This is a genomic window from Brevundimonas sp. TWP2-3-4b2, assembly GCF_049897345.1.
In the GTDB taxonomy this organism is placed as follows: domain Bacteria; phylum Pseudomonadota; class Alphaproteobacteria; order Caulobacterales; family Caulobacteraceae; genus Brevundimonas.
Genome location: NZ_JAFCWB010000005.1, coordinates 1 through 56,069, shown reverse-complemented (window position 1 = coordinate 56,069; position 56,069 = coordinate 1). Strand labels below are relative to the sequence as shown.

Annotated in this window: 51 protein-coding genes and 1 tRNA gene (1 of these 52 running past the window's edge); 27 read left to right on the top strand and 25 right to left on the bottom strand. The window is 67.6% G+C overall.

What is annotated here, in order from left to right; genetic code table 11:
- The 3 genes from atpA to ACP7AS_RS11265 form a co-directional block, all read right to left on the bottom strand.
- Positions 1-477 carry the beginning of a F0F1 ATP synthase subunit alpha gene (atpA, locus tag ACP7AS_RS11275; RefSeq protein WP_426028963.1) on the bottom strand. 1,059 nt of this gene lie to the left of the window's left edge, so 477 of the gene's 1,536 nt are visible here — the first part of the coding sequence; the start codon lies at positions 475-477; the stop codon falls past the left edge of the window.
- Positions 478-546: 69 nt separating this feature from the next.
- The gene (locus ACP7AS_RS11270) at positions 547-1,101 is read right to left on the bottom strand and encodes a F0F1 ATP synthase subunit delta (RefSeq protein ID WP_426028962.1); all 555 of its coding nucleotides are present in this window, start codon (positions 1,099-1,101) and stop codon (positions 547-549) included.
- 204 nt (positions 1,102-1,305) lie between these two features.
- On the bottom strand, positions 1,306-2,250 hold the full coding sequence (locus ACP7AS_RS11265; RefSeq protein ID WP_426028961.1) for a DUF808 domain-containing protein: 945 nt from the start codon (positions 2,248-2,250) through the stop codon (positions 1,306-1,308).
- Positions 2,251-2,400: 150 nt separating this feature from the next.
- On the opposite strand from ACP7AS_RS11265, the gene ACP7AS_RS11260 reads away from it, so the two are divergent.
- Positions 2,401-3,207 (top strand): TerC family protein, encoded by an 807-nt coding sequence (locus ACP7AS_RS11260; protein ID WP_426028960.1) that lies wholly within the window; start codon positions 2,401-2,403, stop codon positions 3,205-3,207.
- Between the two features lie 2 nt (positions 3,208-3,209).
- Positions 3,210-4,046 (top strand): glutaminyl-peptide cyclotransferase, encoded by an 837-nt coding sequence (locus tag ACP7AS_RS11255; protein WP_426028959.1) that lies wholly within the window; start codon positions 3,210-3,212, stop codon positions 4,044-4,046.
- Between the two features lie 4 nt (positions 4,047-4,050).
- Here ACP7AS_RS11255 and ACP7AS_RS11250 read toward each other — a convergent pair whose 3' ends face one another.
- Positions 4,051-6,213, bottom strand: coding sequence for a primosomal protein N' (locus ACP7AS_RS11250; protein WP_426028958.1), 2,163 nt, complete (start codon positions 6,211-6,213; stop codon positions 4,051-4,053).
- 30 nt (positions 6,214-6,243) lie between these two features.
- On the opposite strand from ACP7AS_RS11250, the gene fsa reads away from it, so the two are divergent.
- The 4 genes from fsa (at position 6,244) to ACP7AS_RS11230 (ending at position 9,613) form a co-directional block, all read left to right on the top strand.
- Positions 6,244-6,897 carry a fructose-6-phosphate aldolase gene (gene fsa, locus ACP7AS_RS11245; protein ID WP_426028957.1) on the top strand — a complete coding sequence of 218 codons (654 nt, stop codon included), beginning with the start codon at positions 6,244-6,246 and terminating at the stop codon, positions 6,895-6,897.
- A 21-nt stretch (positions 6,898-6,918) separates the two neighbouring features.
- Positions 6,919-7,620: a DUF484 family protein gene (locus tag ACP7AS_RS11240; protein WP_426028956.1), complete on the top strand. Its 702-nt coding sequence runs from the start codon at positions 6,919-6,921 to the stop codon at positions 7,618-7,620.
- The gene (locus ACP7AS_RS11235; protein WP_426028955.1) at positions 7,602-8,546 is read left to right on the top strand and encodes a tyrosine recombinase XerC; all 945 of its coding nucleotides are present in this window, start codon (positions 7,602-7,604) and stop codon (positions 8,544-8,546) included. The genes ACP7AS_RS11240 and ACP7AS_RS11235 overlap by 19 nt, the downstream gene beginning before the upstream one ends.
- Positions 8,547-8,629: 83 nt before the next feature.
- Positions 8,630-9,613 carry a retroviral-like aspartic protease family protein gene (locus ACP7AS_RS11230; RefSeq protein ID WP_426029038.1) on the top strand — a complete coding sequence of 328 codons (984 nt, stop codon included), beginning with the start codon at positions 8,630-8,632 and terminating at the stop codon, positions 9,611-9,613.
- Positions 9,614-9,625: 12 nt separating this feature from the next.
- Here ACP7AS_RS11230 and lpdA read toward each other — a convergent pair whose 3' ends face one another.
- The 4 genes from lpdA to ACP7AS_RS11210 all read right to left on the bottom strand — a co-directional run bounded on the left by lpdA (position 9,626) and on the right by ACP7AS_RS11210 (position 16,453).
- Positions 9,626-11,041: a dihydrolipoyl dehydrogenase gene (lpdA, locus tag ACP7AS_RS11225; RefSeq protein WP_426028954.1), complete on the bottom strand. Its 1,416-nt coding sequence runs from the start codon at positions 11,039-11,041 to the stop codon at positions 9,626-9,628.
- Positions 11,042-11,156: 115 nt separating this feature from the next.
- Entirely contained in the window at positions 11,157-11,648 is a 492-nt protein-coding gene (locus ACP7AS_RS11220) for a hypothetical protein (RefSeq protein WP_426028953.1), read from the bottom strand.
- 66 nt (positions 11,649-11,714) lie between these two features.
- Positions 11,715-13,526, bottom strand: coding sequence for an ATP-binding protein (locus ACP7AS_RS11215; protein WP_426028952.1), 1,812 nt, complete (start codon positions 13,524-13,526; stop codon positions 11,715-11,717).
- Positions 13,527-13,744: 218 nt separating this feature from the next.
- A complete protein-coding gene (locus ACP7AS_RS11210; RefSeq protein WP_426028951.1) occupies positions 13,745-16,453 on the bottom strand; it encodes a TonB-dependent receptor in 2,709 nt (902 codons plus the stop codon).
- A gap of 243 nt (positions 16,454-16,696) precedes the next feature.
- Between ACP7AS_RS11210 and ACP7AS_RS11205 the strand changes: the two genes are divergently transcribed.
- Positions 16,697-17,809 (top strand): phytase, encoded by a 1,113-nt coding sequence (locus ACP7AS_RS11205; RefSeq protein ID WP_426028950.1) that lies wholly within the window; start codon positions 16,697-16,699, stop codon positions 17,807-17,809.
- A 92-nt stretch (positions 17,810-17,901) separates the two neighbouring features.
- On the opposite strand, the gene ACP7AS_RS11200 is transcribed toward ACP7AS_RS11205, so the two are convergent.
- Positions 17,902-17,976, bottom strand: a tRNA-Gly gene (locus ACP7AS_RS11200).
- Between the two features lie 129 nt (positions 17,977-18,105).
- Positions 18,106-18,888: an SDR family NAD(P)-dependent oxidoreductase gene (locus ACP7AS_RS11195; protein ID WP_426028949.1), complete on the bottom strand. Its 783-nt coding sequence runs from the start codon at positions 18,886-18,888 to the stop codon at positions 18,106-18,108.
- Positions 18,889-18,942: 54 nt separating this feature from the next.
- Here ACP7AS_RS11195 and ACP7AS_RS11190 point away from each other — a divergent pair, with 54 nt between their 5' ends.
- Positions 18,943-19,341, top strand: coding sequence for a YkvA family protein (locus tag ACP7AS_RS11190; RefSeq protein ID WP_426028948.1), 399 nt, complete (start codon positions 18,943-18,945; stop codon positions 19,339-19,341).
- On the opposite strand, the gene mddA is transcribed toward ACP7AS_RS11190, so the two are convergent.
- The 3 genes from mddA to ACP7AS_RS11175 form a co-directional block, all read right to left on the bottom strand.
- Entirely contained in the window at positions 19,342-20,079 is a 738-nt protein-coding gene (mddA, locus tag ACP7AS_RS11185; protein WP_426028947.1) for a methanethiol S-methyltransferase, read from the bottom strand. It lies immediately after the preceding gene.
- A 97-nt stretch (positions 20,080-20,176) separates the two neighbouring features.
- Positions 20,177-21,178 carry an NADPH:quinone oxidoreductase family protein gene (locus tag ACP7AS_RS11180; protein WP_426028946.1) on the bottom strand — a complete coding sequence of 334 codons (1,002 nt, stop codon included), beginning with the start codon at positions 21,176-21,178 and terminating at the stop codon, positions 20,177-20,179.
- A gap of 16 nt (positions 21,179-21,194) precedes the next feature.
- Positions 21,195-21,839 carry a 2OG-Fe(II) oxygenase family protein gene (locus ACP7AS_RS11175; protein ID WP_426028945.1) on the bottom strand — a complete coding sequence of 215 codons (645 nt, stop codon included), beginning with the start codon at positions 21,837-21,839 and terminating at the stop codon, positions 21,195-21,197.
- Between the two features lie 188 nt (positions 21,840-22,027).
- Here ACP7AS_RS11175 and ACP7AS_RS11170 point away from each other — a divergent pair, with 188 nt between their 5' ends.
- The 3 genes from ACP7AS_RS11170 to ACP7AS_RS11160 all read left to right on the top strand — a co-directional run bounded on the left by ACP7AS_RS11170 (position 22,028) and on the right by ACP7AS_RS11160 (position 24,556).
- A complete protein-coding gene (locus ACP7AS_RS11170; RefSeq protein WP_426028944.1) occupies positions 22,028-22,903 on the top strand; it encodes an isoaspartyl peptidase/L-asparaginase family protein in 876 nt (291 codons plus the stop codon).
- A 191-nt stretch (positions 22,904-23,094) separates the two neighbouring features.
- Positions 23,095-23,625: a hypothetical protein gene (locus ACP7AS_RS11165; RefSeq protein WP_426028943.1), complete on the top strand. Its 531-nt coding sequence runs from the start codon at positions 23,095-23,097 to the stop codon at positions 23,623-23,625.
- Positions 23,626-23,716: 91 nt separating this feature from the next.
- Positions 23,717-24,556 (top strand): Ku protein, encoded by an 840-nt coding sequence (locus tag ACP7AS_RS11160; protein ID WP_426028942.1) that lies wholly within the window; start codon positions 23,717-23,719, stop codon positions 24,554-24,556.
- 3 nt (positions 24,557-24,559) lie between these two features.
- On the opposite strand, the gene ligD is transcribed toward ACP7AS_RS11160, so the two are convergent.
- Both ligD and acnA read right to left on the bottom strand, forming a co-directional pair.
- A complete protein-coding gene (gene ligD, locus ACP7AS_RS11155; protein WP_426029037.1) occupies positions 24,560-27,133 on the bottom strand; it encodes a DNA ligase D in 2,574 nt (857 codons plus the stop codon).
- A 135-nt stretch (positions 27,134-27,268) separates the two neighbouring features.
- Entirely contained in the window at positions 27,269-29,986 is a 2,718-nt protein-coding gene (gene acnA, locus ACP7AS_RS11150; RefSeq protein ID WP_426028941.1) for an aconitate hydratase AcnA, read from the bottom strand.
- Between the two features lie 351 nt (positions 29,987-30,337).
- Between acnA and ccmA the strand changes: the two genes are divergently transcribed.
- Both ccmA and ccmB read left to right on the top strand, forming a co-directional pair.
- Positions 30,338-30,937, top strand: coding sequence for a heme ABC exporter ATP-binding protein CcmA (gene ccmA / locus ACP7AS_RS11145; RefSeq protein ID WP_426028940.1), 600 nt, complete (start codon positions 30,338-30,340; stop codon positions 30,935-30,937).
- A complete protein-coding gene (gene ccmB, locus ACP7AS_RS11140) occupies positions 30,934-31,599 on the top strand; it encodes a heme exporter protein CcmB (RefSeq protein ID WP_426028939.1) in 666 nt (221 codons plus the stop codon). The genes ccmA and ccmB overlap by 4 nt, the downstream gene beginning before the upstream one ends.
- Positions 31,600-31,758: 159 nt before the next feature.
- Here the strand turns inward: ccmB and ACP7AS_RS11135 are convergent, their stop codons facing one another.
- Entirely contained in the window at positions 31,759-31,983 is a 225-nt protein-coding gene (locus ACP7AS_RS11135; RefSeq protein WP_373253569.1) for an alkylphosphonate utilization protein, read from the bottom strand.
- Between the two features lie 90 nt (positions 31,984-32,073).
- On the opposite strand from ACP7AS_RS11135, the gene ccmC reads away from it, so the two are divergent.
- From ccmC to ACP7AS_RS11110, 5 genes are all read left to right on the top strand, one after another.
- Entirely contained in the window at positions 32,074-32,793 is a 720-nt protein-coding gene (gene ccmC / locus ACP7AS_RS11130; protein ID WP_426028938.1) for a heme ABC transporter permease CcmC, read from the top strand.
- Between the two features lie 2 nt (positions 32,794-32,795).
- Entirely contained in the window at positions 32,796-32,993 is a 198-nt protein-coding gene (gene ccmD / locus ACP7AS_RS11125) for a heme exporter protein CcmD (RefSeq protein ID WP_426028937.1), read from the top strand.
- Complete coding sequence (locus tag ACP7AS_RS11120; protein ID WP_426028936.1) at positions 32,990-33,574, top strand: DsbE family thiol:disulfide interchange protein; 585 nt, start codon at positions 32,990-32,992, stop codon at positions 33,572-33,574. The genes ccmD and ACP7AS_RS11120 overlap by 4 nt, the downstream gene beginning before the upstream one ends.
- Before the next feature lie 34 nt (positions 33,575-33,608).
- Positions 33,609-33,833, top strand: a complete 225-nt coding sequence (locus tag ACP7AS_RS11115) for a hypothetical protein (RefSeq protein WP_426028935.1) — start codon at positions 33,609-33,611, stop codon at positions 33,831-33,833.
- 304 nt (positions 33,834-34,137) lie between these two features.
- Positions 34,138-34,893, top strand: coding sequence for a DUF1223 domain-containing protein (locus ACP7AS_RS11110; RefSeq protein WP_426028934.1), 756 nt, complete (start codon positions 34,138-34,140; stop codon positions 34,891-34,893).
- Between the two features lie 3 nt (positions 34,894-34,896).
- Here the strand turns inward: ACP7AS_RS11110 and ACP7AS_RS11105 are convergent, their stop codons facing one another.
- Both ACP7AS_RS11105 and glpK read right to left on the bottom strand, forming a co-directional pair.
- Positions 34,897-35,988: a phosphotransferase family protein gene (locus ACP7AS_RS11105; RefSeq protein WP_426028933.1), complete on the bottom strand. Its 1,092-nt coding sequence runs from the start codon at positions 35,986-35,988 to the stop codon at positions 34,897-34,899.
- Positions 35,985-37,505, bottom strand: a complete 1,521-nt coding sequence (gene glpK, locus ACP7AS_RS11100) for a glycerol kinase GlpK (RefSeq protein ID WP_426028932.1) — start codon at positions 37,503-37,505, stop codon at positions 35,985-35,987. Before glpK ends, ACP7AS_RS11105 begins: the two co-directional genes overlap by 4 nt.
- Positions 37,506-37,683: 178 nt before the next feature.
- Between glpK and ACP7AS_RS11095 the strand changes: the two genes are divergently transcribed.
- The 3 genes from ACP7AS_RS11095 to ACP7AS_RS11085 all read left to right on the top strand — a co-directional run bounded on the left by ACP7AS_RS11095 (position 37,684) and on the right by ACP7AS_RS11085 (position 39,558).
- Complete coding sequence (locus tag ACP7AS_RS11095) at positions 37,684-38,673, top strand: threonine ammonia-lyase (RefSeq protein ID WP_426028931.1); 990 nt, start codon at positions 37,684-37,686, stop codon at positions 38,671-38,673.
- 26 nt (positions 38,674-38,699) lie between these two features.
- Complete coding sequence (locus ACP7AS_RS11090) at positions 38,700-39,200, top strand: MaoC family dehydratase (protein WP_426028930.1); 501 nt, start codon at positions 38,700-38,702, stop codon at positions 39,198-39,200.
- Between the two features lie 73 nt (positions 39,201-39,273).
- Positions 39,274-39,558, top strand: a complete 285-nt coding sequence (locus tag ACP7AS_RS11085; RefSeq protein ID WP_426028929.1) for a GIY-YIG nuclease family protein — start codon at positions 39,274-39,276, stop codon at positions 39,556-39,558.
- Positions 39,559-39,620: 62 nt separating this feature from the next.
- Here ACP7AS_RS11085 and ACP7AS_RS11080 read toward each other — a convergent pair whose 3' ends face one another.
- Positions 39,621-40,556: a Gfo/Idh/MocA family protein gene (locus ACP7AS_RS11080; protein WP_426028928.1), complete on the bottom strand. Its 936-nt coding sequence runs from the start codon at positions 40,554-40,556 to the stop codon at positions 39,621-39,623.
- Between the two features lie 9 nt (positions 40,557-40,565).
- On the bottom strand, positions 40,566-41,726 hold the full coding sequence (locus ACP7AS_RS11075; RefSeq protein WP_426028927.1) for a DegT/DnrJ/EryC1/StrS family aminotransferase: 1,161 nt from the start codon (positions 41,724-41,726) through the stop codon (positions 40,566-40,568).
- 165 nt (positions 41,727-41,891) lie between these two features.
- Here ACP7AS_RS11075 and ACP7AS_RS11070 point away from each other — a divergent pair, with 165 nt between their 5' ends.
- Positions 41,892-42,404, top strand: a complete 513-nt coding sequence (locus ACP7AS_RS11070) for a D-glycero-alpha-D-manno-heptose-1,7-bisphosphate 7-phosphatase (RefSeq protein WP_426028926.1) — start codon at positions 41,892-41,894, stop codon at positions 42,402-42,404.
- 51 nt (positions 42,405-42,455) lie between these two features.
- Here ACP7AS_RS11070 and ACP7AS_RS11065 read toward each other — a convergent pair whose 3' ends face one another.
- A complete protein-coding gene (locus tag ACP7AS_RS11065; protein ID WP_426028925.1) occupies positions 42,456-43,244 on the bottom strand; it encodes a hypothetical protein in 789 nt (262 codons plus the stop codon).
- 233 nt (positions 43,245-43,477) lie between these two features.
- On the opposite strand from ACP7AS_RS11065, the gene ACP7AS_RS11060 reads away from it, so the two are divergent.
- The gene (locus tag ACP7AS_RS11060) at positions 43,478-44,353 is read left to right on the top strand and encodes an alpha/beta fold hydrolase (RefSeq protein ID WP_426028924.1); all 876 of its coding nucleotides are present in this window, start codon (positions 43,478-43,480) and stop codon (positions 44,351-44,353) included.
- A 99-nt stretch (positions 44,354-44,452) separates the two neighbouring features.
- On the opposite strand, the gene ACP7AS_RS11055 is transcribed toward ACP7AS_RS11060, so the two are convergent.
- A complete protein-coding gene (locus tag ACP7AS_RS11055) occupies positions 44,453-46,495 on the bottom strand; it encodes an NAD(+) synthase (RefSeq protein ID WP_426028923.1) in 2,043 nt (680 codons plus the stop codon).
- 189 nt (positions 46,496-46,684) lie between these two features.
- On the opposite strand from ACP7AS_RS11055, the gene ftsY reads away from it, so the two are divergent.
- The 3 genes from ftsY (at position 46,685) to ACP7AS_RS11040 (ending at position 49,008) form a co-directional block, all read left to right on the top strand.
- A complete protein-coding gene (gene ftsY / locus ACP7AS_RS11050) occupies positions 46,685-47,620 on the top strand; it encodes a signal recognition particle-docking protein FtsY (RefSeq protein WP_426028922.1) in 936 nt (311 codons plus the stop codon).
- A 1-nt stretch (position 47,621) separates the two neighbouring features.
- On the top strand, positions 47,622-48,269 hold the full coding sequence (locus ACP7AS_RS11045; RefSeq protein WP_426028921.1) for an inner membrane-spanning protein YciB: 648 nt from the start codon (positions 47,622-47,624) through the stop codon (positions 48,267-48,269).
- Between the two features lie 88 nt (positions 48,270-48,357).
- The gene (locus ACP7AS_RS11040; protein WP_426028920.1) at positions 48,358-49,008 is read left to right on the top strand and encodes a MarR family winged helix-turn-helix transcriptional regulator; all 651 of its coding nucleotides are present in this window, start codon (positions 48,358-48,360) and stop codon (positions 49,006-49,008) included.
- 200 nt (positions 49,009-49,208) lie between these two features.
- On the opposite strand, the gene ACP7AS_RS11035 is transcribed toward ACP7AS_RS11040, so the two are convergent.
- The 3 genes from ACP7AS_RS11035 to ACP7AS_RS11025 form a co-directional block, all read right to left on the bottom strand.
- Positions 49,209-51,434, bottom strand: coding sequence for a prolyl oligopeptidase family serine peptidase (locus tag ACP7AS_RS11035; RefSeq protein WP_426028919.1), 2,226 nt, complete (start codon positions 51,432-51,434; stop codon positions 49,209-49,211).
- A gap of 150 nt (positions 51,435-51,584) precedes the next feature.
- Positions 51,585-53,771 carry a prolyl oligopeptidase family serine peptidase gene (locus ACP7AS_RS11030; RefSeq protein ID WP_426028918.1) on the bottom strand — a complete coding sequence of 729 codons (2,187 nt, stop codon included), beginning with the start codon at positions 53,769-53,771 and terminating at the stop codon, positions 51,585-51,587.
- Between the two features lie 178 nt (positions 53,772-53,949).
- Complete coding sequence (locus ACP7AS_RS11025) at positions 53,950-54,768, bottom strand: potassium channel family protein (RefSeq protein ID WP_426028917.1); 819 nt, start codon at positions 54,766-54,768, stop codon at positions 53,950-53,952.
- 60 nt (positions 54,769-54,828) lie between these two features.
- On the opposite strand from ACP7AS_RS11025, the gene dapF reads away from it, so the two are divergent.
- On the top strand, positions 54,829-55,701 hold the full coding sequence (dapF, locus tag ACP7AS_RS11020; RefSeq protein ID WP_426028916.1) for a diaminopimelate epimerase: 873 nt from the start codon (positions 54,829-54,831) through the stop codon (positions 55,699-55,701).
- The last annotated feature ends 368 nt before the right edge of the window (positions 55,702-56,069 follow it).

The following is a 56,069-nucleotide window of genomic DNA, read 5'->3' as shown; positions in this document are numbered from 1 at the left end:
CGGGATCAGCGTGTCGATGGCCTTCAGGCCGGTCTGCATCGGCTCATGCACCGATTTGCGCGGGATGATGCCGGGAGCCTTCACGTCGACGCGGCGGCGCTCGGTGAACTGGATCGGGCCCTTGCCGTCGATCGGCTCGCCCAGCGGGTTGACGACGCGGCCCAGCAGACCCTTGCCGACCGGAACGTCCACGATCTCGCCCAGACGGCGGACCTCGTCGCCCTCGGCGATCTGGTTGTCCTGGCCGAAGATCACGGCACCGACGTTGTCGCGCTCGAGGTTCAGGGCCATGCCCTTCACGCCGGCCTTGGGGAATTCGATCATCTCGCCGGCCTGGACATTGTCCAGACCGTGGATGCGGGCGATGCCGTCGCCGACCGAAAGCACCTGGCCGACGTCGGACACGTCGGCTTCAACGCCGAAGGAGGCGATCTGCGACTTGAGGATGGCCGAGATTTCGGCGGCGCGGATGTCCATGACAGGCTCTCTGTTATCGTCTTGTCAGCGCAGGGGTCAGGCCCGCTGCATTCTTGTTGGTCAGCGCGCTTACGCGCGCTTCAGGGCGAACTTCATCTGGTCGAGCTTGGTCTTCAGCGAGGCGTCGAAAAGCTTCGAGCCGACCTTGACCTTGAGGCCGCCCAAAATCGACGGATCGACGCGGGCGGTCATTTCCGGATCCTTGCCCAGCGAGGTGCGGAGCGCGGTCTGGATGGAATTCATCTGGGCGGGGGTCAGGGCCTGGGCCGAAACCACCTCGGCGGCGACGACCCCGGTCTTCCTCGCATACAGCAGGTCGAAACCAGCGATGACGGCGGGCAGGTCGCGTGAGCGGCCGTTCTGGCCCAGCAGGCCGAGGAAATTGCGGGTCACGCCGTTGAACTTCGCCTTGTCGGCGATGGCGACCAGACCCTTCTGCTGGTCCTCGGAGGCGATGACCGGAGAACTGGCGAGGCGGCGCAGGTCCGCGCTCTCGTTCCACGCGGCGCGCAGCGAGGCCAGGTCGGCGCGCACGGCGTCGAGGACGCCTGTCTCGTCAGCGAGGTCAAAGAGCGCCTGTGCGTAGCGCTCGCCGACTTCCGTCGTCCTGTAATCGTCAGCCACTTATAAGGTCCGCGCGGGTTAGCGTTCGGGTTTGCGACCGGCGGCGGAGTGCGCACCGATCAAAGGCCTGAAATGCTTGAAGAAAGCACTTGGGGAGCGCGTCTTGCAACGCACCCTCCGGCTCAGCCGGGCGCCTGATAGCATCGTAACCCCCTGACCGCAACCGACGCGGCGGGTCGCGGCCCGTCTGATTGCCGCACCCGATCAGTGGGCGGCGTGCTTGCCGCGCGGTATGAGATGCAGGAGCGCAACGATGATCCCGCCGGTCACGAGGCCGACGACCGCCGAGGCGGAAGCCGTCGCCAGCCATTGGGTGACGGGGCCGATGAGGGCAACCTGCCCGGCGGCGTGTCCCAGGCGTTCGATCAGGCCGGGCAAGAGATCGAGATGGTACTCGTGCAGGCCGTGGACCAGAATCCCGCCGCCGACCCACAGCATGGCCCCGGTGCCGATCGTCGCCAGCCCTGACAACACCATCGGCATGGCGTGGACCAGGCCCCGTCCTACCGAACGGGCTGACGCCGATCGGCGCTCGGCGAGGTGCAGGCCGATGTCGTCCATCTTCACGATCAGTGCCACGGCCCCATAGACGGCCCCGGTAATCAGCAGCCCGACCAAGGCCAGGGCCGCCGCCTGGGTCGCCAGCGGGCGTTCGGCCAGATCGGCCAGGGCGATGGCGGTGATCTCGGCCGAAAGGATCAGGTCGGTGCGGATCGCCGACCCCACCATCTTCTTTTCCTGCGCGGCGGACGACAGGGCCAGCTCGTCCGTCGGTGTCTCGCCCCCGCCATGACCCGCCAGCTTCTCCCATATCTTCTCCGACGCCTCGAAACACAGATAGGCGCCGCCGATCATCAGCAGCGGCGTCAGCGCCCAGGGCGCAAAGGCGCTGATCAGCAGGGCCCCCGGCAGGAGGATCAGGAATTTGTTCTTCAGCGACCCGATCGCGATCTTGCCGATGATCGGCAGCTCGCGCTGGGGCGAGAAGCCCATAGCGTAACCCGGTGTCACGGCGGCGTCGTCGACCACCACGCCGGCGGCCTTGACGCTGGCGCGGCCGGCGGCGGCGGAGACGTCGTCGACCGAGGCCGCCGCCATTTTGGCGATCGCGGCGACGTCGTCGAGAAGGGCGGCAAGACCTGAGGGCACGCTTCACCTGACAAAAGGAAATGTAACTTACCCTTGGCTAGGCGAGGCGGGGCGCCGGGTCCAGTGGGCGGCTCCAGCGCGGCGCACTGACGCGCCTGCGGCGGCGAAAAATTCTGGCGCGGCGTCCCGGGCTGGCATATCCCAGGGCCCATGACCGAAATCACAGCACTCCTGTCCGATCCCGCCGCCTGGGCCGCGCTGGTCACCCTCATCGTGATGGAGGTGGTGCTGGGGATCGACAACCTGATCTTCATCTCGATCCTGTCGAACAAGCTGCCGCCGGAACATCGCCAGAGGGTCCGCCGTATCGGCATTTCCCTTGCCCTGATCATGCGTCTGGCCCTGTTGTCGATGATCGCCTGGATCGTCAGCCTGACGGCACCGGTCTTCACGGTCATGGACAATGCCTTCTCGTGGAAGGACATGATCCTGATCGCGGGCGGCCTGTTCCTGTTGTGGAAGGCGACCAAGGAAATCCACCACAGCGTCGATCACTCCAGGAGCGACGACATGCTGGAGAAGGATAAGACCGACATGGTCATCTCCAACGTCGGCTCGGCCATTTTTCAGATCATTCTGCTGGATCTGGTCTTCTCGATCGATTCCATCCTGACCGCGGTCGGCATGACCGATCACCTGCCGATCATGGTCGTGGCCGTGCTGGTCGCCGTCACCGTCATGCTGCTGGCCGCCGATCCGCTGGCGAACTTCATCAACGACAATCCGACCGTGGTCATGCTGGCCCTCGGCTTCCTGCTGATGATCGGCATGGTGCTGATCGCCGAGGGCTTCGGCGCCCATGTGCCCAAGGGCTATATCTACGCCGCCATGGCCTTCTCGGCCGGGGTCGAGGTGCTCAACATGTGGAGCCGCAAGGCCTCGGAGAAGAAACAGGCGGTCCTGGCGGCTCGTCAGGCCGCGCTGAACAAGGCGGAAACCGCAGAGCCCGGCGTCTGACCATGCGGGTCGCGGCGCTCCTGTTCGTCCTGTTGCTGACGCCTCTGCCGGCGCTGGCGCAGACGACGGTGCCGGCCGCGACGGAGACGGTGCCTCAGCCCACGCCGGTGCCGGTCTATGGCTTTGAGGTGGTCCACACCTATCCGCACGATCCGGCCGCCTTCACCCAGGGGCTGGTGTTCCGCGACGGCGTGCTGCTGGAAAGCACCGGCCGCTCGCCGTCGACGATCCGCAAGGTCCGGCTGGAGGACGGGGTGGTGCTGCAACGCCGCCAGCTGGGCCCGGCCTATTTCGGCGAGGGGCTGACGGTCTTCGGCGATCGGATGCTGACCCTGACCTGGAAGGACGGAAAAGGTTTCATCTGGAACCCCGAAACCCTTCTGCCCGAGGGCGAGTTCGCCTACTCGGGCGAGGGCTGGGGCCTGACGCATGACGCCACCCGGCTGATTCTGTCAGACGGCACGCCCTCCCTGCGCTTCCTCGATCCGGTAACCCTGACCGAGACCGGGCACGTGCCCGTGACCCTTCAGGGCCGGCCGCTGGGGCAGATCAATGAACTGGAATGGATCGACGGCGAGGTCTTCGCCAACATCTGGCAGACCGACTTCATCGTCCGCATCGATCCGGCCACGGGTCGGATCACCGGCGTCATCGACCTGTCGACCCTGATGCCGGACCGGTCGGAGCTCGACCCGACCGACGCGGTCCTGAACGGCATCGCCTGGGACCCCGTGGGACGGCGCCTGTTCGTCACGGGCAAGAACTGGCCGAAACTGTTCGAGATCCGCCTGACCGGGCCGCTGCCGGGCGTTGTGGTCAACAGCCAGCCGGGCGGTTGACCGGCTACAGGAAGCTGTAGGGATCCACGTCAACGCTCAGCCGCACGGACGCCGGCACCTTCACCCGCGCCAGCCACGCCCGCAGGAACCCCTGCAGGTCGACGTCGCGATCCGCCCGGACCAGCAACCGTTTGCGCCTGCGCCCCCGTACCAGCGCCAGCGGTGCATCGGCGGGGCCATAGACCTCCAGCCGTTCGGCGTTGGGGATGTTCCCCGCCAGATCGCGCGCGACCTTCTCCACCGCTGCGGCATTCTCGCTGGACAGGATGATCGCCGCCAGACGGCCGTGCGGCGGCAGGGAGGCGGCCTCGCGCTCGGCCAGCTCGGCCTCGACGAAGGCGTCACGATCGCCCGCCGCGAGCGCCATCAGCACCGGATGGTCGGGCGTCCAGGTCTGCAGGATGGCCCGCCCCGGCTTGTCCGCCCGGCCTGCACGGCCTGTCGCCTGCGTCAGCAGCTGGAAGGTCCGCTCGGCCGCGCGCAGGTCACCGCCGCGCAGGCCGAGGTCGGCGTCCACCACCCCCACCAGCGTCAGATGCGGGAAATTGTGCCCCTTGGCCGCGGCCTGGGTCGCCACCAGAATATCGATCTCGCCCGCAACCATCCGCTGGATCAGGGCCCGGGCGGATTTCGCATCGGGGGCCGTGTCACTGCTGAACACCGCCGTCCGCGCCTGCGGGAACAGCTGGCGCACCTCTTCCTCGACGCGTTCCACCCCGGGCCCGACCGAGACCAGGGACTCCTCGGCTCCGCAGGCCGGGCACTGTTTCGGCCGGATCATTGAGAACCCGGTCAGATGGCAGATCAGCCGCCCGGTGTAGCGGTGCTCGACCAGCCAGCTGTCGGTGTCGGGCGCGGTCAGCCGATGGCCACAGACCCGGCACAGCACCACCGGCGCATAGCCCCGCCGGTTCAGGAACAGCAGGGTCTGCTCGCCGCGGGCAAAGGTCTCGCCGATGGCCTCGCGCAAGGGCTGCGACAGCCACGTCTGGGGATCGGGCGGATTCTGGCGCAGGTCCAGCAACGAGATGTCCGGCAGTACCGCCGCGCCGTGCCGTGCCGCCAGCTTCAGCCAGCCATAACGGCCCTGATGGGCATTCCACAGCGTCTCCAGCGAGGGCGTGGCCGAGGCCAGCACCACCGTCGCCCCCTCGATCCGCGCCCGCGCCACGGCCAGGTCGCGGCCGTGATAGACCAGCCCCTCTTCCTGTTTGAACGAGCCGTCGTGCTCCTCGTCGACCACCACCAGCCGCAGGTTGGCATAGGGCAGGAACAGGGCCGACCGGGCACCGACCACGATATTGCAGCGCCCGGCGATGACCGCCTCCCAGACCTGACGCCGGCGCGGCGGGGCGACGCCCGAATGCCATTCCGCCGGGGCCGCGCCGAACCGGTCGGTGATACGGGCGATCAGGGCCTGGGTCAGGGCGATTTCGGGCAGAAGGATCAGGATCTGCGCCGTCGGATCGGTCTTCAGCGTCCGTGCCGCCGCCTCCAGATAGGCCTCCGTCTTGCCCGATCCGGTGACCCCGTCGAGCAGGAAGGGCGCGAAGCCGCCTTTCGCCGTCGCCTCGGCCATCTCATGCGCCGCCGCCGCCTGATCGGGGTTGAGCGTTGCCGGGGCATGGTCGGAATCCGGCGCGTCAAAGGCCGCGACCGCCTCGATCTCGATGATCTCCAGCACGCCCTCGTCGACCAGCCCCTTGACCACGCCCGAGGACACATTCGCCGCCCGCGCCAGATCCGGCCCCGGCATCGAACGCTGGCCCAGTGTCTCCAGAACCGCCGTGCGGGCGGCCGTCGGCCGGGCGGGAGTCCGGTCGCCGACCCGCCGCACCCGCCGCTCGGGTCGGGGCCGGGGCGCGCGCAGGCCCTTCAGGGCCGTGGCCGCCATCTCGCCGGGCGGGCTCAAGGTCCAGCGCGCGGCCCATTCGACGAAATCCATCGTGCGTTCGGGCAGGCGCGGATCGTCCAGCACATGGTCGATCGCCTTCAGTCGCCGGTTCGAGCCCGTCGTCTCGCGCGCCTCGGACACGATGCCCCGTATCAGTCGGGGCCCCAGCGGCACGGCGACCTGATCGCCGCGCGCGACGTCCAGCCCCTCGGGCACCTCATAGTCGAAGGCCTCCGGCACCGGCAGGGGAATGAGGACGCTGGCGACTTTCACCGCGAGGCCTGCTCCGCTAGAGAGACGCGCATGAAACTCTTTCTCGACACAGCCGACGTCGCCGTCATCAGGGACATGGTCCCCACCGGCATGGTGGACGGCGTCACCACCAATCCCTCGCTGATCGCCAAATCCGGTCGCAACATCGCCGAGGTCATCGCCGAGATTTGCGCCCTCGTCGAGGGCCCGATCTCGGCCGAGGCCGTGGCGACCGATTTCGAGACCATGGTGAAGGAGGGCGACAAGCTCGCCGACATTGCCCCGAACGTGGTCGTGAAACTGCCCCTGACCTGGGACGGGCTGCGCGCGGCGCGGGCGTTCGCCGACAAGGGGATCCGGACCAACGTCACCCTGTGCTTCTCGGCAGCCCAGGCCATGCTGGCCGCCAAGGCCGGTGCCACCTTCATCTCGCCCTTCGTCGGCCGGCTGGAAGACCACGGCGCGGACGGCATCGGCCTGCTGGAGGAAATCCGGGTGCTGTACGACGTGCACGGCTTCGACACGCAGATTCTGGCCGCGTCGCTGCGCAATCCGAACCATGTCAGCGCCGCCGCTGTCGCCGGTGCCGACGCCGCGACCCTCCCGGCCGACGTTTTCAAGGCGCTGGTCAAACACCCGTTAACCGACAAGGGGCTTGATGCCTTCCTGGCGGACTGGGGCAAGACGGGCCAGTCCATTCTGTAGATTTGCCTCAAGGAGAGGTTTGTGAGCGTTTCGCCTGACCTCTCGTCCAAGCCGGAAGAGCCGCACTGGCCGGAGATCCGCGCCTGGCTGCAGGCCAACCCCCGGTTCCTGCTGGACGATCGCTCCCTGCTGGAAGAGGTCGGTCTCAAGCCCCACGGCCGCAATGTCGTGGAGTTCGGCCGCGCCGCCCTGACCCGGCTGGAAGAGGTCGCCGAGCGCGAGGCCGACGCCCGCAAGCGTATCGAATCCATCGCCCGCGCCAATTTCGCCGCCCAGACCCAGACCCATGTCGCCGCCCTCGATCTGATGGAGGCGCGCAATCCTTCCGATCTCGCCCGCCGCCTCGATGCGGTGGCGCAGGGGCGGTTCGGTCTCGCCGGTGCCGCCATTGCGCTGGAAAAGCCCGGCGGCGTGCCGTTCGGTTGGCGCGGACTCGAGGCGGGTGGCGTCGACGACCTGCTGGGCGACCACGGCCTGACCTGGCTCGGGCCCAATTTCGACGGCCTGAACCTGTTCGGCGCGAACGAGGCCGAGATGAAGTCCGTCGCCCTGATCCGCATGGCCCCGCAATTCCCCGGTGCCGAGGTCCCGGCGCGCCATGCCCTCTGCGCCTTCGGCTCACCCGAAGAGGACGGCTTCGCCCCGACCATGGGCTGCGAGCTGGTGGCCTTCATCGCCCGGGTGGTGGAACGGACCGCTGAACGATGGCCGATTCTGAGCTGAAAGGGGCCCGGTTGACCGCCGACGAGGCCCTGTCGGCGTGGCTTGAGCACCTGGCGCACGAACGCCGGCTGGCCGCCAATACGCTGGAGGCCTACGGCCGCATCGGCCGACTGTATCTGGCCTTCCTGCAGCGCCATCGCGGGGAACCCCAGCGTCTCGCAGATCTGGGCAGCGTGTCCGCCGCCGAAGTCCGCGCCCATCTGGCCGAGCGGCGCAGCGGCGATCATCCGCTGGCCGCGCGATCGATCAGCCAGACGCTGTCGGCCATCCGCGCCTTCCACGCCTTCCTCGACCGCCGCTGCGCCACGCCGGCCCCGCAGCTGGCCCTCGTCCGCGGGCCACGGATCAAGGCGTCCCTGCCCCGCCCGGTCAGCGAGGACCAGGCACGCGGCCTGATGCAGGAGCCTGAAGCGGACCCGGACAGCCCGCCGTGGGAGGCCGCGCGCGATCGCGCCGTCCTGACCCTGCTCTATGGATGCGGCCTGCGGATTTCGGAGGGCCTGTCCCTGACCCGCGCCGATGCGCCGGTTCCCGAGACCCTGCGCATCACCGGCAAGGGCGGCAAAACCCGGCTGGCTCCGGTTCTGCCGGTCGTGCGGTCGGCCGTGGACGCCTATCTGGCGCTGCAGCCGTTTCCGCTGGCACCGGAGGACGCCCTGTTTCGCGCGCGACGCGGCGGACCGCTGACGCCGCGCCACGTCCAGGCGATGGTCCAGCGCCTTCGGGGCCGGCTGGGCTTGCCCGCCTCGACCACGCCCCACGCGCTGCGCCACAGCTTCGCCACCCACCTGCTGGGTGCCGGAACCGACCTGCGAGCCATCCAGGAACTGCTGGGCCACGCGAGCCTGTCGACCACCCAGAAATACACGGCGGTCGACGCAAGACACCTGCTTGAATCCTACACGGACGCGCACCCACGACGCTGAGGCCGACGGACTGGTCAGGGTCCGTCAGGCAGGCCTACAGTGTATCCCTGTTCGCCGGGGTGGCGGGGCGGAGCGTGAGCGGCATGACAGGTGTGGACCGTCGGGTATTGCTGGCCGGACTGGGTGCGCTCGGCCTCTCCGCCCGGGCCGCCGACGCGCAGGATGCCGGGGGACCGCCGGCCGAAAACCAGCCGATCCAGCTGCTCAGCAACCTGTTCACCCGCGTCGGTGCGGCCGTCTTCATCGACGGGCACGGCCCCTTCACCTTCGTGATCGACACCGGAGCCGGTACGACCTCGATCGCCGACACCCTCGCGGACCGGCTGGGCCTGAGAGCGACGCCACCCGTCCTTGTCCACGGCATTACCGAGGCGAGAATCACGCGCAGCGTGGCGGTCGACCGGTTGCAGCTGGGCGGGCTGGGCTTCCGCGGCCTGACCTGCCCGGTCTTTTCGCGCGATCAGCTGGGGGCGGACGGCCTGATCGGCCTGGACGTGCTGGGTCGCTTCCGGTTGAAGTTCAACGTCGCGCGCCGCTCCGCCAGTCTGAATGTGCCGGGCGTCACCGTCACCATGGGCGGCGACATGGTCACCGGGTCCCGCATGCGCCGCGAAGGCATTCGCTCGATCCGGGGCCGGTTCGGCCAGATGATCATGACTCGAATCACCGTGGACGGTCAGCCGACGTCGGCCTTCATCGACAGTGGTGCCCAGTATTCGATCGGCAATCAGGAACTGCGGCGAGCGATCTCCTCCCGCCGTCGCGACGGCGGCCTGTTGGCCCGCGAAGTGCCGGTCTATGGCGTTACGGGTCAGAGCCTCAGCGCGGACCTGGCCATGGTCGATGATCTCAGGTTCGGCCCCCAGCGGCTCGGGGCCACGCCGATGCTGTTCGCCGACCTGCACTGTTTCGAGACCCTCGGCCTGTCAGGGCGGCCGGCCATGCTGATCGGCGCAGACCTGCTGGGCCGGTTCCGGGAAGTCACCCTGGATTTCCCCGTCAATCTCGTTGCGTTCGGGGGCCTTCGCCGCCAGGCCCCGAACCGTCTCCTCATCCCGGGTGCCTGACGACCGGCCTGATCAGGCCTGCATCGTCCAGCCTTCGACGCCCATGGCCGCCTGTTTGACGGCTTCCGAGCGTGTCGGGTGCGGGTGGCAGACGCGGGCGATGTCTTCCGACGATCCGCCGAACGCCATGGCCACACAGGCCTCGCCGATCATCTCGCCGGCCTGTGGCCCGAGGATGTGAACCCCCAGAATCCGGTCGGTCGCCGCGTCGGCCAGCACCTTCACGAAACCGTCCGTCTCGTGGTTGATCTTGGCGCGGCTGTTGGCGGTGAACGGGAATTTCCCGGCCTTGTAGGCCACGCCCTCGGCCTTGAGCTGGTCCTCGGTCTTGCCGACCCAGGCCACTTCAGGCGCGGTGTAGACCACGCTGGGCACCAGATTGTAGTCGACGTGACCCGCCTTGCCCGCGATCAGCTCGATCACCGCCACGGCGTCCTCCTCGGCCTTGTGCGCCAGCATCGGGCCATAGGTGACGTCGCCCATGACCCAGACGCCCTCGGCGACCTTGAAGTGGTCACTGACCAGGAATCCCCGCTTGTCGACCGCGACCCCGACCGTCTCCAGTCCGAGGCCTTCGGTGTAGGGGCGACGTCCGATGGCGACCAGGACCACGTCACCCTTCATCGTCTCGGCGGCACCGCCCGCTGACGGCTCGACCGTCAGTTCGACGCCGTCCTTGCCGGTCTTCGAAGCCGTCACCTTGGCGCCCAGCCTGAAGGTCATGCCCTGTTTGGTCAGCACGCGCTGGAAGGCGGTCGCCAGGTCCTTGTCCATCCCGGGCGAGATACGGTCGAGATATTCGACCACCGTCACCAGGGCACCCAGTCGGCGCCAGACCGAGCCGAGTTCCAGGCCGATGATGCCGGCCCCGACGACGATCAGATGCTTCGGCACGGCGGACAGCGACAGGGCACCGGTGGAATCCACCACCCGGTCCGCCTCGAAGGCCACACCGGGAAGCGGCGTCGGCTCGGAGCCGGTGGCGATGACGATGTCCTTTGCGGTCAGCAAGGTCTTTGAGCCGTCGGCGGACGTGACCTCGACTTGACCCTTGCCCGCGATGCGGCCGCGGCCCCGGATCCAGTCGACCTTGTTCTTCTTGAACAGGAATTCGATGCCCTTGGTCAGGGCGTTCACGCTGTCCTGCTTCTGGCTCATCATCCGGGCCAGGTTCAGCTTCGGCGCTCCGACCTCGATGCCCAGGGTCGGAAATTCCCGGGTCACCGCCTCGAACAGTTCCGAGGCGTGCAGCAGGGCCTTGGACGGCATACAACCGACGTTCAGGCAGGTCCCGCCGAGGGTCTCGCGCATTTCGATACAGGCGGCCCTGAGCCCCAGCTGGCCGGCGCGGATGGCCGCGTTGTAGCCACCGGGTCCTCCGCCGATGATGACCACGTCATAAGTGCTGGAAGGGGCGGCGTCGGCCATGGCGTATCTCGGGTCTGATCGTGGGCGTGGGAGGGCGCGCGGAACCTGACGGCGCAGACCACCGGGGTCAACCGCAGCGCCGCATATAGGCTCCCGAACGCGCCTTCGACAGGCGTCAGAAATTCAGCTGGCCGGCTGTTCGCTTGCGCCGGACCCGACGGCTGGCGACCGCGACCAGCACGCCCAGAAGGAACAGGGCCCCCAGCACCAGCCAGACCGTGTCGATCGGCAGGCCGTTGATCCCGTCAGGGGCGGCCATGCTTGCAGGGCCGCTGGATCGGGCACCGACGTCCGCCCCGCCCTGCCGGCCCATGGCCAGTCGCAAGACGACATCGGCGGCGAAGCCCAGGAAATAGGCGATGGCCGCGCGGGTATTTCCGGCCCCCAGCATCACAGCGGCGACGACATAGAGACCGACGGCGCCGGCCCAGAGCGCCCAGACCGGCAGAAAGCCGAACAGATCCCCGCCCGCAGAGGCTTCGGCACCGACGCGGGCGGTGGCCACGTCAGGCGCGGCTCCTTCCAGCATGGGTGAGAGGAACGGCCAGGCCAGCCACCCGGCATAGCCGAGCACCACCAGAACCACGATCAGACGCAACGGTTTCATGTCGACCCTCCCGGCCCCCTGTTAACCTTTACACCGGTCCGGGGAATTGACGAAAGAGAACCGGCTTCAGGCCGCGCTGGGCAGGGTGATCGAGACTTCCGCACCTTCGCCCGGCGCGCTGTCGATCGACAGGACTCCCCCCGACTGGCGCGAAAAGGCATAGGCCTGCGACAGGCCGAGACCCGCCGCGCCCTCGCGCGTGGTGAAGAAGGGCTCGACCGCGCGCGCGGCCAGATCGCGGTCCATGCCCGGACCACTGTCGCGGACGCTGAGCCGCACGCCGCCCTCAAGCATGGTCTCCAGCCGCACGGCGATCGAGCCCTGGCCGGCGACGGCCTCGACGGCATTCCGCGTCAGGCCGCTGACCGCGCCTTCAAAGGCGACGGGATCCAGCCGGACCAGCGCCTCGACGGTCGGTCCCTCGATCATCAGATCCACGCCCGGTCCGGCGAGCGCCCTCAGCCGGGTCTCCATGCCGCGCAGAAGTACTGCGGCGTCGAGAACGCGCAGCACGGGCTCGTCATCGCCCTGCGAGAAGGCGGTCAGGCGGCGCGTCAGCAACTCGCCCCTCTGGCCGGCAGCCAGCGCGGCCTGGCCGATGCGGCGGACACGCGCCGGATCGTCAGCCTGGCGCAACATCATGTCGAGCGCCCCGGTCATGACACCCAGCAGGGCGTTGAAGTCGTGCGCGAGCCCACCGGTCAGGCGGCCGACATTTTCCATCCGGCGACCGCCTTGGAGCTGGAGCTCGGCGTCCTGCTCGGCCTTTGACGCCGCGGCGCGGGCGCCCTGCGCCTCGTCCCGGGCGGCGGCGGCGGCGGCCAGGGCTTCGTCGGCCTGCGTTCGCGCGGCCTCGGCCGCCTCGCGCAAGGCGGCCAGTTCAGCGGACACGTCCGGCGTCGGCACGGACTCGAGCGCAGGGACGTCGCCGCGATCCACAGTGTCCGGGTTCGGTGATGTATCGGCGCGTTCGCCGGCCAGCAGCAGGGCATCGACCACACCGTCAGCGTCACTCAGCGGCAGGATCGACCAGCGAACACCGTCCGCAGCGCCCTGTCGGGACAGGATCGGCTCGGCCTCGCCTGCCGGCGCGGACACGGCGGCCCTCAGGGCCTGCCGACCTTCAAGCCGGTCGCGCTCGTCCAGAAACAGATCGGCGAAGTCGCCATCCGCCTCGGTCCGGCCCAGCAGAAGCAGGGCGGTGCGATTGGTGTCACGCACCCGTCCGTCCAGACCGATGACGACCAGGGCGCTGGAGGCGGCGTCGAACACCCGCCGGGCCAGGCCGTCGGACGCCACGGCGGGCACGGGAGCGGCCTCGATCATCACGACTTCCGGCGTCTGCAGGCCTTCGCTCTCGACGATGGCGGCGGTCGAGCCGGTGATCTGGCCGACCTCATTCTCGATCGGCATCGCCGTCACCGAGACCAGCATCTTGCGACGCGAGGTGGGATTGGCCAGCAGGTGCTGGAAGCCCTTGACCGTCTGCCCCCGCAGCGCCCGTGCCGTGGGCAGGAGATCGGGCGGCACCGGCCGACCGTCCGGGAAGGTGATGCCCCAGGTCGCCGAATGGAAGCGCAAGCCGATTAGCTCGGCGTCCTTGCGTCCCAGCAACTGGTGTGCGGCGCGATTGGCGAAGACGAATTTGCCCTGTTTGTCGGTCTCGACCAGGGCCACAGGAATGGCGTTCAGCGTCTCGAACAGACGCTTCTGGGAATCGTCGGCCATGCGCTGGATCAGATCCAGCTGATCCGACGTGCTGACATGCTCCGTGCTCTTTCGGAGGGCGAAAAAGATCGCGACCAGAGCCAGGACCCAGCCGACGGCCGCGGCGGCACCCCATACCCACATCCAGTTGACCTGGCCTTCGAGAAACATGCGACCCGACTGTCCCGTTCTGGCGCCTGTGCGCCGGTTCGGGAGACACCTTGCAAATGGCGAACCGTATCGGCCCGCTTTCGCCCCCAAGGCGACCTAGCCGGGCTTGGCCACAGCGTCCAGCGTCACTGTACCGAAGCGGGACAGCCGCTGACGAAAAAAGGGCCGGGCGTCGCCGCCCGGCCCTTTCATTTGCGGCCCTCGAGGGCCCGCCTGGATCAGAAGGTGAAGCGGACGCCGCCGGCGTAACGGCTGCCGAAACGTTCCCACTCGATCGTGTAGGCGCTGTCGCGCACGTAGCGACGCCCCGCCTCGTTCAGCAGGTTCGAGCCGTCGAAATAGAGCTCGATGTTGTCGTTGATGGCGTAACGCGCCGAGAAATCCAGCTCGTCGTCGGTCGCCCAGTAGAAATTCCCGCCGTCTGCGGCCGGGCCAAAGGCGTCGATCCATTCGCTGCGATACTGGTAGTTCAGGCGCATCGACAGCCCGTATTTCTCGTAATAGGCCCCCACATTGTAGACGATGTCCGATGTGCCGGGCAGGGCGATCTTGGAGCCGTCCGGCGCGGTCGCCTCGCTTTCATTCAGGGTCACATTGGCCGACAGGCCGAACCCGCCCATCCAGCCCGGCAGGCCGAACTTCCCGGTGAAGGGCTCCAGCTGCTGCTGAACGGTGGCCTCGAGACCATAGATGTAGCCGTCGCCGCCGTTGGTGATCGTGCTCAGGGTATAGGCCGACCGGTCAATGCCGCCGCTGTCCAGAACATCGAGGCCGAACGGGCGCACGTCGTCGAACAGCACGTCCTCGACCTTCTTGTAGAAGGCACCCAGCGACACGAAGCCCTGCGGCTGGACATACCATTCGAAATAGGTGTCGACGCCATAGGCGCGTTCCGGCTTGGCTTCGGGGTTGCCGCCCGAGACGGTCAGGTTGGTGTCGCTGAAGGTGAAGTTCGGACGCAGCTGGTCATAGTCCGGACGCGCCGCGCCGCTGTTGAACGACAGCCGCAGCTTCATGTCTTCGTTCAGATTGTAGTTGATGTGCAGGCTGGGGAAGACCAGCGTCTCGTCGCTCTCGACCTCGATCAGGGTGCTGACACCGCTCAGGTTCACATAGGCCTGGCCGGTGTTCTTGACCTGCTCGATACGTACGCCGCCGTTGACGCTGCCCCAGTCATAGGCGACGCGGCCCATGGCATAGGCCGCCATGACCTGTTCCTCGACGTTGTAATAGTTCCCGCGGATCGGGACGAAGGGCGCGATCTGCGCGGCCAGACGTACATTGTTCCGCATCGAGAGGATGTCGAAATAGCGGAAGCTGTAGCCGAGCGGGATTTCGCCGGCGAACGGGCGGTTGCTCGACACCGGCAGGAAGGTGGTCGAGATTCCCGCGGCCGTAAACTGGGCGGAGGTGTTGAGGACCCGTTCGTTCTCGACGGCCTCCTTGGTGCGCTGGTCGAACTGACCGCCGACGGTGAGGCGAGCATCGCCGCCGAACATCGGCAGTTCGCGTCGCACGTTGAATTTTCCGGTGTAGGCCTCGGTCGTGTCGACCGCGTCAAGCGACCGCAGCGAGCTCAGCGGGCGGCTGAAGCTGTCAATGTTCGTAACCGGCGTACCGGCGCTGAAGGTGCCCGCCGCCGAGGTGGTGGTGAACAGGCTCACACGGGCCAGCTGCGGATTGGTGAAGTCATAGACCACGGTCGGGCGCAGGGTTCGCGTCGAGGGGCTGTCGTAACGCGCCTCACCGACGACCGAGCGATCGTCGATGGCACGGGTGAAGTTCAGCCGCCAGTCGAACGACCAGCCGTCGTTGAAGCCGTGGTCGCCGCCCAGGGTGGTGGTGAAGATCGACTGCTCGAAGGCCCGCAGCGTGGCGCGCTGGTTGATGTCGATGCCGTAGACCGTGCCGGACAGCGGGGTGTTGCCGATGCAGACGTCGGCATAGCCGGTGTTGGTCGGCGCAGGGTTGTTCGCGACGGTGCACACCGGCGTGGCCGGGCGCGTCAGGTCGGCCTGGCGGTCGTCCAGGTCGAAGATGTAGTTGTCGCGCGCCTCATCGTCCGTGAAAGTCGTGAAAATGGTCTCGAGGAACAGACGGTTGTCGTCGTTCGGGGCCCAGTCGATCCGGCCCGAACCCGAGTAGTTGCGGCGGGTCAGACGATACAGTTTGTTCTCGGTCTCGCGACCCCAGATACGGTCGGCGGCGCCCGGCTGAAGGTCCTGGGCGACCGGCTCGAAGTCGGTCTCGAAATTGTCGGTGATCATGTCGCGGTCATAGTAGCTGCCGGACACCAGCAGGCCGAACTCGCCCGCCGAGTCGGAGGCGAATCGGTCCGACATCACCAGCTGTGCCTCGAACTCGTTGCGGCTGCCCAGGTCGCTCTCGCCGCCACCGATCTTGCCCGCGCCGCGGAAGCCCGGATAGTCAAAGGCCGAGCGGGTGCGGATGTCGACGTTGCCCGCGACGGTCTCGCCGGTCATGTCGGCGGTAACGGCCTTCTGGACCACGATCTGCGACGCGATGGCCGACGGAAGGCTGTCATAGCGCGTGTCCCGGCCTTCCGGGCTGACGACCGAAATGCCGTTGATCGACAGGGTCGTCCAGTTGATCGGCGCGCCGCGCAGGCTGAGGTAGCGGGCCTGGCCCTGGTCGCGCTGAACGGCGACACCGGGCAGACGTCCGGCGGCCTGGGCGATGTTCTGGTCCGGCAGGCGACCGACCGAGTCGGACGCAGCGACCGACACCAGGGCGTCGGAGTTACGCTGGGTGCGCAGGGCGGCCGCCTCGGACTCGGCGATCGGTCGCCGACCGACCACCACGACCTCGTCGATCTCGGTGACCGTTTGCGGCGCGGTCTGGGCAAAGGCCGGAACGGCGAAGGTCAGCGGTGCCAGAGCAGCACCGAGCAAGAGTCCGAGTTTCATGACAGGCATCCCGAGGGTCCGATCGGCCCCCCGGCCGCCGGTTCTGGGCGCTGCTGCTAAGCTGGCGGGGCGACGCCCTCAAGACTGTTCGGAGAAGACAATTCGTCGGTTCCCGAACAACGATATGACAGAATCTCAGAGGACGGATCGCTTTTTGCGCGGTCGACACGGACCCGTCATGAACGGCTGGTTGACCCGTCCGCTCCGGTATGGTCAGGCGACGAATTCATTCGCGGGGGCGTCATGAACATCCGGACCTTGGCGGCGACGGCCGCGGCTTCACTGCTGTCAGCCTGCGCTGTCATGGAAGTCGACTTCCAAGGCGAGGGCGAAGGCTTCGTCGGTCCCGGCGTCCCGGTTCGCGCCGCGCTGGAAACCCCCTCGGTCGGCACAGCCGGACAGGACGCCGCCGACGACCCCGCCATCTGGACCTCCGCCGCGCCCGTCATCTTCAAGGGCACGACTGTCCCGGGCTTCGTCGCGGGCACGGACAAGAAGTCGGGTCTGTATATTTACGGCCTCGACGGGACGATCCTGCAGTTCCTGCCCGAGGGCCTGCTCAACAATGTCGACACCCAGGAAGGCCTGAATGTCGGCGGGCGGCCGCAGGTGGTGCTGGGGGCCAGCGACCGGACGCCGGGCAAGACGGGCGTCGCCCTGTTCCTGTTCGACCCGAGGGCAACCGGCGACAACGGCGTACGGCCCTGGGGGACCATCGCGACCGACGTGGTCGAGCCCTATGGCTTCTGCTTCGCCCGGCGGGGTGCCGAGATTCACGCCATTCTGGTGGGGCACGAGGGCGAGGTGCGCCAGTTCGTCCTGACCGCCGACGCCGCGGGCCAGCCGGCCGCGCGTGAGGTGCGCCGGTTCGACATCGGCACGATCTCGGAAGGTTGCGCCGCCGACGAGGCCACGGACGCGCTTTATCTGGCCGAGGAAAATGTGGGCGTGTGGCGTTACGGGCTTGATCCCGCCGCCGGGTCCGGGCGCGTTCTGGTTCAGGGGGTCGCCCGCGACCTTCTGGTCGCCGACGCAGAAGGCCTGAGCATCATCGCCGACGGCGCGGCCCGCTATCTGATCGGCTCCAGCCAGGGCGACTCGGCCTTCCCGGTCTGGCGCATCGACGGAGCAGCGCCCGTCTATGTCGGCCGCTTTGTGGTCGCGGAGGGGACGGTAGACAAGGTCACCGGAACCGATGGTCTGGCGGCGCTCGGCGGGCCGGTCGGAGCCTTTCCCGAGGGACTGGTCGTGGTCCAGGACGACGTCAACGACGTCGGCACCCAGAACTTCAAATTCATCGACTGGCGCGACATCCGGACGGCACTGGGGCTGCAGGCAGGCCCGGATCGGCCCTAGGGTCGGCTACCGACCCCAACCCTGGCACACTCACGCGGCCCGGGCGGAATTGAAAAAGGCCCGGTCTCGTGACCGGGCCTCTTCAAGTCGACTGGAGCGGGCGAAGAGATTCGAACTCTCGACCCCAACCTTGGCAAGGTTGTGCTCTACCACTGAGCTACGCCCGCACTTCAGTCGGAGGCGGGCGTATACCGAGCGGCCCGGTCCCTCGCAAGTCCCTAAACCCGGAATTCGGCGTTCAGGCAGCGAGCAACCGCATTGCGAGCGTCAACGCCTGCGCGCAGCGCACCCGCGCGTCAGCGCGGCGCCAAACGAATAGCGCCGTCGAGGCGGATGCATTCGCCGTTGATATAGACGTTGCGCACCAGCTCCAGCACCAACGAGGCATAGTCGGCGGGCGTGCCGAGACGGCTGGGGAAGGGAATGGCGGCCGCCAGGGCGTCCTGGATCTTCTGGTCCATGCCGGCCATCATCGGCGTCCACATGATGCCGGGCAGGATGGTGTTGCAGCGGATGCCCTCCTGGGCCAGATCGCGGGCCACCGGCAGGGTCATGGCGTAGACCCCGCCCTTGGAGGCCGAATAGGCCGCCTGGCCGATCTGGCCGTCCTGGGCCGCCACCGAGGCGGTGTTGACGATCAGGCCGCGCTCGCCGTCGGCCATGGGCTCCAGCGTCACCATCCCGGCTGCCGATTGCGACAGCACGCGGAAGGTGCCGAACAGATTGACCCGCACGGTGCGCTCGAAGGCGGCCATGTCGTGGGCGCGGATCTCGCCGGTGTCCTTCTTGCGGGACACCGTCTTCTGGCCCGTGGCGATGCCGGCGCAGTTGACGGTCAGCCGCTCCTGCCCGTGGGCCGCGCGGGCCTTGGCGAATCCGGCTGCTACCGAGGCGTCGTCGGTCACGTCGACCAGACAGAAGACCCCGCCAATCTCTTCCGCGATGGCCTCGCCCTTTTCGGCATTCATGTCGAACAGGGCGACCTTCGCGCCGGTCGCGGCGATGGCGCGCGCCGTCCCCTCGCCCAGACCCGAGGCTCCGCCCGTCACCACCGCCGCAATCGCACTGTCGAGTTTCATGGCCTTAGCCCCTATGTTGTGTGAACCTTGAGATTGCCGCGGGGTTTAGCCGCCATGTCCGCCAAAGCCAAACCTGTCACGCCCGACGAGGCCATTGACCCGTCACGCGCCCTCGTACCCTCGGTCCAGCGGGTCAATGAGGTGCATGTCCAGAAGGGATTCTGGCCCAAGATCCGGCGCACCGCCTCGCGCATTCCCTTCGCCGGACAGGTGCTCTCGGTATGGTACGCCGCCCGCGATCCCGAGACGCCGACGGCGGCCAAGGGGATCATGGTCGGGGCACTGGCCTATTTCGTCCTGCCGTTCGACGCCATTCCCGACATCTTCGCCGGCATCGGCTTCACCGACGACGCGGCCGTCATCGCGGCCCTGATCGCGACCCTGGGGGCCAACATCAAGCGCCGGCACAAGGATCAGGCCTCGGCGGCACTCGAGCGGCTGCGAGACGACTGATCAGCGGGGCCGTCTCAGTGGCGGCACCGGCAGCAACATGCCGACCTTGGCGCGATAGTCGCGATAGCGGTCGCCGAAGACCGTGATCAGGTCATGCTCCTCCAGCTGGATCGCAATCAGCACATAGGCGGTCGTGACGATGGCGAAGAACAGCCGCCCCTGGCTCATCGTCGGGGCCGCGAAGAAGGTGATGATGAAGCCCAGATACAGCGGATGGCGCACGACCCGGTAGAAGAGCGGGGTGCAGAAGTCCGAAGGCGGTATCTCGCGCCGCCGGCGGTAGGCCCAGACCTGCCGCAGGCCGAACAGGTCGAAATGGTTGATCAGGAAGGTCGACAGCAGGACCGTCGCCCAGCCGAACCAGAACAGGGCCCACAGGGCGGTCGTCGCCGGACCGGCCGGAACGCTCCAGACCACCTCGGGCATGGGCCGCCACTGCGACATGAGCAGCAGCAGCGCGAGACTGGCCGCAAGGACATAGGTCGACCGCTCGACCGGCGGCGGCACGACGCGCGTCCACCAGTCCTTGAAGGCCGGCCGCGCCATCACGCTGTGCTGGGCCGCGAACACGCCCAGCAGCAGAGTGTTCACGAAAAGCGCTGCGCCGAGCGGTCCCGTCGGCCCGGAGTCGATCGTCTTGGCCACCGCAAACCCACCGACGAAGGCCGTCGACCAGAGGAAGGTGACGAAGAAGACCGCATAGGCGAAAACGCCATAGATGACTGCCAGCCAGCGCATGCCGTCCCCCAGGGCCGATGCCGGGGATCACGTCCCTCCGCATCATCCACGATAACATCGTTACGCCATCAGCACCAAGGCGACAGGCGGCCCGACCTCAGGTGTCGATCGTCACCACGACCTTGCCCATCACAGCCCGGTCGCCCAGCGCCTGGATGGCCTCATGGGCGCGTTCCAGGGGGTAGGTGCGGCTGACGCGCGGGCGGATCTTGCCGTCCTCCCAGAATCGCAGAAGGTCGGCCATGTTGGCAGCGTGGGCGGCTGGATCGCGCATCACCGCCGCACCCCAGAAGACCCCGATCACCGACACCGACTTGAGCAGGGTCAGGTTCAGCGGCAGCGACGGAATACCCGCCGGGAAGCCGACCACCAGATAACGGCCGTTCCAGTCCATGGCCCGCAGGGCGGGCTCGCAATAGTCGCCACCGACCGCGTCATAGACCACATCCGGCCCGTCGCGGCCCGAGGCCAGCTTCAGCTCGCCCGACAGTTCCTTCTGCGCCGCCTTGTCCATCTTGCCCGACGGATAGATCAGGCCGTTGTCGGCCCCGGCGTCGAGGGCGAACTGGACCTTGTCGTTGGTCGAGGCGGCGGCGATGACGTGGGCGCCCATGGCCTTGCCCAGCTCGACGGCCGCCACGCCCACGCCACCCGCGGCACCCAGCACCAGCAGGCTCTCGCCCGCCTTCAACTGGGCCCGGTCCTTCAGGGCATACCAGGAGGTGCCATAGGTCATCACCAGGGCGGCGGCGGTGTTGAAATCCATGGCGTCGGGAATCTTCATCACCGAGACGGCGGGCACCGCCAGCCGCTCGACCATGCCACCCCAGCCGGGCACGGCGATGACCCGGTCGCCCTTGCGGACGCTGGTCACGCCCTCGCCGATGGCCTCGACCACGCCCGCCACCTCACCGCCGGGCGAGAAGGGGCGGGTCGGCTTGAACTGGTATTTGTCCTCGATGATCAGGGTGTCAGGGAAGTTGACCCCGATCGCGCGCACATCGATGACCACCTCGCCCTTCATCGGCCGGGGGTCCAGGACCTCCTCGACGACCAGGGTTTCGGGACCGCCGGGGGCCTTGGACAGGACTGCGCGCATCGGACAGTCTTCTTTCTCAGAAGGGGCGAGCAAGAGTGGTATCGTGGATCCAGCCGGTGATCGACAGGCGGGCTCCACGGGCGAACGGGGCGACGAAACCGACCGAATGCGGCTGAGGGACCCGGAAGATATTCAGGGCATTGAAGGCGGGCGCATAGGCCTCGGCCACATGCCCGTCCGCGTCGATGAAGTTCAGCAGGCCGCCCCAGTCCGCGCGCCACCGGGGCGTGAGATTCAGGACGTAGGCGTAGAGCCGTCCGTACTTCGGATTCAGGTCATCGTGTTGTGTGAGGTAGTGGCCGGGCAGGTAGCGCGTCGCCTGTGCGTCGACAAGGGCGGGCCGGGCGTCTGCCGTCAGCTTGCGGACAAAATCGAGGAAGGCGTCGCCCCGCAGGAAATCCAGCAACGGTGCATAGGCTTCCAGCGCCTGTGCCCGGGTCGTCTCGGGTCCGATCAGCCGGATCGTGTCATACATATAGTGGAAGCCCTCCGCCGCCTCGGCGTGGGCGTGGGAGACGAACTCGGCGTAAGCCTCCGCTGGCAGGGCCTCAAGCATTTCGACCGGGACATCCACGACCGTGCCGCCGCCCATCGTCGAGCAAACCCACTGGGTGTCGGTTGCGAGGACGTCGTGCAGCTGCCGGGCCGACGCTTCTGTCAAGAAACCGGGAATATGCAGCCGGCCGAAATTTTTGAACGCTGAGGTCAGAGCGCGCGGATCCAGCGTCGGATCGATCTTGATCGTGTCCTTCAACATTCCGGATATGGCCGCCCCCAAAGATCCCCCGGCACGCCTTGCGCCGATGACAGATCCAACGCTAACCAGCAGCCGCACCCGAGGAAACCCCCATGATCGCCCCCGCTCTTATTCTTCACGGCGGCGCCGGCGCTCGACGCGAGCGCAACTACGACCGCGAGATCGCCCATATGCGCGAGGTCGTCGAGGCCATGAAGGCCCGGCTGAACGCGGGCGCGAGCGCGCTGGACGTGGTCGTCGAGACCCTGGTCCTGCTGGAGGACTCCGGCCTCTATGTCGCCGGGCGCGGGGCCTCGCCCAATCTGGCCGGAGCCTATGAGCTGGACGCCAGCCTGATGGACGGGTCGACGCGCAAGGCCGGGGCCGTCGCGGCCCTGCAGGGCTTCCGCAACCCCGTGGTCGCCGCCCGCGCGGTCATGGACCGTACGCCCCACGTCATGCTGGCCGGCGAGGGCGCGGCCCTGTTCGCCCTCGACCAGGGGCTGGAAATGATCGGCGACGAGGCCGCCTGGTTCACCCAGGCCGGCCAGGGCGAGGACAACCACCCGCCCGGCACCCTGGCGCACGGCACCGTCGGCTGCTGCGTGCTGGACCGGGACGGGCGGCTGGCCGCGGGTACCTCGACGGCGGGCGTGTTCGGCAAGATGCCGGGTCGCGTCGGCGACACCCCCATCCCCGGCGCCGGCAGCTGGGCGGATGGCCGCGTCGCCGTCTCGGGCACAGGCCAGGGCGAGTATTTCATCCGCGTCGCCGCCTGCGCCCAGGTCAGCTGGCGGGTCGGCGCGGGACAATCGCTGGCCGAGGCCGGACGCGCCGTGATCGACGAGATCGGCGAGATGGGCGGCGACGGCGGCCTGATCGCCCTCGACCACGAGGGCAACATCACCGCGCCGTTCAACAGCCAGGGCATGAAGCGCGCCTGGCTGACCCCCGACGGCGAGATCGGGGTCGAGGTTTTCAGACCCTGACGGCGAAAAAACCGGGTCTGAATCGTCTGAATCGTCTGAAATCGGGTCGCTGAGGTCATCAGCCGACACAGTGGCAGACGCCTGCGTCAGTTCCGGTCGCGGGCCGTATGACGCGTTCGACCTTACTGCGATTTAACGGGTAAACGAACGAGGTTCTCTCTAATCCCTCCCGCTCGAAAGGGAAACGCCCGATGAAGAGCCTGATCGCCACCGCGGCATTCGCCGTCCTGTCCGCCACAGCCGCCTGCGCCCCCGTCGTGCAGGGTGGGGCCCCGCTGGCCCTGCCGATCGGCCTGCAGGAAACCGCCCAGATCGGCAGCGTCACCCTGTCGACCGGCTGGCTGAACGCCGAGGATGATTTCGCCGAGACCTTTTCGGCCGAAGTCCGGGAGGAACTGGGCCGCTGCATGTGGGGCACGGCACCGATCAATCTGCGCGTCCACATCGACGCGATGCAGCGCGCCGGCCGGGTCCAGACCCTGCTGACCGGCGAGGGCACCCACACCCTGTCCGGAACGGTCGAGTTCGTCGATCCGACCCACGACAACCGCGTCGTCGGCCGCTTCCCCGTCTCGGTGGCGACCAGCGCCCAGGGCCGCCTCGGCGGTGTCCTCGGCGACCGCCAGATGATGGTCTCCGAAGCCTTCGGCCGCACCGTCTGCGAACAGGCCTTCGGCCGCAATCCGCGGGACCGCGGGCCGCATAACGCGACGGCGGGCTGAGACGAACGCGGCCATCGTCTCCTTGTCGATTCGCCAGACAATCGAACTCAGACGGTCGTGGAGCATTCCGACCGTCGAGGAGAACAACGCCATGGCCGCTCGCCCCACCTGGCAGGGACATCTGAAATTGTCCCTGGTCACCTGTCCTGTAGCCCTGTTCACCGCGACCTCCAGCGCGGGTGACGTCCGGTTTCACCTGGTCAATCCCGAAACCAACAACCGCATCCGCATGGTGCCGACCGATCCGGACACCGGGCCGGTAGAGCGCAGCGAACTGGTGCGCGGCTACGAGGTCTCCAAGGACGAATACGTCCTGTTCGACGAGGCCGACTTCGACCGCGTCAAGCTCGAGAGCACCCGGGTCATCTCCATCGACAAATTCGTCGACGAGAGCGAGATCGACCGCCTCTATTGGGAAGACCCCTTCTATGTGGTGCCGGAGAAGGGGGCCGGGGTCGAAGCCTTCGCCGTCATTCGCGACGCCATGAAAAAGCAGGGCAAGGTGGCTCTCGGCTGCCTCGTACTGCGCGGCAAGGAGCGTCAGCTGGCGCTGGAAGTGCGCGGCAAGGGTCTGATCGCCTGGACCCTGCGCGCCCATGACGAGGTCCGCGACGCCGCCGATTATTTCGACGACATCCCGACGGTGAAGGCCGACGCCGACATGGTCGAGATCGCCGCCCGCATCATCAGCCAGAAGCAGTCCGATTTCGAGCCGGCGGACTTCAAGGACCGATACGACGACGCCCTCCGCGAGATGATCGCGGCGAAGACGAAGGGGGGCAAGGGTACTGTCGGGGTCGCCGAGCCGGACGACACCAATGTGATAGACCTCATGGCCGCGTTGAAAAGCAGTCTGAAAGGCTCTGCGAACCCGACACTGAAAAAGGCTCCGGCGAAGAAGCCGGCCGCGAAGAAGAAATCAGCCGCCTGAGTCTCAGGCTACGCCCATCACCTTCAGCGCGGGCCTGAGACTGACCTCTGCCGCCCTGAAATCCTTCCACGGATCCGGCTTCGTCAGCAGCGCCTCATAGGTCCACAGATTGAAGGCCGACGGATCGAGCCCCGCCTTCACCTGCCCCCACGACAGGGGCAGGGCAATGCCGGCCCCCGGCCGTGCCCGCGGGGACCACGGGGCCACCGCCGTCGCCATCCGGCCATTGCGCAGATAGTCGAGGAAGATCTTCCCGCCCCGCGCCTTTTTGGCCAGCGTCGGCGTGAACCGGTCCGGTGCCTCGATCCGAAGGGCCTCTGACACCGCCCTGGCGAAGGCCTTGTTCTGGTCCCAGGTGACCCGGCTGCGGGCGTCCGCCCGGATCGGAACCACGACGTGCAGGCCCTTGCCCCCCGTGGTCTTGACGAAGGGCACCAGGCCCAGACTCTCGAGCTTCGTCTTCACCGTTTTTGCGGCGGCGATCACGTCACCAAAGTCGAGGCCCTCGTCAGGATCGAGGTCGAAGGTGATCTGGTCAGGCACTTCGGGGTCCCCGGGCTTGCAGCCCCAGGGGTGCAGCTCCAGTCCGCCCGACTGGCCGATCGCGACCAGACCGCCCACGTCCATCGCCGCGACATAGGGCGTGCGCGCCTTCACATCGATCAGCTTCAGCCGGGGGTTCGAACCCGCCATCGCGTGGCGCTGGAAGAAGGTCTCGCCGCCGATGCCCTCCGGCGCGCGAATGATCGACGTCGGCCGATCCCGCACGTGCGGCAGGATCCGCTCCGCCGCCGCCTCATAGTAGCGGGCAAGGTCGGCCTTGGTCAGCGCCGGGCGGCCGTCTCGGGCCGGCCAGAGAATCTTGTCGGGGCTGGAGATCGTCACGCCCGCGACCACGACCTTGCCCGGCTTCGAGGGAGCCTTGACGCTGGTGGTCGATTTCGTCCCGGCAGGGGCCTGCGGTGCCTCGGTCACCTCGGCGGCGGTCTTGTCCTCGCGCAGGCCCTTGAAGGCGGCGTGACGCAGGGACCCGGCCTCGGTGTAGCCGCCGTGCTCGATCTCGGCGACGAGGACGGGTTTGAGCCAGTGGATGTCCGCCGCCGCCTTGGGCGCGCCCGCGCCGGCGAAGGGGCTGCTATCCGCCGCCACGGCCTTGAGGGCCGGGGTCAGGGTCTTCGTCACCAACGCGCCGTAGCCCGTGCCGACCCGACCCAGATAGCGGAGGCCGCCCTTTTCGCGGACCCCGACCAGCAGCGAGCGGAACCGCGTGCCGCCCTCTGACGACCAGCCGCCGATGACGACTTCATCCCGACCCCGGCATTTCGACTTCACCCAGCTGGACGAGCGCCCCGCGTGGTAGGGCGCGTCCAGTTTCTTGGAGATCACGCCCTCAAGGTCCATCCGGCAGGCGCTTTCCAGCACGGCCTGACCGGTCGAGCCGAAATGCTCGACGTAGCGCAACCGCTTCACCTTCGCCGGGCCGACGCGATCGACATAGGCCTGCAGTCGCGCCTTGCGGTGCGACAGCGGCAGTTTGCGCAGGTCCTCGGCCCCCTCGAACAGCAGGTCAAAGGCGAAATAGATGAGGTCACCGGTCCGACCGTCCGTGATGGCCGACTGCAGCGCCGAAAAGTCCGGCATGTGATCGGCGTCGAGGGCGCACAGCTCTCCGTCCAGCACGGCATCCGGCCAGGTCGCGGCGTCGCCGGCCAGCTCGGGAAACCGGTCGCTCCAGTCCAGCCCCTTGCGCGTCCTCAGCACCGCCTTGCCGCCGCCGACGCCGATCTGGAGGCGATAGCCGTCGAATTTGATCTCATGCGCCCAACCCGCCGCGCCGGGTGGATGATCCGCCACCTTGCACAGCTGGATCGGGATGAAGGCAGGCGCGCGGGTCGTCTTGCTGGCGGCGGCTTTCGACGGTTTGGGTTTGGCCGGTGTCTTGCGGCCGGTCGGCTTCGATGACGTCCATTGCGTCTTGCCCTCCGCGATCTCGGCCAGCGATCGTCCGGTCGTCACCGAGGCGTCGATCTCGGCCAGGGCGTCGCCTTCGCCCGGGACCGCGTGGTCGTCCTTCTCCTTGATCAGCAGCCAGTTGCTGCGAAGTTTGCCGCTCTCTTGGGGCTTGCCACGATCCGACTTCAGCCGCACCAGGGCCCAGCCGCCCTTGAGCCGCTCGCCGTCGAGCAACATCTTGACCGAGCCCCTGGCGAAGTCGGCTTCCAGCGTCTCGGGGTGCTGTGGCGTCCATCTGCCCTCGTCCCACATCTGGACCGTGCCCGCGCCGTAGTTGCCCGCCGGAATCGTGCCCTCAAAGCCCCCGTAGTCCATCGGGTGGTCCTCGACCGCCACGGCCAGTCGCTTGACCGCTGGATCGCGCGACGGGGCCTTGGTCACCGCCCAGGACTTGAGCACGCCGTCGTGCTCGATACGGAAGTCGTAGTGCAGCCGCGTCGCCGCGTGCCGCTGGATCAGATATCGCAACGGAGCCGTGCCCTTGCGGGTGGCCCGCGTCCCCTTCGGCTCGGGCGTCTCGTCGAACCGCCGCTTGGCCTGGTAGGTTTTCAACTCCCCGCGCATGGCCAAGCTAATGCGTCCGTCGACAAACCGTTGCACGGCGGATGGACCGCCAAATCGCCATGAGAAAGGGCCGGCGGATCGCTCCGCCGGCCCTCTTCCGGTCTGGTCTGAAGCGCGTGTGCGCCGCCCGGGGCGCTATTCCGCCGCGACGGCTTCCGGGCCACGCGCCAGGTTGCGCAGGACGTAGGGCATGACCCCGCCGGCCTTGAAGTAGTCCAGCTCGGTCTGGTTATCGATGCGGCAGCGGACCGGGAAGCGGGCCATCTTGCCGTCCGACGGGCGGAACAGCTCGACCCACAGGTCCTGACGCGGGCGCAGCTTGCCGACATTGACGTCGGACAGGCCGCGGATGGTGACGATCTCTTCCCCGGTCAGGCCCAGGCGGGTCCAGCCGTCGGCCTTGAACTGCAGCGGCACAACGCCCATTCCGACCAGGTTGGAGCGGTGGATCCGCTCATAGCTCTCGGCCAGCACGGCGCGGACGCCCAGCAGGCGGGTGCCCTTGGCGGCCCAGTCACGCGACGAGCCGGTGCCGTATTCCTTGCCCGCGAACACGACCAGCGGCCGGCCCTCGGACTGGTAGCGCATGGCGGCGTCGTAGATGGACATCGTGTCCTGCGACGGGAAATGCTTGGTCACCCCACCCTCGATGTCGGGGGTGATCCTGTTGCGGATGCGGATGTTGGCGAAGGTGCCGCGCATCATGACTTCGTGGTGGCCACGGCGCGCGCCGTAGCTGTTGAAGTCCAGGGCGTCGACGCCGCGGTTTGTCAGATAGGCGCCCGCCGGCGAGGTCTTCTTGATCGAACCGGCCGGGCTGATGTGGTCGGTGGTGATCGAGTCGCCGAAGATGGCCAGAACGCGGGCCTCGACGATGTCGACGACCGGCGTCGGCTCCATCGACAGACCCTCGAAATAGGGCGGGTTGGCGACATAGGTCGAGGCGTCGTCCCAGGCGTAGGTCTGACCGCCCTCGACCTTGATGCCCTGCCAGTGCTTGTCGCCCTTGAAGACGTCGGCATAGCGTTTGGCAAACATGGCCGGGGTGACGCATTTCTTCTGGATGTCGGCGATCTCTTTCGAGGTCGGCCAGACGTCCTTCAGGAAGACGTCCTTGCCCTTCTTGTCCTGACCGATCGGATCCTTCGAGATGTCGATCCGCATGGACCCGGCCAGGGCATAGGCCACGACCAGCGGCGGCGAGGCCAGATAGTTGGCCTGGACGTCGGGGTTCACCCGGCCCTCGAAATTGCGGTTGCCCGACAGTACCGAGGTGGCGACCAGACCGTTGTCGTTGATGGCCTTTGAGATGCTGTCCGACAGCGGGCCCGAGTTGCCGATGCAGGTGGTGCAGCCGTAGCCGACCAGGTTGAAGCCCATGGCGTCGAGGTCAGCCTGCAGGCCGGCGGCGGTCAGATAGTCGGTGACCACCTGCGAGCCGGGGGCCAGCGAGGTCTTGACCCACGGCTTGACCGACAGGCCCAGCTTCTTCGCCTTGCGCGCCACCAGACCGGCGGCGATCAGGACAGACGGGTTGGAGGTGTTGGTGCAGGAGGTGATGGCGGCGATGACCACATCGCCGTCGCCGAGGTCGAATTTCTCACCCTCGACCGGGACGCGCGGAGCGTCGGTCGGGCGGCTGAAGACCTCGCCCAGCGCCGTTTCGAACGACGGGGCGGCGACGGTCAGCTCGACCTTGTCCTGCGGACGCTTCGGACCGGCCAGCGACGGCACGACCGTGCCCATGTCCAGTTCCAGCACGTCGGTGAAGACCGGGTCTTCCGAGGTCTCGTCGATCCACAGGCCCTGGGCCTTGGCATAGGCCTCGACCAGGGCGACGCGCGCCTTGTCGCGGCCCGTGGCGGTCAGATAGGCGATGGTGGCGGCCGAGACGGGGAAGAAGCCGCAGGTGGCGCCGTATTCCGGAGCCATGTTGGCGATGGTGGCCTGATCCTCGATGGTCAGGGCGGTCACGCCGGGGCCGAAGAATTCGACGAATTTGCCGACCACGCCCTTCTTGCGCAGCATCTGGGTGACGGTCAGCACCAGGTCGGTGGCCGTCGTGCCCTCGGACATGGCACCGGTCAGTCTGAAGCCGATGACTTCCGGGATCAGCATCGGGATGGGCTGGCCCAGCATGGCCGCCTCGGCCTCGATGCCGCCGACGCCCCAGCCCAGAACGGCCAGGCCGTTGATCATGGTGGTGTGGCTGTCGGTACCGACGACGGTGTCGGGATAGGCGACGGTCTTCTTGCCCTCTTCCAGCGTCCAGACGGTCTGGGCCAGATTCTCGAGGTTCACCTGGTGGCAGATGCCGGTGCCGGGGGGCACGACGCGGAAATTGTTGAAGGCCGAAGACCCCCAGCGCAGGAAATTGTAGCGCTCGATGTTGCGCTCATATTCGCGCTCGACGTTCTGGTTGAAGGCACCGGGCGTGCCGAAATGGTCGACCATGACCGAGTGGTCGATGACCAGGTCGACGGGCACCAGCGGATTGATCTTCGTCGCGTCGGCACCGAGAGCGCTCATGGCGTCGCGCATGGCGGCCAGGTCGACCACGGCGGGGACGCCGGTGAAGTCCTGCATCAGGACGCGGGCCGGACGGAAGGCGATCTCGTGCTCGACGGCACCCTTGTTGTCGATCCAGGCGGCGACGGCGCGCAGGTCGGCTTCGGTGACGGAAACCCCGTCCTCGTTGCGCAACAGGTTCTCGAGCAGCACCTTCATCGAGCGCGGCAGGCGGGAAATCCCGGCCAGACCGGCTTCCTCGGCGGCGGGAAGGCTGTAGAAGGCGTATTTCTTGCGCCCGACGGAAAGGTCCTGACGGGTCTTGAGGCTGTCGTTCGACGGCATGGAGAGGCTTCCTCTGGTCAACGCCGCCCGACAATCCGGTTGCACGTTCGCGCGGTCGACGGCGGGGCGCACAGGTCCCCGACGCGCGCGGCGAACGCCTGCTGCGGCGAGGCCGCGTATAGCGAGGGTTGCGGAGAAGGTCCATGTATCCACGATGGATGCAGGGGTATTGCGAAACGTTCTCAACCTTCCTTCCCCCTTTACGGGGGAAGGTGGCCTGCGGAGCAGGTCGGATGGGGGTGCTGGTACATTTGGCAGACGGGAGCAAATGTTCGCCAATCGGTCTCTACGGCGTCTCACTCCCCATCCGTCAGGCTCCGCCTGCCACCTTCCCCCGCAAGGGGGGAAGGGATGATCACAGCAACTTCCCTCACCGTCTCACGCGGCGAACGCCTTCTGTTCCGGGACCTGTCGTTCGCGCTGGCCTCGGGCGAGGCGATCGCCCTGACCGGGGCGAACGGCGCGGGCAAGACCAGCCTGCTGCGCACCCTCGCCGGCTTCATCCGGCCCGAGGCCGGGACCGTCGTCTTCGCAGACGCCGACCCCGCCGAGGCCCGGGCCCGTCACATCCACTGGCTGGGCCATCTGGACGGCCTCAAGACCGGCCGCCGCGCCCGCGAGGAACTGACCTTCCAGGCGCAGTGGTCCGGCGCGACCGCCGACGGGATCGCCGCCGCGGTCGATGTTCTGGCGCTCGAGCCCCTGCTGGATCTGGAGGTGCGCAAGCTGTCGGCGGGTCAGCGCCGCCGCCTCGCCTTTGCCCGGCTGATCGCCGCACCGCGCCCGATCTGGCTGCTGGACGAACCCTTCGCCCCGCTGGACGCCCGCTGGCGCGCCGCGCTCGGCCTGCTGATGCAGGCGCATCTGGACAAGGGCGGCGGCCTGATCGCCGCCGTGCATGATCCCCTGCCCGTTCCGGCCCGCGCGCTCGACATCGGGGCCGGGCGATGAGGGCGCTGATCCACCTGTGGCGGCGCGAGGTCGCCATGGCCTGGTCGGGCGGCGGCGGTCCCCTGCTGGCCTGCGGCTTCTTCCTGTGCCTGACCGTGCTGGTGCCGCTGGCGGCGGGCGGCGATCCGGCGGGCCTGAAGCCGGTGGCGGGAGGGATCGCCTGGCTGGCACTGGCCCTGTCGTCGATCCTGTCGCTGGAGCGGCTGTTCGAACGCGACCACGAGGACGGCGCCCTGGACCTGATCACCCTCGGCCCCGTGCCGCTGGAACTGGTCGTTCTGGCCAAGGCCAAGGCCCAGTGGCTGGCGGTGGGGGTTCCGCTGGCGATCACCGCCCCGCTCGCCGCCATTACCCTCGGCCTGCCACCCGGTCTGGCGCCGCTGGTCGGCCTGTCGGCCCTGATCGGCAGCCTCGGCTTCGCCCTGACCGGGGCGCTGGGTGCCGCCCTGGCGCTCGGTGCCCGGCGTGGCGGCCTGCTGATCGCGGTCGTCGTCCTGCCGCTGTTCATTCCGCCGGTGGTGTTCGGCGCGGGGGCCCTGGAGCGGGCCGCGAACGGCCTCGACCCGGCCCCCGCCCTCGCCTTCCTCGCCGCCTATGTCCTGTTCGCCACCGTGGTCACGCCGTTTGCGGCGGCGGCGGCGATCAGGAACGCGCAGGGGTAGCCCCCTGTTTCGTTCATCCCGGCGAAAGCCGGGACCCAGTGCTTTGGAAGATAACTCGCGGCAGGTCTGCGCGCTCGCAGTCCGGAAGCGCCGGCGTCACGCTGGACAGGACTGGGTCCCGGCTTTCGCCGGGATGAGCGGAAAAAAGAGGGCTGTCCCTCAGGCCTTCTTCACGAACTCGGTCCGCAGCACCAGGCCGCGCACCTTGTCGACATTGGCCTCGATCTCGTCGGTGTCGCCGGTCAGGCGGATGTTCTTGACCAGCTGGCCGCGCTTCAGGGTCACGCCGCCCGAACCCTTGACCTTCAAGTCCTTGATCAGGGTCACGCTGTCGCCGTCGGCGAGGACATTGCCGTTGGAGTCCTTGGTCACGTCGTCGGTCATGGCGGCTCTTTCGCGGTTCAGGCGCGACGCTCTAGCACAGGGCCAGCACCCAAGTAGCGCGACGCACGATAGCGCATTAAAGAAGTCTCGATGTTCCTCGCCAATCCCGACCGCTTCCTGCGCTTCACCCGCCCGCTGACGCCCGCGCTCTGGGGTCTGGCCGCCGTTCTGCTGGCCGTCGGGACCTGGTTCGCCTTCACCGCGCCCGAGGACTACCAGCAGGGCGACACGGTGCGGATCATGTTCGTGCACGTCCCGGCGGCGTCGGTCGGTCTGATGATCTATGCGGCGCTGGGGGTTTCCAGCTTCTTCGCTCTGGTGTTCCGCCATCCTCTGGCCGATGCGGCGGCCCGGGCCGCCGCCCTGCCGGGCTTGGCCTATACGGCGCTGGCCCTGATCACCGGTAGCCTGTGGGGCAAGCCCATGTGGGGGGCCTGGTGGGCGTGGGGTGACGCGCGACTGATGTCGGTGCTGATCCTGTTCCTGTTCTACCTCGGCTACATGGCCCTGCGCGCCTCGATCGACGACGAGGCCAAGGCGGCGCGCGCCGCAGCGGTGCTGGGGCTGGTCGGTCTGGTCAATCTGCCGATCGTCAAATTCTCGGTCGACTGGTGGAACACCCTGCACCAGCCGGCGTCCCTGATGCGCGCTGACGGTCCGGCCATGCCCGCGGTCTTCCTGGCCCCGCTGCTGACGATGATGGCCGCCTACGGCGTCCTGTTCCTCGCCGTCTGGATCACCGCCATCCGCACCGAAATCGTGCGTCGCCGGGTCGTGACCCTGCGCGCCCGCAGCGCTCTTGAGGCCTGACCATGATTGACCTCGACATGGGGGCCTATGCCGGCTTCGTCTGGCCCGCCTGGGGCATCAGCGCGATCGTCCTCGCCGCCCTCGCCGCCCGCGCGGTGATCGCCGCCCGTCGCTGGAACGCGGCCCTGAAGCAGCTCGACCAGGACCTGGGCACCCCCCGCGCCCGGGCCGCGCAAAGCCCGGCAGCGCAACCCGAATGAACCGCTGGTTTTCGCTGATCCCGCTGGTCGTTCTGGTGGCCCTGGCGGCCCTGTTCATCGGCTGGTCGCTGAAGCGGGATCCGGCGATCAAGCCGGACGCCCTGGTCGGCCAGTCGATCCCGGAAACCGTCCTGCCGATCCTGACGGGCGATCAGCCGGGTCCCGGACAGGTCGATCTGAAGACCGCCGGCGTCGGCCGGCCGATGCTGGTCAACGTCTTCGCCAGCTGGTGCCTGCCCTGCAAGGTCGAGCATCCGAAGCTGATGGCGCTCAGGGCGCGCGGCGTCGCCGTCGTCGGCGTCGCCTGGAAGGACGCGCCCGCCGATACTCGCGCCTTCCTCGACGAACTGGGCGACCCCTATTCCATGGTGCTGGTCGACCAGGAGGGCCGGGCGGGGCTGGATCTGGGCATCACCGGCGCGCCCGAGACCTTTGCCGTTAACGCCATGGGCAAGGTCGTGGCCAAGTCGAGCGGGCCGATGGTCGACGACGCCGAGATCGAACGGATGGTCGCCGCCATCCAGGCCCCGCCGCGTCCGTTGCCGACCGCGACCACCCGGGGAGACGGCGAGGGCCGTTAACCCCTTTCCGACGGTTTTGGTTAACCCTGTCGGCATGAGCGCGATTCGACCCGATCTGCCGACCAACCTGTTCCCATCACAGCCCGGCGGCGCGTCGCCCGCGCGCGCCTCGCGCTCGGACTTCTTCAAGGCGGCGCTGGACAAGGTCCAGGGAGCCCCCGCCGGGCCCGACCTGCGGTCCGCCGCGCCCCGGCCGACCCCGGCGGCCTTTGACGACCGCCCGACCCGGCCCGGTGCCCTGCTGGATATCCGGGTCTAGTTTCAATCGACACCCGGAAGGCGATACCGTCTCCCTCCCACGTCATTCCGGGGCTGGGACCGGCGTAGCCGGGACAAGAACCCGGAATCCAGTTGTCTGGACGCCGCCGTCCGCCTCACGTTCCAGTATCGAGTCCAGTCCCCTGGATTCCGGGTTCCGCTACGCGGCCCCGGAAAGACGGTGTCTGATGGACGACCCGCCGCTCTGCTGAATGTCGATTGAACCTGGTTTTTCCCCCGGTCCGGTCAGCCTTCACGCGAAAATGAGCGGCGTCTTTTCGCCTGCCGTGATTAACCTCGCGCCCATGCGCACGAGGGGCTGGATCATCCCTGCGGCGGCCCTGGCGGCCGCCTTGCTGGCGGCAGGGGCGGGAGCCCAGCCGGCGGCGCGGCGCGTGGTCCATCGCGACGCCCCGCCGCCCGAGCCCGTCGTGGTCGAACTTTTCACCGCCCAGGGCTGTGCCGGCTGCCCCGAGGCCAACGCCCGTTTCGAGGCCGTGGCTGGCGAACCCGGCGTCATCGCCCTGACCTGGGCCGTCGACTACTGGGACTATCTCGGCTGGGACGACACCTTCGCCAAGCCCGAATTCGCCCAGCGTCAGCGCGCCTATCGCCGGCCGCTGCGCCTGCGCGACGTGTCCACACCGCAGGTGGTGATCGACGGCCGCCGTCAGGTCGTCGGAGGGGGCGAGGCCGCCCTTCAGTCCGCCATCGATGAAGAGGCCGCGCGCCGCGTCTTCCCGCCCGAGATCGAGTTCCGCGAAAGCGGCGACCGGGTCGGCGTCGGCTCGGGTCCGGTGCCCGCCGGCGGGGCGGAGGTCCTGGCGGTGATGTATACGCCCGGTCCGCAGACGGTGGAGATCGACCGGGGCGACAACCGCGGCCGCAGCGTGCGTCACACCAACGTCGTGCGATCCGTCAGGACGCTGGGCGACTGGACCGGCCAGCCACGCCTCTATGCCCTGCCCGCGACGCGCGATCCCGATCAGGCGGTCGCCATCCTGGTTCAGGGCAAGGGCGACCGGCGTATCCTGACCGGTGCCGTGCTGCCGCCGCGCTAGGCCTCAGGCCCCGGCCTTTTTCGCGAAGCTCAAGGCGCCCGCCGCCAGCATCGGCACCTGTTCGGCCATAGTGCGGGCGTGGACGCTGGCGGCCGTGCCGTCGCGCACCCGCCCGGCGATGCCCTGACAGATGGCCGCCAGCCGGAACAGATTATAGGCGAACAGCCAGTCGAGGTTTTCCGGCGTCGCCCCGGTCAGCCGGGCGTAACGCTCGACGGTTTCAGCCACCGACGGAATGCCCAGCGCCTCGATGTCGGCCCCGGCCAGACCGTTGCGGGCGGTCGCCGGGATCACCCAGGCGATCAGCAGATAGGAAAAGTCCGCCATCGGATCGCCCAGCGTCGACAGCTCCCAGTCCAGCACCGCCCGCACCTCGGCGGCGTCCGGGGCCAGGATGATGTTGTCGAGACGGAAGTCGCCGTGGACGATCCGCGTCGGCCCCTCGGGCGGCAGGGTCGCGGGCAGGAATTCGATCAGCCGGTCCATGGCCGCGATCGGCTCGATCTCGGACGCCCGGTACTGTTTGGTCCAGCGCCCGACCTGCCGCTCGAAATAGTTTCCCGGCCGGCCGTAGTCGCCGAGGCCGATGGCGACGGGGTCGAAGGCGTGCAGGGCCGCCAGCGCATCCACCTGGACGTCATAGATGGCCCGGCGCTGCACCGGCTCCATCCCGGGCAGTTTCAGATCCCAGAGGACCCGGCCCTCGACCTTGTCCATGACGTAGAACATCGACCCGATCACCGCATCGTCCGTACACAGAGCATAGGGTCGTGCGACCGGATATCCCTGTTTGTGCAGGGCCGAAATGACGGTGAACTCGCGGTCCACGGCATGGGCGCTGGCCAGAAGGGTGCCCGGCGGCTTGCGGCGCAGCACATAGGTCCGCTCCGCCGTGGCCAGCTCATAGGTCGGGTTCGACTGGCCACCCTTGAACTGACGCAAGGTCAGCGGCCCGGCATAGTCCTCGACATGGGCCGTCAGCCAGCGGTCCAGCGCCACCTCGTCGAGGGCATGGCGGGGATCGACCTCCCGGGTCCCGGAGAAGGTCGCCTGGGCATCGGAGAGGGACGGGTCGGAAAGGTCTGGCGGGGTCATGTCGGATCCGGATTCGCGGCGATGATGGCGGCCCGCACGGCCCCGCGCCAGCCCCCCAGAAGACGATCGCGTTCGACGGCCTCCATGCGCGGCGTCCAGCGCTCGGGAGCCTCGACCGGATGATCCTCCAGATCGCCGATCAGACCGACGCCCAGCGCCGCCAGCTTGGCCGCCCCCAGCGCCGTCATTTCCTGGAAGGCGGGTCGCTCAACCTCTACCTCGCAGATGTCGGCGACGAACTGCATGGCGAAGGCGTTGGCCGTGACCCCGCCGTCGACCTTCAGCACCTTCAGTCGGGGGGCCCCGTCCCGGGCCAGGGCGTCCAGCAGGTCGCGGGTCTGATAGGCCAGGCTCTCGAGCGCCGCCCGGACGAAATGGGCGGGCCCGCTGTCCCGGGTCAGGCCGGTGATGGTGCCCCGCGCGTCCGGTTCCCACCAGGGTGCCCCCAGACCGGTGAAGCCGGGCACAAGGTAGACGCCGCCGTTGTCCTTCAGCCCCTGCGCCATGGCTTCGGACTCACCGGACTCGCTGATGACCTTCAGCCCGTCCCGGAGCCACTGGATCGCCGACCCCGCCGAGAAGATCGACCCCTCCAGCGCCCAGGCGACGTCGTCGCCGACGGCATAGCCCAGCGTCCCCAGCAGCCGGCTGGTCGAGGCGACAGGCGCCGCCCCCACATTGGCGACGAGGAAGGCGCCGGTGCCATAGGTGATCTTGGCGTCCCCGGCCTTGAGCGCGCCGTGGCCGACCAGCGCCGCCTGCTGGTCCCCCGCCGCGCCATGGATGGGCAGGGCCGCCCCGAACAGCGACGGTTCACAGTCCCCCAGATGATCGGCGCAACCGCGAATCTCCGGCAGCACAGCCATCGGCACATTGAACAGCGCGGCGAGGTCGGGCCGCCACCGGCGCGTGGCCAGGTCCATCAGGGAGGTACGGCTGGCATTGGTGGCGTCGGTGACGTGGCGGGCCCCCGCCCCGTTTTTTTTGGCCGTCAGCTTCCAGATCAGCCAGGTCTCGATGGTGCCGACCTTGACCTCGCCCTTCGCCGCCCGGTGCCGCGCGCCCGGAACCGCGTCCAGCAGCCAGGCGAATTTCGAGGCGGAGAAATAGGGGTCGAGGATCAGCCCCGTCGCCGCCTGCACCCTCGGCTCATGCCCGGCGGCGGCCAGTTTCGAGGTCGCGTCTGCCGTGCGCCGGTCCTGCCAGACGATGGCCCGGTGCAGCGGTTCGCCGGTCGTCACGTCCCAAAGCACCGAGGTCTCGCGCTGGTTGGTGATGCCGATCGCCGCGAACCGGTCCACGCCGCCCGCCTCGGCGATGACCGCGCGGCAGGTCTGCAGCGTCGCGTCCCAGATCTCGGCCGCATCGTGCTCGACCCAGCCGGATTGCGGGAAATGCTGTTCGAGCTCGATCTGGCTGACCGCGACGGGCTGCAGTCCCCCTTCGGGCGCGGCTTCAAACGCGATAGCGCGGGTCGACGTCGTGCCCTGGTCGATGGCGAGGATGAGACGGTTCATGGAGCGACGTTAGAACGCCGACCTCAAACCTCAAACCGTGCATTCCGGCGAATGCCGGGATCCAGATCCAGACCGCGGTGGTCAAATGGCAGAAACCCGCACCTGTGATCTGGACCCCGGCATTCGCCGGGGTGCACGGAGGGGTGATCAAAGCCACGCTTCGCGCTAAACCTCTGTGATGCACACCGCTTCGTTCGAAGGCGTCCGCGACGCCGCCCGTCAATTGCTTGGCCACGCCGTCCGCACCCCCCTGGTCGAAAGCCCGGCGCTGAACGAACGCGTCGGCGGCCGGGTGCTGGTCAAGGTCGAGACGCTGCAACGCGCCGGGGCCTTCAAATTCCGCGGGGCCTGGAACCGCATCAGCCGTCTCACGCCGGACGAACTCACGCGTGGCGTGGTGGCCTATTCCTCGGGCAACCACGCCCAGGCCGTGGCCTGCGCCGCCCGCATGATGGGGACCAGCGCCGTCATCGTCATGCCCGCCGATAGCCCCAGGGTGAAGGTCGATGGCGTCATCGGCTTCGGCGGCGAGGTACGGATGTACGATCGCTACACCGAGAGCCGCGAGGCCATCGGCGAGGAGATCGCCCGGACCCGCGGCTCCATCCTCGTGCGCCCGTTCGACGACCCCTTCGTCATCGAGGGTCAGGGAACGATCGGGCTGGAGATCCTGGAGGATGTCGAGGCCCTGGGCCTGACCCTGGACCAGCTGGCCTGCGGGGCTTCGGGCGGCGGCATGATCGCCGGGATCAATCTGGCCATGGCCGCCCTGTCGCCGGAGACCCCGGTGATCGCGATCGAACCGCGCGACTACAACGACATGCAGCTGTCGATCGCGGCCGGTGAGCGGCTGACCCACGCTCCCGCCCACGGCACCATCTGCGATTCCCTGATGACGGACCGGCCGGGCGAACTGACCTTTCCCATCAACCGCCGGGTAGACCGGGTCGAGACCGTGTCCGACGCCGAGGTGGCCGAGGCCGTCCGCTGTGCCTTCAGGACACTGAAACTGGTGGTCGAGCCCGGCGGGGCCGTGTCGCTGGCCGCCGTCCTGGCGGGCAAGGTCGAGGCCCGCGACCGCACCACCGCCGTCATCCTGTCGGGCGGCAATGTCGACCCCGCCCTGTTCGCCGCCATCATCGAAGACCGTTTCACCCCCATCGCCTGAGGACCTCTCCCCCCATGACCTCGTCCATGAGCCGCACCGAACGCCAGGGTCTGCCCACCCCCGTCGCCGACCTGCCCGGCCTGATCGGCCAGGAGGTCGGCGTCAGCCGCTGGATCACCGTCGATCAGGCCCGCATCGACGCCTTCGCCGAGATCACCGAAGACCGCCAGTTCATCCACATCGACCCGGTCGCGGCGGCGCAGACCCCGTTCGGCGGCACCATCGCCCACGGCTTCCTGACGCTCAGCCTGATGTCGGCCATGACCTATGACGCCGTTCCCCCGCTGGAGGGCGTGGTGATGGGCGTCAACTACGGCTTCGACAAACTGCGCTTCCTCGCCCCGGTGCCGGCGGGGTCGAACGTCCGGGGACGGTTCAAGCTGCTGTCGGCGGACGACAAGGGCGGCGGCCGCTGGTTACTGAAACACGAGGTCACGGTCGAGATCGAGGGCGCCGACAAGCCGGCCCTGATCGCGGAATGGCTGGGGATGCAGGTGGTGGGTTCACACCCTAGAGCACAACCATGATTTGTGCAAAATAAATCCGCTCGTCCCGGCGAAAGCCGGGACCCAGTCCTTTCGTTACCAACGAGGGTTCCGGTTGGCGTTCTTCACCTACATCATCGCCAGCCGTCGGAACGGAACCCTCTACACTGGCTCGACCGATGATCTCGCTCGTCGCACAGCGGAGCACCGCGACAAGATCCGGCGAGGTTTCGCCTCAAAATATGGGGCGACGATTCTCGTCTGGTACAAATGGCACGACACCCGCGATGCCGCGTTTCGGCGAGAGCGTCAGATCAAGGAATGGAAACGCGTCTGGAAGCTGGAGCTGATCGAGCGAACCAACCCCGGCTGGAACGATTTGTTCGATACGCTGTCCTGAACCGCCGACGCTCCAGCGAAAGCACTGGGTCCCGGCTTTCGCCGGGATGAGCGGAAAGGCGGTTAACCCTCCCCCAGACACCTCAGCGCCACTTCGAGGTTCCGCAGCCCGTCCTCGCCCGTGACCGCCGGCGGCTCGCCGGTGCGGATGGCGTGAGCGAAGGCTTCCAGCTCCTTCTTCAGCGGCTCGGCGGGCCAGCTGTTGACGGCGCGGGTCTGGTAGGAGCCGTCGGGCTGCTGGCCGAAATACTCCGTGACCTGACGGGTGATCAGGTCGGCGACGACGAATTTGCTGGCCGTGGCGACCTGCAGGGTGCGGACCTTGTAGGGCGTGACCCAGTTGGTGGTGATGTGGGCGATGGTCCCGTTGGCCAGCCGGAACTGCAGCAGGGCCGTGTCCTCGCGATCGGCCTTGGTGCGGGCCAGTTGCGGCTGGACCTCGACGATCTCGGAGTCCGTCAGGTGGCGGATGATGTCGATGTCGTGCACCGCCAGGTCGATGACCACCCCGACCTCGCCCATGCGCGGCGGAAAGGGCCCGACGCGGGTGATCTGGATCGAGATGATGTCGTCGCCGTCGATGGCGCGCTTGACCGCGTCGACCGCCGGGTTGAACCGCTCGACCTGACCGACCATCAGCACACGGTCGTTGGCCTTTGCCGCGTCGATCAAGGCCTGCGCGTCCGCGACGGTGGCGGCGATCGGCTTTTCGACCAGCACATGGACCCCGGCCTCCAGCAGGGCGACGCCCAGTTCGGCATGGTGGCGGTTGGGGGTCGAGACCACAGCGGCGTCCAGACCGGCGGCGATGAAATCCTCGGCCCGGGTGAAGGCCGTGGCGTCATACAGGCCGGCGATGCCCTGGGCCGTTGCGGCGTCGGGATCGAACACGGCGGTCAGGTCGAAATCGCGGATGTCCGACAGCACGCGGGCGTGATTGCGCCCCATGACGCCGACGCCGGCGACGCCGACCTTGAGGGGGGGAAGGGTATGGGTCATGCGCGATCCTTAGCCGAAGCTGGCGACGGCAGCGATGATCGTATCCTGCGTCGCCGCGTCGAGATCGGCATGCATCGGCAGGCTGATGACCCGGTCCATGAGCCGTTCGGTGACCGGCAAACTGCCCGGCCCCCGCGAAAACCGCGCATAGGCGGGCTGCAGGTGCATGGGGACGGGATAGTAGACGGCGGTGGGCACGCCCAGACCCTTCAGGTGCGCGGCCAGTCCATCGCGGTTCTCGTGTTCGATCGTATACTGGGCCCAGATCGAGACCCCGCCCTCGATCACCGCCGGCACGCTGGCGACATGGGGCGCGAGGCGTTCGGCATAGATGTCCGCCGCCCGATTGCGCCATTCGATCTCCTGGGGGAAGACCTTCAGCTTCTCGATCAGGACCGCGGCCTGGATGGTGTCGAGCCGGCTGTTCATGCCGATACGCATGGCCAGGTATTTGGGATCGTGAGCAAAGTTCTGGCCGGGCTTCAGGTCCTTGGCGACGACCTTGCCGTGCACCCTTAGCGAGTCCATTTCCTGGGCCAGATCGTCATCGTCGGTCAGCACCGCCCCGCCGTCGCCGTAGCAACCCAGGGGCTTGGCCGGGAAGAAGCTCGTGGTGGTGATGTCGGCCCATTTGATCGGATGGTCGCCGTTCAGGGTGCAGCCGAAGCCCTGGGCCGAATCGGCGATCAGCTTGAGGCCATAGCGGTCACAGAGGGCCTTGATGGCCGGATAGTCGGCGGGCTGGCCGAACAGGTCGACGGCGATCACCACGCGCGGCTTCAGCCGGCCTTCCTTCAGCGTCGCCTCGATCGCCGCCTCCAGATGGATCGGGTCCATGTTGAAGGTCCGGGGGTCGACATCGACAAACACCGGCGTGGCCCCCAACCAAGGCACGACTTCGGCCGTGGCCGTAAAGGTGAAGCTGGGACAGAAGACCGCGTCACCGGTGCGGATTCCCCAGGCGATCAGGGGCAGGATCAGGGCGTCGGTGCCGTTGGCGCAGCCGAGAGCGTGTTTCGCCTGACCGAAGGCCGCCAGATCCGCCTCGAACTGGCGCACCTGCGGACCCATGACCCAGGCCCCGCCGACCACGGCTTCCTGCACAGCCGCTTCGATCTTGCCGCCCAGGCGAAGGCGCTGGGCCTGCAGGTCGATGAAGGGAATGGTCATGGCGGAACGGTCTCCGGTCGCGCACGGCGCAAGGCGCATCGACCCCGGAGGGAGACGCGGTGGTCGCGCCTCCTAGCAAATTGCCGACGGCCCCGCCAAATCGCCGGCCGTCACTTCGCGTGACGGGTTGCAACGGGGGTACAGGACGCCGTATGCGGAACGACCATGACCCCCGGCGTTCCCGCCGTGTTTCTCGATCGCGACGGCGTGCTGATCGAGGACACCGGCTATCCCCATCTGGAAGAGCATCTGCGCCTCGTGACCGGCGCGGCCGAGGCCGTGCGGCGGCTGACCCAGCTGGGCTATCTGTGCGTCATCATCACCAATCAGTCGGGCGTGGCGCGCGGCCTGTTCACCGAAGAGCAGATGAAGGCCTTCAACGCCCTGATCGTGCGAAAACTGGCCGCGAAGGGCGCGATCATCGGTGCCGTCTACGCCTGCCCCTTCCATGCCGAGGGCCGCATCGAGGCCTATATCCACCCCGACCATCCGGACCGCAAACCCAATCCCGGCATGATCCTGAGGGCGATTGCCGACCACAATATCGACCCGGCGAAAAGCTTCATCATCGGCGACCAGCCTTCGGACATGGAGGCCGCACGTCGCGCGGGCGTGCCGGGCTTCCGCTTTGAGGGCGGCGACCTGTACGACTTCGTCAAGGATCTGCTGGGCAGTTAAATGGCACGAGCCGGCGGCAAGACGACCAGCCGGTCGCCTTGCCGCCGCCGGTTACTGCCGCGCCGGCCTGGCTAGCCGCCGCTGTTCCGCGACTCTCACGATACTCTGGATCAATTCCCGGTCGTCAAACTCGGCGCCATTGGCCGCTCGACCCTGGGATACGCCTGACGCGGGACCAACGGGTCCACCTGTGACGCAGGGACAGTCGAAGGTCGAATTCACTCCAGAAGCGGCGTTCGGCCACAATCCTTGGGCGCTGACGGTGCCCGACAGATTGAAGCCCGTGTGGCCGCCCGTTTCCTCGACCAGAACGTAGAGGCAGTTGACGCCCGCCTTGAACATCGCCGGATTGGTTGGGGTGTTTGAGCGGGGCGGGCCCATGGAGTTATTCCAGTTTCCCACCACGGGTGCCACAAGGACGTTCAGAATTCCGTTAAACCAGACTTGGACGTTGTCGTCCGCGCGAATCCGAAAGTTGAGCGTGGGCTGTTTGAAATTGGGCTTGAGGCAGAAGCATTTGCGGAAAATAGCATAGGTAGGCAGTTGCGCTGCTGGGCTGAGGGCCACCGGGCCGGGTCCGATCCAGCGTGAAGTCGGCGAGACCGGCGACCAAGGCGGGGCAGGCGTGGCCGGAAGCACCCAGGCCGGCCAACTGCCTGGGTTGTTCGGGGACGCTACCTTGATCCAGTAGTTGTCCGCGATAGTCGATGTTCCGCCAGCCGGTTGATTGTAGGGGGCATAGGTCTGGTAATTGTACCCAGTGTCCAAACTCATCTGCGCCGACGCGGCCCCTGCCAACGTCGAAAACGCGACCGCAGCCGCAAGCAATAGTCGTTTCATCGTTAACCCTCCCATAAAGCGATATCCGTGCTCTTCGAACGTTGTTCACGCAACGAAATATTCGCATCAAGGTGGTAAATTATGACCAACCTTAAATTGTATAAACAAAATCATGGGCGACTTCACGGTCGGTTGATGGGGCGAACGGCGGTCCGCCGTCCTGCGGCCGGCCGGTGGAACTGGGATTTCTCGCCGGGATGAATTAGGTTCCTGCGAGTCTTCCGGAGCCCCTCATGACCCAGACCTTCGCCGAGCGCCGCTGGACCAGTTCCGACGGCCTCAGCCTCTACGCCCGCGACTATGCGGCGGCGTCCGGCCCGGCGAAACTGCCGGTCATCGCCATCCACGGCCTGACCCGCAACTCGGCCGATTTCGAGACCATCGCGCCGTTGATCGCCCAGAGCGGGCGCCGGGTGCTGGCCATCGACGTGCGCGGCCGGGGCAAGTCCGACCGCGCGCCCGACCCTATGACCTACCAGCCCCTCAACTATGCCCAGGACGTTCTCGCCCTGATGCGGGACCTGGGCATCGACCGCGCGATCTTTCTCGGCACCTCCATGGGCGGGCTGATCACCATGGCGCTGGCCGCCATCCGCTCGAAGGTCATCGCCGCCGCCATCATCAACGACGTCGGGCCCGAAGTGGCCAGGGAAGGCCTGACCCGCATCGCCGCCTATGCCGGCCAGCCGGTCGAGATCAACAACTGGGCCGATGCGGCGGCCTATGCGCGCAAGCTCAACGAAGTCGCCCTGCCGCACTATTCGGACTCCGACTGGGACGCCTTCGCCCGACGCTGCTTCCGAATCGGCACCGAAGGGACGCCGATCCCCGACTATGATCCCGGCATCATGGCCCCGATCCGGGCCGCGGGGGCCAAGGCCCTGGTGCCCAATCTGTGGCCCTTCTTCACCCGTCTGGCCAAGGGACGGCCCGTCCTGCTGGTGCGCGGCGAAACCTCCGACCTGCTCAGCCCCCAGATCGCGGCAAAGATGCGCAAGCGCGCCCCGAAGATGGATTTTGTCGAGGTCCCGGGCATCGGCCACGCCCCCATGCTCGACGAACCCGAGGCCAAGGCGGCGATCTTTCCGTTCCTGAGCGAGTTGCCGTGAAGGGTGGGCTTAGGGCTTAGGGCTTAGGGCTTAGGGCTTTCGCCTGCCGCCGATGCACCTTCCCTACGACCTACGACCTACGACCTACGACCTAAGCCCTCAGTCCGGCACGTTCGCATCCAGCTCATCCAGCCAGACCCGCGCCGTCGCATCCGAGGGTGCCCGCCAGTCGCCGCGGGGCGACAGGGAACCGCCCGTGACCACCTTGGGGCCGTTCGGCATAGCGGACCGCTTGAACTGCGATGTCTGGAAGAAGCGCACGAGGAATTTCCGCAGCCAGCCCTTGATGGTCGCCAGATCATAGGCGACGCGCTCGTCCTCAGGCGTGTTGACCGGCCAGTGGCCGGTCGCCGCATCCTTCCACGCCTGATGCGCCAGCCAGGCCACCTTCGAGGGCTTCAGGCCGAAGCGGGTGATGTGGAACAGGAAGACGTCGTTCAACGCATAGGGGCCGACTGTCGCCTCGGTCGACTGGATCTGGCCGTCCGCCCCGGCCGGCACCAGTTCCGGGGAGATTTCCGTGTCCAGAATGGCGTTCAGCACCTCGGCGGCAGCACCGGCGTGCTCCCTGTCCGCGACCCATCGAATCAGGTGCCGGATCAACGTCTTGGCCACCCCGCCATTGACGTTGTAGTGGCTCATCTGGTCGCCGACGCCATAGGTGCACCAGCCCAGGGCCAGCTCCGACAGGTCACCGGTGCCCAGCACAAAGGCGTCGTGCTGGTTGGCCAGCCGGAACAGATAGTCCGTCCTCAGACCGGCCTGCACATTCTCGAAGGTGATGTCGTGCACCGGCTGGCCCATGGCGAACGGGTGGCCGATGTCGGCCAGCATGCGCTCGGCCGCGAGGCGGATGTCGATCTCGTGGGCGCTGACGCCCAGCGCCTTCATCAGGGCGTGGGCATTGGACTTCGTCCCGTCCGACGTCGCGAACCCGGGCAGTGTAAAGCCCAGAATATTGCTGCGTGGCAGTTCCAGACGATCGAACGCCCGGCAGGCCACCAGCAGCGCCTGGGTCGAATCCAGCCCGCCGGACACGCCGACGACGACGCGCTCGCTGCCCGTCGCCTTCATCCGGCGCATCAAGCCCTGGACCTGGATGTTGAACGCCTCGTAGCAGTCCTGGTCCAGCCGGGCCGGATCGTCGGGCACGAAGGGGAAGCGATCGAGCGGACGGATCAGATCGCCCGGACCCTGACCCCCTGACGCCTCGAACGGCACGATCGTCGCCGGCTCGCCCTCGATCCGGGCGCAGTCGGCAAAGGTGCCGTTGCGCAGCCGGTCCAGGCCGATCCGCTCGACGTCGATGTCGGCGACGGTCAGATGGCTCTCCAGCGCGAACCGCTCGCCCTCGGCCAGTTTCGCACCCAGTTCGTGGATCGTCGCCTGACCGTCCCACGCCAGATCGGTGGTGCTCTCGCCCCAGCCCGAGGCGGTGAAGACATAGGCCGAGATCGTCCGCATCGACTGGCTGGCGCACAGCACCGCCCGCTCGTCGGCCTTGCCGATGACGATGTTGGACGCCGACAGGTTCAACAGGATGCGCGCCCCCGCCAGCGCCGCCCGCGTCGAGGGCGGCTGCGGGGCCCAGAAATCCTCGCAGATCTCGGCGGCGAAGACGAAGCCCGGACGGTTGACAGCCTCGAAGATCAGGCCCGGCGCGAAATCCACCGTCTCGCCGTTCAGGACCACGGAGTCCTCGGACCGGCTGGCCGCGGGCGCGAACCAGCGTTTCTCATAATATTCGCGATAGTTCGGCAGATAGGTCTTGGGCACGACGCCGAGCACGGCACCCGACCCCAGCACCACGGCGCAGTTGTAGAGCGCATCACCGTTGCGGACCGGTGCCCCGATCACGGCCACCACGCCGGCCTCGTCGGCCACCTCGGCCAGTTCAGCGATCCGCCGCTCCACCTCGGCCAGCAGGGCCTCCTGCATCAGCAGGTCATCGATGGCGTAGCCGCTCAGGCTCAGTTCGGGAAAGACGATCAGGTCCACGCCCTGTTTCCCGGCCTGACGGATCAGGGCGGCGTGTTCCTGCGCATTGGCGGCCGGGTCAGCGATGTGCACCACCGGCGTCGCGGCGGCCACGCGGACGAAGCCGTGGGTGCGGGTAGAATGGAACGAATGGGCTTTGGGCATCAGAATTTCCGTGCATCCCGGCGAAAGCCGGGACCCAGTGCTTTCGTAGGGCAAAGTGGGTGGGATCGCCATTCGCGGCAACTCCCCCGCTTGATCGCCCAAAGAACCGGGTCCCGGCTTTTGCCGGGATGCACGGAGTATTTTGCAGGTTCACGTGACGCGCCCGCATTGCCCCGCTAAAGCCAGACCATGAATGACACGCCGAAAAAGGGCTGGCTCTCGCGGCTGACCGAGGGGCTGGGCCGCTCCTCGAAACAGATGACCGAACAGGTCGTGGCCACCTTCATCAAGGAGCCCCTGTCCGAGGCCGCGCTGGACGGGCTTGAGGAACATCTGCTCGAAAGCGACCTCGGCCCGGCCGCGACCGACCGTATCGTGGCCCGGTTCCGTGAACTCCGCTTCGGCGCCGGCGCCAATGAGCGCGAGGTCAAGGAAGCCCTGGCTGAGGCCGTGACCGCCGAATTGATCAACCACGAGGCGCGGTATGAGCCTTTGGCCGGCCCGCGTCCCTTCGTCACCCTGTTCGTCGGGGTCAACGGCTCGGGCAAGACCACCACCCTGGGCAAGATCGCCGCCGACCTGACCGGACAGGGGGCCAAGGTCATGGTCGTGGCCTGCGACACCTTCCGCGCCGCCGCCCGCGAACAGCTCAAGGTCTGGTCCGAGCGGGCCGGCGCGACATTCGAAAGCCGCCGCGACGGGGCCGACCCCGCGGGCCTGGCCTTCGACGCCTACACCCGCGCGAAGGCCGAGGGCTATGACGTGGTCCTGATCGACACCGCCGGCCGGCTGCAGAACAAGTCCGCCCTGATGGACGAACTGCTCAAGATCGTGCGCGTGCTGAAGAAGATCGATCCGGACGCCCCGCACGAGACCTTGCTGGTGCTGGACGCCACCGTGGGCCGCAACGCTTTGGCGCAGGAACAGATCTTCGGTCGCACCGCCTATGTCTCGGGCCTGGTCATGACCAAGCTGGACGGCACGGCGCGCGGCGGCGTTCTGGTCCCTGTGGCGCAGGCCTCGGACGCCCCGATCAAGCTGATCGGCGTCGGCGAGGGCGTCGACGACCTGCAACCCTTCGACGCGCGGGCCTTTTCAAGATCACTGGTGGGGCTCGAGGACTGACATGAACGATACGCCGCCCGCCCCCGCCCCTGCGCCTGCACCGTCGACCAACCGCCAGTGGATCCGCCAGGCCGTCGACTTCGGGGCCCTGGTCGCCTTCGCCGCGGGTTATGTGATCCTGCGTGCCCGCGGCCTCGACGGCCGCGAGGCCCTGGTTCAGGCGACCTGGGTGCTGGTCGCCGCCTCGGCCATCGCCCTGATCGTCGGCTATGCGGTCGAGCGTCGTCTGGCGCCCCTGCCGCTTCTGGCCGGCGGTTTCGCCCTGATCTTCGGCGGCCTGACCCTGTTCTTCCACGATCCGTCGCTGCTGAAGATCAAGCTCAGCATACAGAACGGCCTGCTGGCGATCGTCCTGCTGGGCTCCCTGCCGCTCGGCAAATACCCGTTCAAATACCTGCTCGGCGACTCCATCAAGGTGACCGACGAGGCCTGGCGGGGGCTGACGCTGCGCTACGGCCTGTATTTCGCGACCATCGCCATCACCAACGAGATTGTCTGGCGTACCCAGACCGATGACACCTGGGTCGCCTTCCGGGGGTTCATCTGGGCCGCCGCCCTCGTCTTCGGCCTGGCGCAGATTCCCTACATCCTCAAACATATGATCAAGGACGAGGAACCCGGGCCCGTATCGCCGGATCCCGGTTTGTAGCGTATGGTCCGGACCATCGGCTTATCGTCCGTCGTCAAACCGTAAAACGCGGCTGCTAGCTATAGCGTCACACCGAGGGGATACGGTCATGGTCAAGTCCGGAAACAAGGCGAAACGCGGCGGCAGTCTGGGCGCATCGCCCAGTCACCTGATGCACCGCGTTCTGCAGCTGGCGCTCGACATCTATTCCGAAGAGACGGGCGCGGACGGCCTGACCCAGCGCCAGTTCGCCGTGCTGGAAGCCGTCAGCCAGAAGTCGGGCCTGACCCAGACCGATCTGGTCCGGGCCACCGGCATCGACCGCTCGACCCTGGCGGATCTGGTCTCGCGCATGACGACCAAGGGTCTGCTGGACCGCGAAAAGTCCGTCGTCGACGCCCGCGCCAAGGCCGTGCGCCTGTCGGTCACCGGTCAGGCGGCCCTGGACAATGCCCGCCCCCGGGTCGAGGCCGCCGACAAGCGGATCATGGCCCTGCTGCCCAAGGGCAAGCGCGACGGCTTCCTCGACCTGCTGGCCGAACTGGCCGGCGAGGCCGATGCCGCCCCGGCCAAGGCCAAGGCCGACGCCCGCGCCGCCAGGAAGGCCGCTCGCGAGGCGAAGAAGGCCGAGAAGCTGGCGAAGAAGGCGGACAAGCCGGTCAAGGCACCCAAGGTGCCCAAGGTGCCCAAGGCGCCCAAGGCTGAGAAGCCGGCCAAGGCCCCCAAACCCAAGAAAGCCAAGGCGCTCGAACCGGCCTGATATCCGGGCCCAATCGCGATCGCCCTCTTTTATCCGTTCATCCCGGCGAAAGCCGGGACCCAGTCCTGTCCAGCTTGACGCCGGCGTTTCCGGTTTGAGGTTTGTGGCTCGTCAGGCACCACCGATCACCCAAAACACTAGGTCCCGGCTTTCGCCGGGATGAACGGTATTGAGGGGACGCGCTCGCTTGGCGCGCCTCCTCAATCCATCAACTGCTGGCTCAGATACACATAGTGCCGGGCCCACCGCCGCGCATTCGCCACCGGATCGGCGTCGTTCGAATGCCCGCCCGAAGTCTCTTCATAATACAGGTGGTCATAGCCCATCTCGCCCAGCCGGGCCGCGAATTTGCGGGCATGGCCGGGGTGAACGCGGTCGTCGCGGGTGTTGGTCGTGATATAGACCCGCGGATATTCCGCACCCGGACGAAGCTGCTGATAGGCCGAATATCGCGCGATATACGCCGCCTCGTCCGGGATGCGCGGATCGCCGTATTCGCCGATCCACGACGCCCCGGCGGGCAGTTCGTGATAGCGCAGCATGTCGATCAGCGGGCTTTCGATCACCGCCGCATTGAACAGCTCCGGATGCTGGGTGATCGACACCGAAGTCAGCACCCCGCCGTTCGACCGGCCGTAGATGCCGGTCCGGCGCGGCGAGGTGATCCCGCGGCGATGTAGGTCGGCGGCCACCGCCGCGAAATCGTCAAAGGCCAGTTGCCGGTTTTCCTTCAGCACCGACTGGTGCCAGTCCGGTCCGAACTCGCCGCCGCCGCGGATGTTGGCCTGAACGAAGACTCCGCCGTTCTCGAGCCAGAGCTTGCCCATTTCGGGCTTGTAGGCGGGCGGGAACGAGACCTGGAATCCGCCGTAGCCGAACAGGATCGTCGGTGCCGACCCGTCCATCGCCATGTCGCGCGGCCGGGTGACGAAATACGGGATCTTCGTCCCGTTCGACGACGTCGCCTCGAACTGCTCGGTGATGTGGGTGGAGGCGTCGAACTTCGTGGGCGCGGCGCGGAGCTCAGTCAGGGTCGCGGCGGGCACGTTCGCCAGGCTGAGGGTCGGCGGTGTCAGGAAGCCCTGGGTCGAGACGAAGACCTCGCCCCGCGATTTGGAGCTATCGCCCAGCCCCACGGCGCTGTTGGCCGCCACCGCGATGTTGGTCGCGCGCCACGCCGCGTGACGCACTCCCTCGGTGACGACCTCGAAACGCTTCAGCGTGCCGACAACATTGTCGGACACCACCGCCAGAATGCTGTCGGACATGACCCGTACACTGTCGATCGACTGCCGATCGCCGGGCGCGAAGACCACCGCCGGGTCGCCGTTGGTGCTGGTGAGCTCCGCCTGCGACAGCCGGTCGAGGGTCGCGACGACCAGGGTGCCGGCCGGAATGGCTCCACCGGGGATCTCCCAGTCCTGATCCAGCGAGAAGACCAGCTGTCGCCCCATGGCTCCGTTGATCGAGACCCGCTCCGGCAGGTTCAGCTTGACCGCCCGGCCATCGACCCAGCGCCATGTCTCGGACCGGAAGGTGTCCAGCGGTCGGCTGATCAGCACGGCCAGAACCACGCCGTCCTTGTCGCGATACACCGTCGGGCTGACCCCATACCCCCCGTCGCCGATGTCGCCGCGATAGACCTCGGTCGCCTGCGCCAGCGTCTGGCCGCGCTTCAGCGATTTGACGATGAAGGGGTAGCCGCTCTCCGTCAGGGTATTCGGTCCGAAGTCGGTGGCGACCAGAAGCGTGTCGCGATCCAGCCATTCGAGGCGGTGCTTGCCCTCGGGCAGTACGAACCCTCCGTCCACGAACGATTTGCTGGGGATGTCGAACTCGCGGACCACCACCGCATCCTTGCCGCCGTCCGACAGGCTGATCAGGCAGCGGGTTTCATCGGGTGCCAGGCAGTCAGCGCCCTTCCAGACCCAGTCCCGGCCCTCGGCGCGCGACAGGGCGTCGATGTCGAGCAGCGTTTCCCAGCGGGTGTCAGCCGAGCGGTAGGAATCGAGCGTGGTCCGCCGCCAGAGTCCCTTGGGATTGGCCGCGTCCTGCCAGAAGTTTCCGATGCCGTCGCCGAGAAAGCTGGGGCCGGGAATGCGGTCCGTGGCGGTCAGGATCGCCTCGGCCTGCCGGCGGAAGGTCTCATAGCGACGGTCGCCCTCGAGCGAGGTCAGGGCCCGGCGGTTAGACTCCGCCACGAAGGCCATGGCCTCGGCCCCGTTGACCGCTTCCAACGCCAGATGATCGTCGGCGGCCCGCACCCCGGCAGGGCTCAGGTCGGTCGGCATGAGGGGCGGCAGGGTCTGCAGCGGCCGCGGGACATCGGCCACGGTCAGCGCCGGCACCTCCATCTGCGCCGGGCCGCCCGCACAGGCCGCCAGCAACAGCGCCGGGATCGCGGCGGACAGGATCAGTCGGTTCATCTCAAACTCCGCTCATCCCGGCCAATGCCGGGACCCAGATCTTCGGGCGATCGGCGCCGCCCGCGCTTGCAGCCTCCCGATCCCAGCCGCCGATGCTTCACGAAAGCACTGGGTCCCGGCTTTCGCCGGAATGAGCGGTAATGTGTGGGCCTATTCCGCCGCCGGCGTGTCCATCAGACGGCGGCTCAGATAGGTGTATTCCAGCGCCAGACGCCGGGCGGTCTCGCGCAGATTGGCCCCCGCCGCGTGGCCCCCGTCGGTGTTCTCGTAGAACAGCACCGGATAGCCCAGTTCCTCCAGCCGCGCCGCCGCCTTGCGGGCGTGGCCCGGGTGGACGCGGTCATCCTTGGTCGAGGTGTGGATGAAGACCTCGGGATAGGGCTGGTCGGCGCGCAGGTTCTGGTAGGGCGAATACTGCTGGATCCAGGCCCTCTCGGCCGGGACGTCCGGATTGCCGTATTCCGCGATCCACGAAGCCCCCGCCAGCAGCTTGTGGAAGCGCAGCATGTCGAACAGCGGCACCTGGATGACGGCGGCATTGATCAGGTCCGGCCGCTGGGTCAGCATCGCCCCCATGAACAGCCCGCCCTGCGAGCCGCCCATGATGCCCAGCTTCGGCTGGCTGGTGACGTTGCGCGCGATGAGGTCCAGCGCCACGGCCTGATAGTCCTCATGCGCCCGCTGCCGGTTCTCCTGCAGGGCCGCCTGATGCCAGTTGGGGCCGAACTCGCCGCCGCCGCGCGTATTGGCGATGACATAGACCCCGCCCCGCTCGAGCCACAGCTTGCCGACCGTGGCCGAATAGCCGGGCAGCAGCGACGACTGGAAGCCGCCATAGCCGTACAGCAGCGTCGGATTGGCCCCGTCCATGGCCATGTCGCCCTTGTGGACGACGAAATAGGGAATCATCGTCCCGTCTGCCGAGCGGGCCTCAAACTGATCCACCGTCATGCCCGTGGCGTCGAACTTGGCCGGCAGGGATTTGGTCAAGTCCGCCGCGCCGGTCGCGGCATCAGCGAGATACAGGCTGGACGGGTTCAGATAGCCGGTGACGCTGACGAACACCTGGTCATCCCGCTCGCTGGCCGAGCCCACACCGACGCTGACGTTCTGCGGCAGATCCAGCCGGGTCCGCGACCATTCGCCGGACGGATTGGGCTCATAGACATAGACCCCGCCGCGCACGTTCTCGTACAGGGCGACGACCAGTTTGTTGCGGGTGGCGCTGATCCCTTCGATGGCCTCGCGCTCGCCCGGCCGGATGACCAGCTGCGCCGGTGTCGCCGGATCGGCCAGCCAGCGGTCCAGGTCCCAGGCGATGACGTCGCCGGTCCTGAATTCCTGACCCGAGGGCGCGGTCCAGTCCTGATCGGTCGTCAACACCAGCTGGCCCCGCACCAGGGCGTTGATGTTGGACTTCGACGGCAGCTCCAGCTTCGTCGTCGTGCCGTCCGCGTTCAGACGATGCGTCTCGCCGTCGTAGAAGCCGATGGCCCGGTTGATCAACGTCACCTGCACCACGCCGTCTGCGTCGCGCAGGGATGAGCCCGACACCGAGACGTCGGTCGGCTGGCCGGTGAAGACCGTCCGCGCCTGATCGACGGTCTGGCCGCGCGTCAGCACCTTGACCACCATCGGATAGCCCGAGCTGGTCAGGGTCCCAGGCCCGAAATCGCGCGCGATCAGCAGGGTGTTCACATCCACCCAGGACGCCCCGCCCTTGGATTCTTCCAGCACGAAGCCGCCCCCGGAAACCGGATCGACGAAGGTCCGCGTGGTGCGGTCGAATTCGCGAATGGTCACGGCGTCCTTGCCGCCGTCGGACAGCGAGATCAGGCACCGGGTCTCGTTCGGCGGCAGGCAGGTCGAGCCCTTGTAGACCCAGTTTTTGCCTTCAGAGGCCGCGAGGGCGTCGATGTCGAGAATGGTCTCCCACTGCGGCGCGTCGGCGCGATAGCTGTCCAGCGAGGTCGTGCGCCAGATGCCGCGGACATGTTCGGCGTCCTGCCAGAAATTGTCGATCGTGCCGTCGTGGTTGAAGCCGGGTGCCGGGATCCGGTCGCGCGACTGGACGATCTCCAGCGCCTGTTGATGCAATCCCTCGAAGCGCGGGTCGCCGCGCAACACACCCAGCGAATGCTCATTGTGGGCGTTGACCCATGCCATGGCGCGTTCGCCGTCGACCTCTTCCAGCCACAGATAGGGATCGGTCGCGTCCGAAGTGGCGAAGGCGCCCTCCGCCAGCGGCGGATTGGGCGGGGTCGATGTCTGGGCCATGGCGCTCGTGCAAAGGGCGGTGGAAACGAGAAGCGCGGCGAGCGCGGTGGTGCGGATCATGTGCGTTAGGCCCCTCAGGTAGCGCGGCGCGCGGTAGGGGCCCGTAAGAGTCCCCGATGGATGTTCGGGCGGCACCTTAGCGGCGGGTCGGGATGCGGCAAGCCGGGGCGGGCGGAGGTTACGGCTTTGTCATCTTGGAGAAGTGGCCAGCGACCAGTGGCCAGCGGCTGGCCAACCCTCAAGCCCCCTCATCTGGAATGCACAGGATCTTGCCGCAGGCCTTGCAGTGCACCGCGTCCGGGTCATGCACCTGAAGGCCGCAGCGATCACAGGGGAACCGCACCTTGTGCGGCCGCAGCAGGGTCTGGCCCAGCCGAACGAACAGGGTCACCCCGCCGAGCATGATCAGGATGGAGACGATCCGGCCCCACTCGCCCGGCAGGGTGATGTCGCCATAGCCCGTCGTGGTCAGGCTGGTGACGGTGAAATACAGGGCGTCGAGATAGCCGCTGATGCCGTCATGGCGGCCCATGAAGCTGGTGTAGACGAAGCCGGTCGCGACGAAGACGAAGGTGATCAGCGACACCAGGGCCTTGGTCACGTCCTCAACCCGGGTGTCGTCATAGCGACGCCCGACCGTGCGCCAGAAAAACTCCGAATGGATCAGGGTCCAGAGCCGCAGCACCCGCAGGAAGCCGAGGTTGAACAGGAACGGGAACAACAGGGTCGCAAAGACGAACAGGTCCACCCAGACGAGGGGCTTCTTCAACCAGTCCCTGATGCTGGAATATGCCGAGGCGCGCGCTGCCAGATCTGCGAGCAGCACCGCCGCGATGACATAGTCGATGATGTAGAAGATCAGCCCCTCCATGCGCAGCAGCGGAGCGGCGATAAAGAAGGCGATGATCAGGAGGTCGATGATCAGCACCGCCAGCCGGAAGCGGACAGCGACGGGCGAGGAGCCGTGATAGAGCGCCCGCAGCCGCGCCCGAAGGCGCAGGCCGCCATTCTTCGGGTCGACAGGCTCGGGCCGGGGCGCGGGCTTGGTTCGGCTCATGACGCAGCGATAACGCGGCCGGCTCGCGCAAGGAACCGGCAAACGCTATATGCCGCAATCATGACCCGACCCTTCGTCAAGATGAACGGTGCCGGCAACGACTTCGTCGTCGTCAATGCGCTGGAGACGCCGTTCGCGCCCACGGCCGACCAGGCGCGCGCCATCGCTGACCGTCAGACCGGCGAGGGCTGCGACCAGCTGATCGCGCTGGAGCCGTCGAAGACCGCTGACGCCTTCATGCGGGTCTGGAATGCCGACGGCGGCACGGTCGAGACCTGCGGCAACGCCCTGCGTTGCGTCGGCTGGATGCTGTTGCAGTCGACCGGCAAGGATCAGGTGACCATCGACACCCTCGGCGGGCCGACAAAGGCCTGGCGCGTCCGGGGCCGCGTCGGGTCGGGAGATCCCGGAGGGTCGACGACCGCGGCCCGGATCAAAGTCGACATGGGCGCGCCGCGGCTCGACTGGACGCAGATCCCGCTCGACGAGGCGATGGACACCCGCGGCATCGAGCTTCAGGTCGGCCCCATCGACGCGCCGGTGCTGCACACGCCCGGTGCCGTCTCCATGGGCAATCCGCACGTCGTCTTCTTCATGGACCATACGCCCGACGACGCCTTCGTACGCGGCACAGGGTCCCTGATCGAACACCACCCGCGCTTCCCCGAGGGGGTCAACGTCGGCTTCGCCCACGTCCTCGCGCCCGACCGCATCCGTTTGCGGGTCTGGGAGCGCGGGGCCGGCCTGACCAAAGCCTGCGGCACGGGAGCCTGCGCCGCCCTCGTCGCCGCCGCACGTCGCGGCCTGACCGGCCGCGCGGCAACCATCGAGGTCGATGGCGGCGAACTGCGGATCGAATGGGACGAGGCGACGGACCACGTCTTCATGACCGGCCCGGTCGAGGTCGAACGGACGGGCACGCTGGCAGGCTGACGCCGCGGTCCCCCACCATCCCCTTCCCCCCATTTCGGGCGAAGGAACGCGTATGTCGCTCGGCTCACATTCCGCGGACTCATAGTCGGGTTGGCGTGTGACAATACTTGCCGATCAACACTCTGACAGATTCTCAAACGGAATCATTGGTCGCCCTGAAACCCCGCCCATAATCCCCTCATCCCGTCGGTGGGGAGGGCGTCGGATCCACGTTCCTCGATGGCGGCGGGCTGTGGTCGAGCGATGAAGCCCGGGGGAAGGATACTCCGGGGGTCCTTGCGGGCGTCGATGGATGGCGTCCGCCTGCTCGCCGCGGGCTTCAGGAGCGAATCGATCCGCCACCGGGTGTGAAGTTCGTCCCGCGTCCG

Excerpts from the sequence above, each read along its gene's own strand:
- ccmB (WP_426028939.1), top strand. The coding sequence starts at position 30,934 with ATGAGGGCGCTGATCCACCTGTGGCGGCGCGAGGTCGCCATGGCCTGG.
- ACP7AS_RS11055 (WP_426028923.1), bottom strand. The coding sequence starts at position 46,495 with ATGCCCAAAGCCCATTCGTTCCATTCTACCCGCACCCACGGCTTCGTC.
- acnA (WP_426028941.1), bottom strand. The coding sequence starts at position 29,986 with ATGCCGTCGAACGACAGCCTCAAGACCCGTCAGGACCTTTCCGTCGGG.
- ACP7AS_RS11030 (WP_426028918.1), bottom strand. The coding sequence starts at position 53,771 with ATGATCCGCACCACCGCGCTCGCCGCGCTTCTCGTTTCCACCGCCCTT.
- ccmA (WP_426028940.1), top strand. The coding sequence starts at position 30,338 with ATGATCACAGCAACTTCCCTCACCGTCTCACGCGGCGAACGCCTTCTG.
- ACP7AS_RS11195 (WP_426028949.1), bottom strand. The coding sequence starts at position 18,888 with ATGAAACTCGACAGTGCGATTGCGGCGGTGGTGACGGGCGGAGCCTCG.
- ACP7AS_RS11080 (WP_426028928.1), bottom strand. The coding sequence starts at position 40,556 with ATGACCCATACCCTTCCCCCCCTCAAGGTCGGCGTCGCCGGCGTCGGC.
- ACP7AS_RS11070 (WP_426028926.1), top strand. The coding sequence starts at position 41,892 with ATGACCCCCGGCGTTCCCGCCGTGTTTCTCGATCGCGACGGCGTGCTG.
- mddA (WP_426028947.1), bottom strand. The coding sequence starts at position 20,079 with ATGCGCTGGCTGGCAGTCATCTATGGCGTTTTCGCCTATGCGGTCTTC.
- lpdA (WP_426028954.1), bottom strand. The coding sequence starts at position 11,041 with ATGGCCGACGCCGCCCCTTCCAGCACTTATGACGTGGTCATCATCGGC.
- ACP7AS_RS11035 (WP_426028919.1), bottom strand. The coding sequence starts at position 51,434 with ATGAACCGACTGATCCTGTCCGCCGCGATCCCGGCGCTGTTGCTGGCG.
- ACP7AS_RS11090 (WP_426028930.1), top strand. The coding sequence starts at position 38,700 with ATGAGCCGCACCGAACGCCAGGGTCTGCCCACCCCCGTCGCCGACCTG.
- ACP7AS_RS11040 (WP_426028920.1), top strand. The coding sequence starts at position 48,358 with ATGGTCAAGTCCGGAAACAAGGCGAAACGCGGCGGCAGTCTGGGCGCA.
- glpK (WP_426028932.1), bottom strand. The coding sequence starts at position 37,505 with ATGAACCGTCTCATCCTCGCCATCGACCAGGGCACGACGTCGACCCGC.
- ACP7AS_RS11065 (WP_426028925.1), bottom strand. The coding sequence starts at position 43,244 with ATGAAACGACTATTGCTTGCGGCTGCGGTCGCGTTTTCGACGTTGGCA.
- ACP7AS_RS11260 (WP_426028960.1), top strand. The coding sequence starts at position 2,401 with ATGACCGAAATCACAGCACTCCTGTCCGATCCCGCCGCCTGGGCCGCG.
- ftsY (WP_426028922.1), top strand. The coding sequence starts at position 46,685 with ATGAATGACACGCCGAAAAAGGGCTGGCTCTCGCGGCTGACCGAGGGG.
- ACP7AS_RS11025 (WP_426028917.1), bottom strand. The coding sequence starts at position 54,768 with ATGAGCCGAACCAAGCCCGCGCCCCGGCCCGAGCCTGTCGACCCGAAG.
- dapF (WP_426028916.1), top strand. The coding sequence starts at position 54,829 with ATGACCCGACCCTTCGTCAAGATGAACGGTGCCGGCAACGACTTCGTC.
- ACP7AS_RS11235 (WP_426028955.1), top strand. The coding sequence starts at position 7,602 with ATGGCCGATTCTGAGCTGAAAGGGGCCCGGTTGACCGCCGACGAGGCC.
- ACP7AS_RS11215 (WP_426028952.1), bottom strand. The coding sequence starts at position 13,526 with ATGTTTCTCGAAGGCCAGGTCAACTGGATGTGGGTATGGGGTGCCGCC.
- ACP7AS_RS11205 (WP_426028950.1), top strand. The coding sequence starts at position 16,697 with ATGAACATCCGGACCTTGGCGGCGACGGCCGCGGCTTCACTGCTGTCA.
- ACP7AS_RS11120 (WP_426028936.1), top strand. The coding sequence starts at position 32,990 with ATGAACCGCTGGTTTTCGCTGATCCCGCTGGTCGTTCTGGTGGCCCTG.
- ccmC (WP_426028938.1), top strand. The coding sequence starts at position 32,074 with ATGTTCCTCGCCAATCCCGACCGCTTCCTGCGCTTCACCCGCCCGCTG.
- ACP7AS_RS11255 (WP_426028959.1), top strand. The coding sequence starts at position 3,210 with ATGCGGGTCGCGGCGCTCCTGTTCGTCCTGTTGCTGACGCCTCTGCCG.
- ligD (WP_426029037.1), bottom strand. The coding sequence starts at position 27,133 with ATGCGCGGGGAGTTGAAAACCTACCAGGCCAAGCGGCGGTTCGACGAG.
- ACP7AS_RS11045 (WP_426028921.1), top strand. The coding sequence starts at position 47,622 with ATGAACGATACGCCGCCCGCCCCCGCCCCTGCGCCTGCACCGTCGACC.
- ACP7AS_RS11105 (WP_426028933.1), bottom strand. The coding sequence starts at position 35,988 with ATGACCCCGCCAGACCTTTCCGACCCGTCCCTCTCCGATGCCCAGGCG.
- ACP7AS_RS11220 (WP_426028953.1), bottom strand. The coding sequence starts at position 11,648 with ATGAAACCGTTGCGTCTGATCGTGGTTCTGGTGGTGCTCGGCTATGCC.
- ACP7AS_RS11060 (WP_426028924.1), top strand. The coding sequence starts at position 43,478 with ATGACCCAGACCTTCGCCGAGCGCCGCTGGACCAGTTCCGACGGCCTC.
- ACP7AS_RS11165 (WP_426028943.1), top strand. The coding sequence starts at position 23,095 with ATGAAGAGCCTGATCGCCACCGCGGCATTCGCCGTCCTGTCCGCCACA.
- ACP7AS_RS11110 (WP_426028934.1), top strand. The coding sequence starts at position 34,138 with ATGCGCACGAGGGGCTGGATCATCCCTGCGGCGGCCCTGGCGGCCGCC.
- ACP7AS_RS11170 (WP_426028944.1), top strand. The coding sequence starts at position 22,028 with ATGATCGCCCCCGCTCTTATTCTTCACGGCGGCGCCGGCGCTCGACGC.
- ACP7AS_RS11115 (WP_426028935.1), top strand. The coding sequence starts at position 33,609 with ATGAGCGCGATTCGACCCGATCTGCCGACCAACCTGTTCCCATCACAG.
- ccmD (WP_426028937.1), top strand. The coding sequence starts at position 32,796 with ATGATTGACCTCGACATGGGGGCCTATGCCGGCTTCGTCTGGCCCGCC.
- ACP7AS_RS11210 (WP_426028951.1), bottom strand. The coding sequence starts at position 16,453 with ATGAAACTCGGACTCTTGCTCGGTGCTGCTCTGGCACCGCTGACCTTC.
- ACP7AS_RS11135 (WP_373253569.1), bottom strand. The coding sequence starts at position 31,983 with ATGACCGACGACGTGACCAAGGACTCCAACGGCAATGTCCTCGCCGAC.
- ACP7AS_RS11180 (WP_426028946.1), bottom strand. The coding sequence starts at position 21,178 with ATGCGCGCAGTCCTGTCCAAGGCCCCCGGCGGTCCCGAAACCCTGGTC.
- ACP7AS_RS11095 (WP_426028931.1), top strand. The coding sequence starts at position 37,684 with ATGCACACCGCTTCGTTCGAAGGCGTCCGCGACGCCGCCCGTCAATTG.
- ACP7AS_RS11230 (WP_426029038.1), top strand. The coding sequence starts at position 8,630 with ATGACAGGTGTGGACCGTCGGGTATTGCTGGCCGGACTGGGTGCGCTC.
- fsa (WP_426028957.1), top strand. The coding sequence starts at position 6,244 with ATGAAACTCTTTCTCGACACAGCCGACGTCGCCGTCATCAGGGACATG.
- ACP7AS_RS11160 (WP_426028942.1), top strand. The coding sequence starts at position 23,717 with ATGGCCGCTCGCCCCACCTGGCAGGGACATCTGAAATTGTCCCTGGTC.
- ACP7AS_RS11075 (WP_426028927.1), bottom strand. The coding sequence starts at position 41,726 with ATGACCATTCCCTTCATCGACCTGCAGGCCCAGCGCCTTCGCCTGGGC.
- ACP7AS_RS11190 (WP_426028948.1), top strand. The coding sequence starts at position 18,943 with ATGTCCGCCAAAGCCAAACCTGTCACGCCCGACGAGGCCATTGACCCG.